The sequence below is a fragment of the Paracoccus bogoriensis genome (genome assembly GCF_019431455.1).
GTDB lineage: Bacteria > Pseudomonadota > Alphaproteobacteria > Rhodobacterales > Rhodobacteraceae > Paracoccus > Paracoccus bogoriensis.
This window is the reverse complement of sequence record NZ_JAHYSR010000004.1, coordinates 56,024-111,491: the sequence shown is the minus strand read 5'-3', so window position 1 is coordinate 111,491 and position 55,468 is coordinate 56,024. Positions and strand designations below refer to the sequence as shown.

Genomic DNA, 55,468 nt, shown 5'->3' with positions numbered 1-55,468 from the left:
TTCGGCCACTTCGCCGGTCAGAAAGCTCGCGGCCTTCAACCCTTCGACCACCTGCCAGCTGGTCACGCCTTCGACCACGACCAGCGACATGCGGATATCGCCGCGTTGCTCGGCCTCGGCGATCGCCTCGGGGCGTTCGTCTGCGGCGGGGTTGAAACGCGCGACCTCCTCATAGGCGCCCGTTTCAGGATTGGTGTCGCGCAGCAGCATGACCGTTTCGCGGACCCCCACCCGCAGCACGATCTCGGTCCCGCAGGTCGAAGGTCCGCCGGCCGTGATCACGCCGATGATCTCTTCCATGCTGGCGCGGGGAGGAATCAGAAAGCTGCCGAATTTCAGGTCTCCGGCCTTGCCCAGATAATCCGCCCCCGCCCGGAACACATAGGCGTTCGAGATCGCCCCCTGCGCCGCCAACCGTTCGCTGACCGCGCCCAGGCTGGCGCCCGGCGGGATCTCGACGCATTGCGCGACCTCGCTGATGCCGGGCCCGGTGAACTCGCGCTTGGCCCAGGCCACCGCCGCCGCTGCCGCGACCAGCAGCACCAGCAGCAGCGTCAGCATGTTCGAGGCAAGGTTGCGCCAGATCATTCCGCCACGCGCCCCAGGATCAAGCTGGCATTGGTGCCGCCGAAGCCGAAGCTGTTGGACAGGGCCACATCGACCTTGCGGCGCACGGCGGCATTGGCGGCCAGGTCCAGCCTGGGCGTGACGGCCGGGTTGTCCAGGTTGATCGTCGGCGGGCAGATCTGGTCTCGGATCGCCAGCACGCAGAAGATCGCCTCGACCGCGCCAGCCGCCCCCAGCAGGTGCCCGATGCTGGACTTGGTCGAGGACATGACCGCCTTTGCCGCATGATCGCCCATCAACCGCTCGACTGCGCCCAGTTCGATCGTGTCGGCCATGGTGCTGGTGCCATGCGCGTTGATATAGTCGATCCGGTCCGGCGTCAGCCCGGCCGAACGCAGTGCCGCCTCCATGGCGCGATAGCCGCCATCGCCATCCTCGGACGGGGCGGTGATGTGATAGGCATCGCCCGACAGGCCATAACCCAACACCTCGGCATAGATCTTCGCGCCGCGTGCGCGGGCGTGCTCGTATTCCTCCAGCACGACGACGCCCGCGCCCTCGCCCATCACGAAGCCGTCGCGGTCCACGTCATAGGGGCGGCTTGCGGCCTGCGGATCATCGGCGCGCCTGGTGGACAGCGCCTTGCAGGCGTTGAAGCCCGCGATCCCGATCTCGCTGATCGGGCTTTCGGCGCCGCCCGCGATCATCACATCGGCATCGCCGTAGCGGATCAGCCGCGCCGCATCCCCGATCGCATGGGCGCCGGTCGAACAGGCGGTCACGACCGCATGGTTCGGCCCCTTGAACCCGTAGCGGATCGAGACCTGACCCGAAACCAGGTTGATCAGCGCGCCGGGAATGAAGAAAGGACTGACCCGCTTCGGGCCCCGTTCCTTGATCAGCACAGCGGTCTCGGCGATCGAGGACAGCCCGCCGATGCCCGAACCGATCATCACGCCGGTCCGCAGGCGGCCTTGCTCGTCCTGGGGCATCCAGCCGGCATCCTCGACCGCCTGCTGCGCTGCGGCCATGCCGTAGAGGATGAAGTCATCGACCTTGCGCCGGTCCTTCGGCTCCATCCAGTGATCGGGATTGAAGGTGCCGTCCGTCCCGTCGCCCAAGGGTATCTCGCAGGCATACTTCGTCGCCACGTCCTTGGGATCGAACCGCGTGATCGGCCCGGCGCCCGACTTGCCGGCCAGCAGGCGCTCCCAGGTCGCCTCGACCCCAGAGGCCAGAGGCGTGACCATCCCCAATCCCGTGACAACAACCCGGCGCATCCGCATGTCCTTCAACTGCTCGCAATTCCCGCCCTGATACACGCCACCCCCGCGCCGTGCAACGCCGCAGGCCAGCGCGGGCCAGCGCCTTGCCGCCGCCCCGTCCCCGTTGCAGGGATGAATCGGGGGGTGCGGGGGGCTGGCCCCCCGCCGTCGCGGGACGCAATCCCGGGACCGATGACCTCAGACCAGCCCTTCGGCCCGGAACCGCGCCATGATGTCGGCCTCGGGACGCGCGCCGACATGGCTGATCACCTCGGATGCCGCAATGCAGCCCATCCGGCCGGCCGCAGCCAGGGAATGCCCGCAGGCCAGCCCATAGATCAGACCCGCCGCGAACTGGTCGCCCGCGCCCGTCGCATCCACCGGCACCACGCGCTGGACGGGGATGCTGACCCGCTCGCCCTCGCGGATCAGGATGGCGTCATCGCCCGAGCGCGTGCAGATCACCGTCCGGCAATCGGCCACGGCCAGGCGCAGCGCCTCCTCCAGATCCTCGACCTGATAAAGCGACTGCCATTCGTGGATATTGCCGATCACGTAATCCATCGGCCCGGCGACCAGCTTGCGGAAATCGTCGCGGTGGCGGTCCACGCAGAACGGGTCCGACAGCGCGATCCCGGCCTGACCGCCCGCCGCATGGCAATATTCGGTGGCCCTCAGGAACGCGGCCTTGCCCTTGTCCTTGTCGAACAGATAGCCCTCCAGGAACAGCCAGCCCGCGCCCTCGAAGACCGCCGGATCCACGTCATCCGGCCCCAGCTCGGCCGAGATCCCCAGATAGGTGTTCATCGACCGCTCGCCATCGGGGGTGACAAAGATGATCGTGCGCGAACTGGGCAGGTCCGACCCCGCGACGGGCGTGTTGACAAAGCGCGTTCCCGCCGCCTCGGTCTGGCGGGCATAGAGCCGTCCGATCTCGTCATCCGCCACCAGCCCGATGAAGGCGGTCCGCAGACCGAGGCCCCCGATTCCGGCCAGCGTATTGGCCACGCTGCCGCCGGCGACCATCCGCGCATCCGCGCGCCGTGCGGATCTGTCATCGGCCTGCGCCGCCATCAGGAATTCCGACCGCTCGCGCTCGACCAGTTGCATGATGCCCTTGGCGATGCCCAATTCAGCCAGCCGCGCCTCGTCGGTGGGGGCGATGATGTCCATGACGGCATTGCCGATCCCGATCACATAGGGGGTCTTGTCAGAGGCCAGGGTCATTCGGTCTTTTCCTCGTAGGGGCAGAGATCGGCAATCGGGCAGATGCCGCAGCGGGGCCTGCGCGCCTGGCAGACATGGCGGCCATGCAGGATCAGCCAGTGATGGGCATGGGCCTGGAAGCGGGCGGGAACGTGATCCTCGATGGCGCGCTCGACCTCGTCCACGTTGCGGCCCGGCGCGATGCGGGTGCGGTTGCCGACGCGGAAGATATGCGTGTCCACCGCCTGCGCCGGATGGCCGAAGGCGCAGGACAGGACAACATTGGCGGTCTTGCGCCCGACGCCCGGCAGGCTGGTCAGCGCCGCGCGGCTGTCAGGCACCTCTCCGCCGTAATCTTCGACCAGGATGCGCGACAGCGCGATGACGTTCCTTGCCTTCTGGCGATAGAGACCGATCGTCCTGATATGCTCGGTGACGCCCTCGACGCCCAGGGCCAGCATCTTCTCGGGCGTGTCGGCCACCGCGAACAGGCCCCGCGTGGCGCGGTTGACGCCCGCATCGGTCGCCTGCGCAGACAGGGCCACCGCCACGACCAGCGTGAAGGGGTTGACGAATTCCAGTTCGGTTTCGGGCGTGGGGTTGACCGCCTGCAGCCGCGAAAAGATCGCGACCTGGGCGGCAAAGGGTAACGCCGGGGGAATGCGGGACAAGCGGGCCATGACCGCCTTCTTCTGGCCTGACGGGCGGCGCGATGCAAGCGGCCCTGCTCATCGCCCGTTTGTGACGTCATTCCATCGCCTTCACCAAAACTTGGGCTTTCCTTCCGCCGGGAACTGCGACAGCGTGACGCGCGTTGCCGCGGTGGACCGGAATCGGACCGCCAGCACAGGATTCGACAGCCATGCCGGACCGGCACGGCCCATCACAAGGAGAGGGAGCCGCATGACACTCCGCGCCACCACCATTCTCGCCGCCTCGGGACTTCTGGTCCTGACCGCCTGCGCCGACCCGGCCATGAACGGCGGCATGAGCCGCACCCAGCAGGGCGCGCTGGCCGGCGCCGCCGTCGGCGCCGTGCTTGCCGGCACGCGCGACGATGACAGCAGCGGCCGCAGCCGTGACGCCGCGCGCGGGGCCATCGTCGGCGCCGCCGTGGGCGCGGTCGCGGGCAACATGCTCGACCGCCAGGCTCAGGCCCTGCAGCAATCGCTGACCAACCCGAATATCCGCGTGGTCAATCACGGGTCGTATCTGCAGGTCGTGATGCCCGATGGCATTCTTTTCGCGACCGGCTCGGCCGCCGTGTCCGGCCCCGCCCAGCAGGATCTCTATGCCGTCGCGCGCAACCTGAACCAGTATCCGAACAGCCGGGTCGAGGTCGTGGGCCACACCGACAGCACCGGCACGCCGGCGATCAACCGGGATCTGTCGCAACGCCGCGCGCAATCGGTGGCGGGTATCCTGGCCGCTGCAGGCGTCGCCCCGAGCCGCCTCACCGCCATTGGCGTGGCCGATACCCAACCCGTCGCCTCGAACGCGACCGAGGCCGGGCGCGCCCAGAACCGCCGCGTCGAGATCCTGATTCGTCCGACCCAGTGATTGCGGCACGCATCGACGACAAGGGGGCCGGCTTGTCCGGCCCCTTTTGCATTCCCGCGCCCCCTCGCCTAATCTGGTCCCGCGACCGCATCCCCCGAAAAGCCGCACCCCATGCCCTTTGAGAAGATCGACGCTGCGAAACTTTCGCAAGAGGTGAGACGCCAGATCGAATGGCTGATCCTGCAAGGCGTGCTGCGTCCGGGCCAGCGTCTGCCGGGCGAACGCGATCTGGCCGCGCGGATGGGTGTCAGCCGCCCCTCGCTGCGCGAGGCGTTGGCGGCGATGCAGGCAGACGGGCTGCTGGTCTTGCGCCCCAATGCAGGTATCCATGTGGCCGAGGTTCTGGGCAGCGCCTTTTCCCCCGCTCTGGTGCGGCTGATCGCCCGCCATCCCCGCGCCGCGGACGACTTTCTGCGCTTTCGCAAGGATCTTGAGGGGCTGGCCGCCGAACGCGCCGCGACCGAGGCCGGGCAGGCCGATCTGGACCTGCTGGACCGGATCGTCACCGACATGCGTCACGCCCATGCCATCGCCGATCCCGAGGCCGAGGCCGCGCTGGATGCCGATTTCCACATGGCCATCGTCGAGGCCAGCCACAACATCGTCGCCCTGCACATGATGCGCGCCATGCAGGATCTGCTGCGCCAGGGGATGCTGTTCAACCGCCCCCGCATCTTTCAGCGCGGCGATCTGCGCGACCGCATCCTGGACCAGCACCAGGCGATCAATGCCGCCCTTCAGGCCCGCGACGGCGCGCTGGCCCGCCGGGCGCTGGAATCGCATCTCGATTGCGTGGCCGCGGCGCTGGAATCGCAACGCAAGGCCGACGAACAGGACGCCATCGCACAGCTCAGGTTGCGCAACCGCAGCCCGAAGTCGGACTAGGCCAGCCTCTGCAACACGCCCGAGACGACCCGCGCCGTCGCGGGCCAGTCGGGCAAGGCCGCCGCCGCCCGCCGCGCTGCCGCAGCAGCAGCCTCGCGCCGTGCCCGATCGGTCAGCATCAGCCGCAGCGCCCCGGCAAAGGCCGTCGCATCATCGGGCGCGACCAGCAGCCCCGCATCCTGCGGCACCGTGTCGGGCACCGCACCGGTGCGGCAGGACAGGATCGGCAGGCCGCGCAGGATCGCCTCGTCAAAGACCAGCCCATGCCCCTCGTATCGGGTGGCCAGCGCGAACAGGCTGGCCTCGGCGTAAAGCGTCTCGAGCCGCTCATCCGGCACGGCCCCGGCCAGGGTGATCCGGTCGGCAACCGGGCTGGCGGCGATCTGGCGCGCCAACGCATCGGCATGGCCGGCCTCCCACGGAGTTCCGGCGATCACCGCGCGCCAATCCAGATCGCCCAGTGCACCCAAGGCCGCGATCAGGATGTCGTGGCCCTTGCGCGGATGAAGGATGCCCACCGACAGGATCAGCGGCGGATCGGTCGGGGCGGGCGCAATCCGCACCGGCTGGACGCCAGGCCGGGCGACGGTGATCGCGCCGGGCGGCACGTCGTAGCGTTCGATCAGGATGCGGCTTGTATGGGGGCTGGGGACCAGCACATGCCGCGCAAGGCGCAGATTGGCGCGCTCGGTCGCCTCCAGATGGGCGGCCTGATCGGCAGGCAGCCCGCTTTCCAGCGCCAGGGGGTGGTGCACCAGCGCCAGGATGGGCGCGCGGACCCGCGCCAGCCCCTCGGTCTCCAGCGCGCCATAGGCCAGACCGTCCACGATGACCGGGCAATCGGCGGGCAGGTCTGCCAGTGCGGCAAGGCTTTCCGCCATCGCCGCCGCATCGGCAAAGGGGAATTGCGGCGACAGAGGCACAAGGCGCATCGCATGGCCCAGCCCCTCCAAGCCCTCGAACAGGCGGCGGTCATAGAGATAGCCCCCCGTCACGGTGGCGATGTCGCCCGGCAGGGCAAAGGCGGCGGGGATCGGGCTCATCGGGTCACCTCTGTTCCGGGCGGGCGCGCGACGGGCGCAGGGCGGGACGCATGGTCGAAGCCTGCCCCGCAATGGCACCATGGGCCAGACAAACCCCTGTCCCGATCAGGGTCGAGATCAGGAAGATCAGCCCGAAGGCCGTGCTGGCCGCCAGCCCCGCCGCATCGCTGGCGCCCGCCAGCGGAAACAGGGCGGCCGCCGCCCCCTCGCGCAGGCCCCAGCCGCTGACCGTCACCGGCACCAGCATGGTCAGCAGGATCAGAGGCACCAGAACCGCGATGGCGGCGGGCGGCAAGGTCGTGCCGGTCGCGCGGGCGGCGAAATCGAAAGCCAGCAGATTCAGCGCCGCCGCGCCAAGGCTCAGCGCCAGTTGCGGCAGCATCACGCCCGCAGGCAGCAGCGCCCGACCAGCCTGGGCCAGGCGCGGCATCAGCAGCACGACGCCAAGGCCCGCGATCAGCAGGCCCAGGACCAGACCTGCCGGGATCAGCACCTCGGCCGGAACGCGGATCTGGCCCGGCGCCCGCGCCGCCCAGACCAGCCCGGCGACCAGAAGCGCCATCAACGCCACCTGCCCCAGCACGCGCTCGGCCAGAACCGCACCGCCCGCCCGGGCAAAGCCCGCCCCCTGCGCGCTGCGCCAGGCGCGCGAGAGATCGCCCAGAACGCCACCCGGCAGGGTCTGATTGACCAGTTGCGCCAGGAAATATTCCGACAGCGCGCGGGCGGGCGCGATCATTACGCCAAGCGCATACCCCACCAGCCGCCAGCGCCAGGCCGATAGAAGCGTCTGCGCCCAAAGCGCCGCCAGCCCCGCCAGCAGCCAGCCCGGATGCGCCTCGGCCAGCCGCGCGGCGGCCTCGGGCGCGCCGATCTGCCACCAGACCAGCCCCAGGATCACGAGGCTGGCCAGCAGCCGCAGGCAGGCCGCGAGAGTCATGAGCGCGGTCTGCCGCTGAAGCTGTCAAGGATCATGTCGCGCAGCCGGTCCATCGGAAAGGCCTCGCTGTCCGGCGGCGGGATCAGGCCGGGGGTCAGGCCCCAGGCCGCAGTCTCGGCCACCAGCGCCTTGGGTCCGATGACATGCAGCGCCACGTCGGGGCGTTCGTCCAGCGCGATGCGCGGGGCGGCCTGATGATCGCCGATGACCAGCATCAGCGGCGGATCCTCGGCATGGCGCAAGGCATAATCCATCACGACCTCCAGCGAATAGGCCACGGCCTGCCGATACTGGTCGCGCACGCGGTCGCGGTCGCGCCAGACGACCGAGGGCGGGTCGCCCTCTTGCGCCATGTCATTGAAAACGCTGCCATCGCCCACAAGGTTCCAGTCGATCAGCCGCGGCACCGGCACCCAAGGCGCATGGGACGAGATCAGCGCCACCTGCGCAAACAGCCGCCGCGGGTCTCGGCCGTCGCGCAGCAGCCGGTCCAGCGCGGCCAAGGTGAACTGGTCGGGCATCGTCACCCAGTTGAAGGGCAGACCCTGATAGCCCAGATCGGCGGCCTCCAGCACGGTCTGGAAGCCCATGCGACTGGATTCGGGCCAGGGCAGCGTGATCGCAGGCATCACCGCAGCGGTGTGAAAACCCGCCCGCGCGGCATGGTGGAACAGGCTTTGCCGCCCGCTGGCCAGGGCCGCGCGATAGCGGGTCTGGTCCGCGATCCACATTCCTTTGGACAAGGTGCCGTGCGACAGCCAGCTTTGCCCGCCCCGGGTCGGCGCGGCGACGAAACCCGACCGCATGGACAGTCCAGCCTCGGCCAGCCGCGCCTCGGCCTGTTCAAGCAGCGGCAGATGGGTCTCGGCGTAAAGAGGCGTGTCGAAACTGGTGCGGCCATAGCTTTCGACGAAGATCAGCAGCACGTCGCGGTCGATGCGTTCCAGCAGACCCGTCGCGCTCAGAAAGGGATCATGCGCGGCCTCCTGCGCAAAACCCGCCAGCGCGCGCTGCGTATCGGCAAACAGCGCAACCCGGCTCTGGGCATAAAGCGTGCTTTCCGCCCGGATCGCACCCATCTGCACCAGGACCAGGCTGGCCAGCGACAGCGCTGCAAGCACACCGCGCAGCCGCCAGCCACCGCCGATGCGCGACCACAGGCCCGCCGCCCACCATAGCAGCACCGCAAGACCGGCCAGCGACGCCACCGCCAGCACGACCAGCCCCAGGCTTGCCATCATCCCCACCGAACCGGCCAGCAGACGCAAGCCCGCCTCGATCAGCGGCAGATCGGCGCGCAGGTTGAAGCCCCGCGCCAGGGCCGAATGCATGGCGATATCGGCCAGTTTATGCGCCGCCAGCGCCAGTAGCAGCACGACGACCGGCAGGCGCAGCCAGCGCCCCGCCAATGCCAGAGCCAGCAGCAAGGCGGGCCATTCCGGGGCCAGCGGGAACCACTGGCCCAGCCCCGGGCCGGGGCGTAGCGGCATGGCGAAGGGCAGCCACAGCAGGCCGGCCGCCAGCAAGGGCGGCAGGATCCGCCCCGCGCTCATGCCCGCACCCGCCACAGGTAAGCCACATCGACCGCGAAGGACCAGACCAGCGCGGCGCTGGCCAGACGCGCGGTCCAGATCGCCAGATCGTCGCCCGCCAGAGGCGTCACCAGAAAGATCAGCGCCGCGATCTGCACCACGCAGATCACCCGCCTGCGCTGGCTGAAGGGCAGATCGCCCCGCAGCCAGGGCGCGACCCGCCCGGCCGCGACAAAGAGGTAACGCAGCGAGCCCAGCACCAGCACCTCGGCCCCGACCGCCGTGCCCGAAAGCACATGCAGCGCCAGGACAAAGGCCAACGCGGCATCGACCTCCAGATCGAAGCGCGCCCCGAAATCCGAGACAAGACCCGCCCGCCGCGCCAGCCAGCCGTCGATTCCGTCCAGCGCCAGCCCGATTGCCGCCACGATGGCAACCGCCCAGCCCGCCGCCTGACCGCCCGTCACCGCGCCCAGCAGCGCCGCGACAAGAGCCGCGCGGGACAATGTGACCAGATTGCCCGCACCGACGCGCTGATGGGGATAGGTGCGGCGCATGATCCGGGCGATGCGCGCGAATCCCGCGCCATAGGCGATGACGGCCACCGCCAGCCCGACCGGATCCATCGACAGGACCGGCAAGGCGCCCAGCATTACGACCAACCCCACCATCCCCGCACGCAACAGTTCGGCGACCGCAAGGGTCGGGCGGGCTTCGGGAAATCGGGCTGTTCCTGTCACGGGCAGATCGCGCATGGCACATCGAACGCCGCCCGCCCGCCCGCGTCAAGTGCGCGCTTCGCCCCATCGCGCCTTTGCGCTATGCTGAATCGGCAGGAGGTCATCATGTCGCATCCCGGCCCATCGCATCGTTACAGCCGCCCGGCCATCTGGCTGCATTGGTCGGTGGCGCTGCCCATCCTGATCATGATCCCGGCGGGCATCCTGATGATCCAGGAGGGCCTCTCGCGCGACACGCGCAATGCGCTGTTTCTTCTGCACAAGAACCTGGGCACGGTTCTGATCCCGTTGATTGCGCTGCGGATCTGGATCAGGCTGCGGCAGAAGGCCCCGCCCCTGCCCGCCTCGATGCCGCGCTGGCAGGTCCGGGCGGCGGGCCTCTCGCACGGTCTGCTTTACGCGCTGATGATCGTGCTGCCGCTTTCGGGCGTGGTCCGGGTCCGCGCGGGGGGCTTTCCCATCGAGATCCTGGGCCTGTCCGGCGCGGGCCGGATCGTGCCGCGCTCGGACGCGCTGGCGGAATGGGCCAGCCTTGTGCACTGGGCCTCGGGGATGATGCTGATGGCGCTGCTGGCGCTGCATCTGGGGGCGGCGGCCTATCACGGCCTGATCCTGCGCGACGGGGTCTGGCAGCGCATGATGCCTTGGCGGCGCTAGCCGTCCAGACAGCCCAGCACCTGAAGGAACGGCCCCTCTGGCGCATCGGTCACGCGCGCGCGGATACCGAAGACGCAGGCCATAAGCTCGGGCGTCAGGACGGTCTCGGGGGGGCCGTCGGCGGCGATCCGGCCCCGATTCAGCACCACCAGCCGCGTGCAATGCCGCGCGGCAAGGCCCAGGTCATGCAGGGCCGCGACCACGCCGCGCCCCTGCCGGGCAAGGTCCGAAAACAGCGCCATCACCCGGATCGCCGCAGCCGGATCAAGCCCCGCGATCGGCTCGTCCGCGATCAGCAGCGGCGTCTCCTGCGCCAGGGCACGGGCGATCAGGACACGCGCCTGCTCTCCCCCCGACAGGGAGGTCGCGTCCCGGTTGCGTATGGCGGTCAGGCCAAGCGCGGCCATCGCAGCCTCGGTCGCGGCCCGATCCCGGGGCGCCGCGCCCTCGCCATGCGCAATCCGGCCAAGCGCCACAACCGCACCCACTGGCATGGGCCAGGCGATCTCGCGCCCCTGCGGCAGATAGGCAGCGCGCCGCGCCCGGGCCATCGGCGCAAGCCCGGCCAGCGAAGCCGTGCCCCGCGCGGGCAAAAGCCCCATCGCCGCGCGCAGCAGCGTCGTCTTGCCCGCCCCGTTCGGGCCCAGAAGGCCCACGAACTCGCCCGGGCCGACCGTCAGGTCGATCCCGTCCAGAACCGCAGAGGCGCCGCGATGAACCGACAGACCGGACAGCGTCATCAGGCTCATGGCATCTGCCTTCTCAACCGCAGGATCAGGTGCAGAAAGAAGGGCGCCCCGATCAGTGCGGTCAGAACGCCCAGTTTCAGGTCGCGTTCCGGCAGGATCAGGCGCACCGCGATGTCGGCGGCCAATACCATCGCCGCCCCGCCAAGCGCCGAGGCCGCCATCAGCCGCCCCGGATCGCCACCCACCGCGCGGCGCAAGAGATGCGGCACGACCAGTCCGACGAAGCCGATCGCCCCCGCCACGGCCGTGGCCCCGCCGACCAGCGCCGCCGTGCCGAGCGCCAGCCTCAGCCGCAGGCGCGGCAGGCTGATGCCCATGCTGGCCGCCACGTCCTCGCCCAGGGACAGAGCGCGCAGGCCGCGGCCCAAGGGCCACAGGATCAGCACCCCCGCCGCCATCACCGGCAGCGCGATCTGCACATGCAGCATCGAGCGGTCGGCCAGCGAGCCCATCATCCAGAAGACGATCTCGTTCGCCGCAAAAGGGTTGGGCGACAGGTTCAGCACCAGCGAGGTCAGCGCCCCGGCCAGCGCCGAGACCGCGATCCCCGCAAGGATCAGCGCCAGCGCCCCGCCCCGAGGCCCGGCCATCGCCAGAACCAGCACGACCGACAGCCCCGCCCCCGCCAGCGCCGCGCCGGGCAGCGCCAGCGGCAGCGCAGCGGCAAGGCCGGTCTGGATCGCCAGAACCGCCCCAAGCGAGGCCATGGCCGAGGTGCCGATCAGCCCCGGCTCGGCCAGGGGGTTGCGCAGGTACCCCTGCATCGCCGCCCCCGCCAGCCCAAGCGCCGCCCCCACCGCCGCGCCCAGGATCGCACGCGGCAGGCGCAGTTCCTGCATGACCAGCACCAGCAGCGGATCGCCCCGCCCGAACAGTGCCGTCAGCGCAGCGCCCGGCGGCAGCCAGACCGCGCCGACCAGCAACGAGGCCGCACAGAGCGGCAGCACCAGAAGCCACAGCCCCGCCATCAGCCTCATGGCGCGACCCCCGCCAGTCGCGCGGCCGCGCGCAGGACATGGGGCGTTCCGCAAACCCAATCGCTGTCTGACACGGCCCCGGCGCCCGGCTCGGCGGTCAGGGCGCGCAGGGCGGGGTGACGCAGGATCTCCTCGGCGCGCGAGCCGCCCGGATAGGGCTGGCTGGTCAAGACCAGGTCGGGCCGTGCCATGACCAGCCGCTCCAGCGGCAGCACACCCCCCTGCGACATCCCCAGTTCCGCTGCGACATTCGTCAGACCCGCCGCCGACAGGATCGCATCGGCCAGACTGCCCCGCCCCGATGTGTAGCCGTTGGCCCCATAAAGCGCCGCCCGCCGACCCGAAGCCGGCAAGGCGGCCAGTGCCGCCAGATCGGTGTCGAACCGGTCGATGATGGCCTGGGCCTCGGCCTTGCGGTCCAGAACCGCGCCCATCAGGCGCAGGTTGGCGCGGACGCCCTCCATGTCGTTTTCCGGCGGAAAGACCGCAACCGGAATGCCCAGCCGGCGCAGCATGTCCAGCGTCACCGGGGCGCTGTAGGCGCTGGCCAGGACAAGGTCGGGGCGGTGGCGCAGGATGTCCTCGGCCTGACCGTTGTTGACGGGCAGCGACGCGGCCTCGGCCGCCATGGCCGAGACCAGCGGATCGCGCGCCATGTGGCTGACCGACACAAGCTGCCCCGGCGCCGCGACCAGCATTGCCAGCTGATCGGTGCACAGGTTCATCGACAGAACCCGCAAGGGCGCGGCCTGCGCCACGGGATCGGCCACAGCCGGTCCCGTCATCGCCAGAAGGACCAGCACCAGGGCGGGCAAGCCCCTCACCAGCGGGCCTGCAGGCCGAGATAGGCAGTGCGGCCCTGGCTCGCATAGCCCCAGACTTCGGAATAAGAGCGGTCGAACAGGTTCACCACCCGCGCCGTCGCCCGCACATTCGGGGTCAGGTCGTAGGCCGCCGCCAGGTTGACGACGGTATAGGCAGGCAGCTCGCGCGTCTCGAAACCGCCCCAGAACTGCGTGTCCCACAAACCCGAGACCCGGCGCAGATCGCCCGAAACCTGCGCGCGCCCCTCCAGCAGCGCCAGGGTGGCGTTCAGCCCGGCCTCGTGGCGGGGGCGGCGGATCTCGACGCTGCCATCGGGGTTCTTCGCGTCCAGATAGGTGTAGCTGGCGCCAAGGCTCAGCACCTCGGTGGCATCCATCCGCGCGGCAAGCTCGACCCCCTGGCGCGGGCTGCGGCCCGACTGATTGCGATAGGAGAAATCGCCCGATGGCGTCGCGAAGAACTCGATCTCGTCCTTCAAGCTTTCGCGGAACCAGGTCAGCCCGACCTGTCCCTGCGCCCATTGCCAATCGACGCCCAGATCGACGCTTCTGTTCTGCTCGGGGCGCAGATCGGGATTGCCGATCGTGCCGAAACCGCCGAACAATTCGGTAAAGGACGGGTTCACCAGGCCCGTCCCCGCCGAGCCCCGCAGCCGCAGCGGCATGTCCGGCACCTGCCACGAGGCCGCGATGTTCCAACTGGTGAAGTCGCCAAAGGCGCGGTTGTCGTCGTGGCGCAGGCCGGCCTGGACATCCAGCCCATCCAGCCGCGCGCGGTATTCCAGCGCCACCGCGTTCGCCTGACGCCGCTGGTCGGGCGCCATGCTGGTCGTGTCGCGCTGACGCTCGGCCAGCAGGTTCAGCAGGTGCCGCGCATCCGAGACGCGCCCATCCAACCCGACCGAGGCGCGGTATCTCAGCCTCTGCGTCTCGCCGCGCCGCTGCGGGCCGTCATTCTCGCTGGCCCGGTCACGGCTCTGCTGCCATTGCAGGCGCTGCGTCAGGCGGCCGTCGAAAGCCTCGTGCTCGGCCCAGAGCGCGCCGCGCAGACCGTCGCGGCGTCCGAAAAGCGGCGCATCGACAATATAGCTGTCGGCATCGGTCGCAGCCCAGTCAGGGTTCTCGGCGTCGTAATCATAGCGCAGCCGCTCGCGGCGCAGGATGGCGCCGACGCGCAGCGTCTCGGTCGCAGCAACATCGCCCGTCAGGGTGGCCGTGCGCGTGTCCAGCCCATCCTTGCCGCCGCCATCGCCCGAATAGTCGAAGCCCCGGTCGTTGCGCGCCGCAAGGCTCAGCGCCAGGCCACCGCGATCGCCGCGCTGCGTGACCCAGGCCGAACCGGCCGCACCATTGCCGACCTCGATGCCTCCGCCATGGCCGCGCCCCGGCTCGGCCCGGCGCGTGATGATGTTGACGACCCCGGTCGAGGCGTTCGAGCCATAGATCACCGATTGCGGTCCGCGCAGAACTTCGATCCGTTCGATGTCTTCCGTGCCAAACCCCGAAAAGACATGCGAATCCGCACCGCCCGAGGCCTCGATCCCGTCGATCAGGACCAGCGTGTGATTGGCCTCGCCGCCCCGGATGCGGATCTGCGTCAGGCTGCTGCCGCTGGTGCTGACCGACAGACCGGGCAGCGCGCGCAGGGCATCCTCGACGCTGGCAAGACCACGTGCCTCGATCTCGGCGCGGGTGACGACGCTGTAGGCGCGGGCATAGCCGTCGGCGGGAACCGGGGTCAGGCTGCCCGACAGGACGATCTCGTCCAGAAGAAAGGGCTGCGGCTCGGCCAGGACGGGCACGGCGGGAAAGACGGCGCCAAGCGCCAGCAGAGAGAATATGGAACGCATCCGGTCAGACCTTTCGCGTGGCAGGCCAGGGCCTGCGGCAAACAGAAATGCCCCGCGGCGGGGCCGCGGAACGGTGACTGTCACCTCTGCGGATCGACCGCTTTCCTGGCACACCCCGCGCCGGAAATGGGTGATCGCTGCGGCAGGTCTCCTGGCTTGCGGGTCTTGGCCTGGGTCCGCCTTCCCGGATCGCTCCAGTGGCGCGATGGACCGTCGCTCGCCGCTTACAGTTGCGGGGGCAGCCGCGGAATTGCCCCTGACGGGGCGCACCGACATTCCCTTTTCATCCGACCTTCGCCGGAACCGTAGCAGCGCCCATCTGCGACGGATGATCGCAACCTGTCAACGGCTTTTGCGGCCCGCCTGCAATAGGGCGTCCTGTCATGAAGTGGCGCGGGGCGATATCATGGATATGGCCTGACAGGCAGATGACCCCCTGCGGGCAGTCAGCGACATGTCAGCGGCTGGCGAAACCTTCCCCGGGACACGAACGATCAATGCGTCCAGGGAGCGCGGCGATCGGTCGCGAAGTTCTCGCCGTAACCGCGCGGGCGGATATTCGTGCGACGGCGCTGCGGTTCCTGAACGATGTATTCCAGCCCATGTTCGCGGGCGTAATCCTCGGCCTGCTTGCGGCTGTCAAAACGCAGGCGCACCTGACTTTGCGTGTCGCGGCTGCTGGTCCAGCCCATCAGCGGGTCGATCTCGCGCGTATCAGAGGGCGGAAATTCCAGCACCCAGCCCTTGGTCCGAGCCATCCCCGAGGTCATCGCGTTGCGGGCAGGCTGATAGATACGCACGATCATGGCGGCACTCCGGCTTTGCTGTGGCGGTCATATCGCCCTAAATCTGCGCCGTTTCAAGACCCTGCAATGCGCGGCCTCAGGGCGTTTCGTCGAATCGCGCGGTCAGTTCGATGGCGCCCGTCGCCTTGTCCATGATGCAGGCCATGCGCTCGGTCGCGCCATGGGGATCGGTCAGCGTCACCAGAGCCAGCGCGTAGCTTTCCGACCCGAAGGGATTGACCTCGATCCCGGCCTCGGCGCCCTCGGGCAGCAGCGCCTCGCAACCCGCGGCCAGACGGTCGCGCATCTCGTCCCAAGCGGAGGGAGACGAGGCCAGGGCCGGCAGGGCCAGGATGGTCAGGATCAGGGCAAGGCGCATGGAAAGACCTTTTTGACGCATTCCCCGGATCTGACGCATTCCCCGGAAATGCCCTGCGGAACCGCCGGAAGCCAGCCTGCGTTCGGTCACGAAGACGAGAGGATCAGAGATGAAAGCTGCCAGCATCACTTGTGCAACCATGCTTGCGCTTGGCGCCTGTGCTGCGACCTCGCCCTATACTGTCGCCGAGACACGTTGCAATCCGGCCCGTCATCAGCAGCTGGTCGGCATGAACTGGGGCGAAGTCTTCCTGCCGCCGAACCTGAGCGTGCGCCTGATCGACCGGGATCGCATCGTCCCGGCGACCAGCAATCCGGGTCGGTTGAACCTGCATGTGGATGAAAAGGGCTGGATCCAGCGGATCAGTTGCGGCTGACCCCTGCCCCCTTCACCGGCCGCGCCTGGACCGCTTGTTGCCGCCCCGCTGGCCCGCCCGCCCCGCCGTGGACCGCCCCGAGGCGCGGGTCGCGGCCTCGGCGGCCTGTTCCACGGCCGATTGACGCGCCAGCGGATCATCCGAAACCGCCAGATCGACGGCTTCGAGCCGCTTGACCTCGTCGCGCAGCCGCGCAGCTTCCTCGAATTCCAGGTTTTCGGCCGCTTTGCGCATCTGTGCCCGCAGGGCGTCGAGATGCGCAGCCAGATTGGCGCCGACCATGGGCTTGTCCAGGCTGGCGGTGATGCGCGACTGGTCGGTATCGCCCGCCCAGAGACCCGCCAGAACATCCTCGACATTCTTGCGGACGGTGGTGGGGGTGATGCCATGCGCCTCGTTATAGGCCATCTGCTTCTGGCGGCGACGCTCGGTCTCGGCGATGGCGCGTTCCATACTGCCGGTGATGCGGTCGGCATACATGATGACGCGACCATCGGCATTGCGCGCCGCCCGGCCGATGGTCTGAATCAGCGAGGTTTCCGAACGCAGGAACCCTTCCTTGTCGGCATCCAGAATCGCCACCAGCCCGCATTCGGGAATATCCAGCCCCTCGCGCAGCAGGTTGATGCCCACCAGCACGTCAAAGGCGCCAAGCCGCAGGTCGCGCAGGATCTCGATACGCTCGATCGTGTCGATGTCGCTGTGCATGTAGCGCACGCGGATGCCCTGTTCGTGCAGGTATTCGGTCAGATCCTCGGCCATGCGCTTGGTCAGGGTCGTGACCAGCGTGCGGTAGCCCGCGGCGCTGACGCGGCGCACCTCGTCCAAGAGGTCGTCCACCTGCATCTCGACCGGGCGGATCTCGATTTGCGGGTCCAGCAGGCCGGTGGGGCGGATGATCTGTTCGGTAAAGACGCCGCCGGTCTGGTCAAGCTCCCATTGGCCGGGGGTGGCGCTGACGAAGATGGATTGCGGGCGCATCGCGTCCCATTCCTCGAATTTCAGCGGCCGGTTGTCCATGCAGCTGGGCAGCCGGAAGCCATGTTCGGCCAGCGTGAACTTGCGCCGGAAATCGCCCCGATACATGCCGCCGATCTGCGGCACGCTGACATGGGATTCGTCGGCAAAGACGATGGCATTGTCGGGGATGAACTCGAACAAGGTGGGCGGCGGCTCGCCCGGCGCGCGGCCGGTCAGATAGCGGGAATAGTTCTCGATCCCGTTGCAGACGCCGGTGGCCTCGAGCATCTCGATATCGAAATTCGTCCGCTGCTCAAGGCGCTGCGCCTCCAGCAGCTTGCCTTCGTCCAGAAGCTGCTTCAGGCGGGCCTGAAGCTCGGCCCTGATGCCCTTGATGGCTTGCTGAAGGGTCGGGCGCGGCGTCACATAATGGCTGTTGGCATAGATTCGGATCTGCTTGAAACTGTCGGTTCTGACCCCGGTCAGCGGGTCGAATTCGGTAATCGATTCAAGCTCGTTGCCGAAGAAATCGAAACGCCAGGCGCGGTCCTCGAGATGGGCGGGCCAGACCTCGACCAGATCGCCGCGCACACGAAAGCCGCCGCGCTGGAAGCTGGCATCCAGCCGGCGGTATTGCTGCGCCACAAGCTGAGCCAGAAATTCCCGCTGGTCATAGCTTTGACCCACGATCATGTCCTGGGTCATGGCCGAGTAGGTCTCGACCGAGCCGATGCCGTAGATGCAGCTGACCGAGGCGACGATGATCACGTCGTCGCGTTCCAGCAGCGCGCGTGTCGCCGAGTGGCGCATCCGGTCGATGGCCTCGTTGATCTGCGATTCCTTCTCGATATAGGTGTCGGATCGCGGGACATAGGCCTCGGGCTGGTAATAATCGTAATAGCTGACGAAATATTCGACGGCATTTTCGGGAAAGAAGTTCTTGAATTCGCCGTAAAGCTGGGCGGCCAGCGTCTTGTTCGGCGCCAGGATGATCGCAGGGCGCTGCGTTTCCTCGATGACCTTCGCCATGGTAAAGGTCTTGCCGGTCCCGGTCGCGCCCAGCAGAACCTGATCGCGTTCCCCCGCCATCACCCCCGCGGCCAGTTCCCGGATCGCGGTCGGCTGATCGCCTGCGGGCTGGAACGCGCTGTGCATGACAAAGCGTTTCCCGCCCTCGAGCTTGGGGCGGGTCACTTCGATGGGACGCGCGACAGGCGCGTTCGTATTGTTGTGACCCATGGGGTTCCTGATCCGTTCGGCTTCAGCCAAAGATGTGCCCGAACGGGACCGATTTCAACCGCGTTTGATCCGCGAGGGCTGAAGTTCGGGCCAGCCGGCCCCGCCATCCATCTCTTCGGCCAGGATCTCGGCTGTCACGGGCCCGAGGGTAAAGCCCTGGTGGCCATGGCCGAAATGCGCCCAGAGATTGGGCTGGTCCGGCACAGGTCCGACCAGAGGCAGCATGTCGGGCATACAGGGCCGGCGGCCGGTCCAGGGCTCGGCCTCGACCGGAGCGCCGATGTCGAACAACTCGCGCGCGGCCTTCTCGCCATGCTTCAGCTGCGGGGGCGACAGGCGCGGATGCGGCGTCAGCTCGGCGGCGGTGGCGATGCGCAGTCCCCGGCGCATCGGCGACAACACGACCGAATTGCCGAAATCCGCGATCGGGTGGTGGGGCGGAATCTCCATATGGTAATGGCGGTGATAGCCGCGCTTGAAGACCATCGGAACCCGCAAACCAAAGCGTTCGGTCAAGATGGGCGACCAGGGGCCAAGCGCGATGATGGCATGTTCGGCCTGAACCTCGTCGGCGATCCAGGCTGCGCCCTTGCGGCGCAGGTCGCCCGCATCGCCGTTCACGATCCGCCCGCCGCGCTTCTGGAACAGCGCCGCATAGGCCGCGACCAGCCCACCCGGATCGGCGCAGTTCCAGCTATCGGACCAATGGGTCGCGCCCTCGACCTCGATCTTGATCGAAGGTTCGATGGCGCGCAGTTCTGCCCCCGTCATCAGCCGCGCCTCGACGCCGAATTCGGTCCGGAAGCGTTCGGCCGTCTTGCGGGCCTTGTCCATCCGGGCGGGGGTGCGGTGAATCTCGATATAGCCGTTGCGGCGGATGATGTTGTCTGCGCCGGCCGCCTCGATCAGCGGGCCATGGCGATCGGTCGATTGCCGGATCAGCCGCCCCCAGGTGGCCGAGGCGCGGCGATGCGCGGCGGGCAGCGAATGGCGCGCATAGGACAGGATCGCGCCCAGCTGCGGCAGCAGCCCCGAGGGCGTCCATTTCACGTCAAAGCCCCGGCCAAGCGCGATCTGCAGCAGTGCAAAAGGCGCCAGCGGCATCGCATAGGGCTCGACCGCCTCGGTCTGGATCAGCCCGGCATTGCCATAGCTGGTCTCGCGTCCCGGCACGCCACGTTCGATGATCGTGACATCATGCCCGCGCGCCTGCAGCGCCAACCCGGTCGAGACCCCGACCATCCCCGCACCCAGAACCAGAATCTCGGCCATCTCTGCCCCCTGTCCGCTGAACTGGGTCAGGGATGCCGGGATCGCGCGTATCCGGCAAGGATGAAAGGGCTTTCTTCGGCCCTCGCCCGAATCTTTGCAAGATTCAGGCGAAAAGCTCGCGGCAGAAGGTCAATCCTTCGATCAGCGCGTCCACTTCTGCCTGCGTGTTATACATCGCAAAGCTGGCCCGCGCACTGGCCGGGACGCCCAGATGCGCCATCAGCGGCATCGCGCAATGCGTGCCCGCCCGGACAGCGATTCCCTTCTTGTCCAGGATGGTCGAGATGTCATGCGCATGCGCCCCCTCCATCGTCATGGAAAAGATCGCGCCCTTGTCCGCCGCATCGCCCTGGACCTGAAGCCAGTTCAGGCTGCGCAGCCGGTCGCGGGCATAGTCGCGCAGGGCGCGTTCATGGGCGGCGATGTTCTCCATCCCCAGATCCATCAGATATTCCAGCGCGACGCCCAGACCGATCTGATTGACGATGCCGGGCGTTCCCGCCTCGAAGCGCAGGGGGCCGTCATTATAGGTGACTGCATCGCGGGCGACCGTGCGGATCATGTCGCCCCCGCCCAGGAAGGGCCGCATTTCGGCCTGACGCTCGCGCCGGACCCAGATCGCGCCCGAGCCCGAGGGGCCGTAAAGCTTGTGGCCCGTGATGCAGTAGAAATCCGCCCCGAGCTTCGAGAGGTCCACCGGCATATGCACCGCGGCCTGGCTGCCGTCCACGACCAGCGGCAGGTCGGTTCCCGCCCGGATTCCCGCGATATCGACGACCGTGCCAGTCACGTTCGACATATGCGTGACGGCGATCATCCTCGTGCGCGGCGTGATCGCGGCCAGCACCTTTTCGGGGGGCAGGCTGCCATCGGGCTCGGGCTCGACCCAGTTCAGCACCACGCCCTGACGCTCGCGCAGGAAATGCCACGGCACGATATTGGCGTGATGCTCCAGCACGGACAGAAGGATTTCGTCGCCCGGTTGCAGGTTCGGCGCGGCCCAGCCATAGCTGACCATGTTCAGCGCCTCGGTCGAGCCGGAGGTAAAGATCACCTCGTCCTCGTGGGGCGCGTTCAGGAAACGCGCGATGATGGCGCGCACGCGCTCGTAATTCTCGGTGGCCAGGTTCGACAGGTAATGCAGGCCGCGATGAACATTGGCGTATTCGCCCTCGTAGGCGCGGGTGATCGCCTCGATCACGCAGCGGGGTTTCTGCGCGCTGGCGCCGTTGTCCAGATAGATCAGCGGGCGGCCATGGACCTGCCGCGCCAGAATCGGGAAATCGGCGCGGACGGCATCGACATCGAAGCTCATTGCGGCATCTCCGGCAGGATTCCCAGGGCGACAGCAAAGAAGGACAGAACGAAGCCAAGCGCCAGAAGCGTGGCGAACATGACCAGAAGGATCCTGGGCGCGCTGGTAAAGCCGTGCAGCGCCTTGGTGAATTGCACCGTCAGCCACAGGAACAGGGCGATGGACAGGATGCCCAGAATGGCGCCGAAGGGGGGCAGGATGATCGACAGCACGATCTGGACGGCCTGCACCATCAGCAGGATCGCCTCGATCCAGACGGCCAGCAACAGCGCATCCTCGAACCGGCCATGCCCCCCGAACATCCGCCCGACCGAGGCCATGAGCGAGGCCCCGACCACCACGGCGGCGAATTGCAGACCCGCAAGGGCCAGCGGCTGTTGCCCGGCCAGCCATCCCGGCTGGGATTCGGCGCCGGCCCCATGGATCTGCATCGAGACCCAGGCCAGCAGCCCCGAGACCGAGACCGCCAGCGCCAGTGCCATCCAGCGGACGGACATCGGCCAGCCCTGCGCCATCAGCCAGTGGGCGGCTTGCTCCGGCTCCCGGAAAGTCAATCGGATCAGGGCCTTGAAGTCGTCAGAGCTCATCGAACACGCCTTGCCAGCGCCGCGATCCCGGCGCCCCAGATAAAGAAGAAACCAGAGCCTGCCACGATGTCGGTGACAACCAGCGCCGGACCCTCGCCGATGAAGCCGCCGACCAGCCCGCGTAGCAGCATGGCCGGCGCCACGGCCAGCAGCGCCCAGAACAATGCCAGCCGCGAGGCCTCGGGCGCAAGCCGCCATGGCGTCGCGCGGCTGAACAGCGACACCAGCGCCGCCACCGCATAGGCCAGAAGCGGCATCATGAACATGACGGCTATCAGCGCCCCGCCCATCCGCGCCTCGAACGGGCGCGAAGGGTCCAAGGCTGCCGCGCGGGCATGAATCGGCGCCTGTGCTACCAGCATGAATAGCATGGCCAGCATCAGCACGACCAGCATCACCCGGTCGGGCATACCTTGCAGGCCCCGCACCACGCGGCGCGGCGCCCACCAGCTTTGCACCACGCGCGCCGCCATGCCCTGACGGCGCGGATGGCTCACGCCCGGCCGCGCCCGGTCAGCCACGCGTCCAGCCGTTCATTGATTTCGTCGCGCAGACCCTCATCCTCGACCTCTTCCAGCGCATCGGCCAGGAAGGACAGGACCAGGAACACGATGGCCCGATCCCGCGGCACCCCGCGAGAGCGCAGGTAGAACAGCGCATCCTCGTCGATCGCCCCGGTGGTCGAGCCGTGCGAGCATTTCACGTCGTCGGCATAGATCTCAAGCTCGGGCTTGGCCAGGAACTGGCTGGCCTCGTCCAGCAGCAGCGCCTGGCTGATCTGGTAGCCATCGGTCTTCTGTGCGCCGGGCTTGACCAGGATCTTGCCCTGAAAGACGCCCGTTGCGCCGTTCTTCAGCACCTTCTTGAAGACCTGACGGCTTTCGCCGCGCAGCGCGCCATGAGTGATAAAGACCGTGTCGTCGTGGTGGAACGGACCTTCCTCGCCATCGCCCAGCACAGCGGCCGCGACATGCGCCACGGCGTCATCGCCGATCAGGTCGATGAAGCTTTCCTGCCGCATGGCCGTGCCGTTCACGGCCAGGGCAAAACTTTTCAGCACGGCCCCGGCCGCCACCCGCGCGAACAGGTGCGACACCCCCACCTTGGCGTCATTGGCGCGCTTGGCAGCGATGTGATGCAGCTTCGCGCCGGGTGCCAGATCGGCCTCGATCACGGCATTCGAGCGCGCGCCGACGCTGCCGGTCTCCAGCAAGGTCAGTTCGGCGCCTTCCTCAAGGCGGATCAGGTGGTGCCAGATTGCATCCGCCTTGTCGAAGGCGCGGCGGTGCAGCACGTGAACCGGCTTCGCGGGCTTGCCCGTCACGCGGATCAGCAGACCGTCGCGCGCCGCGGCCGTGTTCAGCGCGGCAAAGGGACGGCGGACCGGCGTCTGACCGGCAGCCTCCAGCGTGCCGAAAAGCCCCTCGGCCCATTCGGCGCCCGAAGGGTTGGCAAGCGTCGTGATCTCGATCCCGTCCAGGGTCGGGTCATCGGAAGCGGTGGGATCGAAGACGCCATCCACGAATACCAGCGTCAGCTTGTCGCGCGAGGCGAAAAGCGGCGAATCCGGGCCTTCGATGCGGGCGATGGCGGCGGGTTCGGGCGCGTTGAAGGGGCGTGGATCGGTATAGCGCCAATATTCGTCGCGCGGCCCCGGCAGGCCCATGGCGCGCAGCCGCGCCAGCGCATCGGTGCGCGCAGCGGCAAAGGCGCCCTTGGGCAGGTCCAGCGCGGCAAGGCGCTGGTCCAGCGCGTCAGGCGCCTTGGCGGTGCCGCTGACCTGCGGCACCTGCATGTCCTTGACGGCAATATCCGACATCAGCCAGCCTCCGCCAACAGGTCGCCGTAACCGTTTTGCTCGACCTCCAGCGCCAGTTCCGGGCCGCCCGAGCGCACGATGCACCCATCCGCCATGATGTGGACCACGTCGGGCTGAATGTGGTTCAGCAGGCGCTGGTAATGGGTGATGACCAGAAAGCTGCGACCCGCGTCGCGCAGCGCGTTCACGCCGTCCGCGACCAGCCGCATCGCGTCCACATCAAGCCCCGAATCGGTCTCGTCCATGATGCACATGCGCGGTTCCAGCATGGCCATCTGCAGGATCTCGTTGCGCTTCTTCTCGCCGCCCGAGAAACCGACATTGACCGGGCGCTTCAGCATCTCGGGGCTGATCTGCAATTCGGCCGCCTTGGCGCGGACCGCCTTGAGGAACTCGCCCGAGGACAACTCGGCCTCGCCGCGCGCCTTGCGCTGCGCGTTCACGGCGGTGCGCAGAAAGGTCATGTTGCCCACGCCGGGGATCTCGACCGGATACTGGAAGGCCAGGAACAGGCCGGCGGCGGCGCGCTCTTCCGGCTCCATGTCCAGCAGGCTCTTGCCGTCCAGCGTCGCTTCGCCCTCGGTCACTTCATAGCCGTCGCGGCCCGACAGGACATAGGACAGGGTGGACTTGCCCGAGCCGTTCGGCCCCATGATCGCATGGACCTGACCGGCGGGAACCTCAAGCGTCAGACCCTTCAGGATCTGCTTGTCCTCGTCCTCAAGTTTCACATGCAGGTTGTTGATTTTCAGCATCTTTTCCTCAAAAGGCGATGGCGCCACCAGGGCGCCGCATTGGCTATGGGCGCGGGCGGTCAGCCCACCGAACCTTCCAGCGAGATGGCGACAAGACTCTGCGCCTCCATGGCGAATTCCATCGGCAGCGCCTGAAGCACTTCGCGGCAGAAACCGTTCACGACCAGCGCGACGGCCTCTTCCTCGTCCATCCCGCGCGAGCGGCAGTAGAACAGCTGGTCGTCATCGACCTTGCTGGTGGTTGCCTCGTGCTCGACCCGGCTGGAGGTGTTCTTGACCTCGATATAAGGCACGGTATGGGCGCCGCATTTGTCGCCGATCAGCAGGCTGTCGCATTGCGTGTAGTTGCGGCTGTTCGTGGCCCGCGGATGCATGGTCACGAGGCCGCGATAGGTGTTCTGCGCCCGACCGGCCGAAATCCCTTTGGAAACAATGCGAGACCGGGTATTCTTGCCAAGATGGATCATCTTGGTGCCGGTATCGGCCTGCTGGTGATTGTTGGCGATGGCGATCGAATAGAACTCGCCCTGCGATTCATTGCCGCGCAGGATGCAGGAGGGGTATTTCCAGGTGATCGCCGAGCCTGTTTCAACCTGCGTCCACATGACCTTGGACCGGTCGCCGCGGCAATCGGCGCGCTTGGTGACGAAGTTGTAGATGCCGCCCTTGCCCTCCTCGTCGCCGGGGAACCAGTTCTGGACGGTCGAGTATTTCACCTCGGCATCCTCGAGCACCACAATCTCGACGACCGCCGCGTGCAGCTGGTTGGTGTCACGCTTGGGGGCGGTGCAGCCCTCGAGGTAGCTGACATAGCTGCCCTTGTCGGCGATGATCAGCGTTCGCTCGAACTGGCCGGTATTTTCGGCATTGATGCGGAAATAGGTGGACAATTCCATCGGACAGCGCACGCCTTCGGGCACATAGACGAAGCTGCCATCCGAAAAGACGGCGCTGTTCAGCGTGGCAAAGAAGTTGTCGGATTGCGGAACGACACTGCCGAGGTATTTCCTGACCAGTTCGGGATGCTCGCGGATCGCTTCCGAGATCGAGCAGAAGATCACGCCGGCCTTGGCCAGTTCATCCTTGAAGGTCGTGCCCACGCTGACGCTGTCAAAGACCGCGTCCACGGCGACGCGCCGGCCATCGGCCGGTGCGGCCTCGGCGCCCTCGACCCCGGCCAGGATCATCTGCTCGCGCAGCGGAATGCCCAGTTTCTCGTAGGTGGCCAGCAGCTTGGGATCGACCTCGTCCAGCGACTTGGGCCGGACCTCCATGCTTTTGGGGCGCGCGTAGTAATACTGATCCTGATAGTCGATCTCGGGATAGTTCAGCATTGCCCATTTCGGCTCGGACATGGTGAGCCAACGCCGATAGGCGGCCAGGCGCCATTCGGTCATCCATTCGGGCTCGTCGTTCTTTTTCGAGATCAGACGGACGATATCCTCGCTCAGCCCCTTGGGGGCATATTCCATCTCGATCTCGGTGTCCCAGCCATATTTATAGCTGCCCATGTTCTGCACGGTCTCGACCGTTTCCCGGTCAACGCCTTCGCGCACGTCAAGATCGGTGGTTGCCGTCATCCTCTATCCTTCCTCGGTGCCGCGATCGCGCACACCATTCCTGTCGCGCCAGCGTGAATACGCGCTTTCCCAGGCATCCGCAAATCGGTTCATCTGATCCTCGCCCAAAGCCGGGCTTATCGAGATGCGGATCGCCGATTGCGATTGCTGATCGTCATAACCCATCGCCTGCAAGGTGCCGCTGGCCCGCACCTTGCCGGACGAACAAGCCGAGCCCGCCGAGATGGCAAAGCCCCGAAGATCCATCTGCATCACTTGCGTTTCACCCTTCCAGCCGGATGTAAGAAGGCATGTCGTGTTCGGCAAGCGCCGCGCCCCCTTTCCGGCGATGGAAATTTCGGGGAAACGATCCGTCAGGCGCGCCTCCAGCCGGTCGCGCCGGGCGGCGACCTCGTCCCACAATCCGGCCTCCAGTTCGGCCTGCGCGGCGCGGGCGGCGGCGGCAAAGCCCAGAATCCCGATCAGGTTTTCGGTCCCCGCCCGGCGGCCCCGTTCCTGACCGCCGCCCTTCAGAATCGCCTCCAGGTCCGTGCCCGTGCGAAGAACAAGCGCGCCGATCCCCTTCGGGCCGCCCAGCTTGTGCGCGCTGACAAAGCCCGCCGTGATGCCCAGCCAGTTGAAGGCCAGGGGAATCTTGCCGAAAGCCTGCGTCAGATCGCTGACCGCCAGCCCCTCGGGCAGGCGCTGGATCACGCCGGTCTCGCTATTGGCCAGTTGCAGTGTGGCACCCGAGGGGTCGGGCACGGTGACGATGCCGTCGTGATCGACCGGCAGACAGGGGTCGCACCAGGCGCGCACCGCGTCATGTTCGACCGGCGCGCAGGCAAGGCCGCGCCCCGCCAGGATCAACGCCGCTGCCTCGGTGGCGCCCGAGGTAAAGATCAGATCCGCCCCGTCCGCGCCCAGGGCGGTGGCAATCTCTTCGCGCGCGCGTTCCATCGCCATCCTGGCGGCGCGGCCCTCGGCATGGACGGATGAGGGATTGCCGACCAGATCCATCGCCTGCATCATCGCCGCGCGCGCCTCGGGGCGCAGGGGGGTGGTGGCGTTCCAGTCCAGATAGACCCTCATGCCAGCGCATCCGCAATGCGGGCGGCAAGGCGCGCCGCGACGGCCTGCTTTGTCATGCGCGGCCAGTCCTCGGCGCCCTCGGCGGTGATCAGCGTGACGGCATTCTCGGCCCCGCCCATGATGCCGGTGTCGGGGCGCACGTCATTGGCGAGGATCCAGTCGCAGCCCTTGCGCGCGCGCTTGGCGCTGGCATGGGCGATCACGTCATCCGTCTCGGCGGCAAAGCCCACGACCAGGCGGGGGCGCTGCGGAGCCTGACTGATCCAGGCCAGGATGTCCGGGTTCTCGGCCATTTCAAGCGCCGGGGGTCGGCCCGTGCCGTCCTTCTTCATCTTGCTGTCGCTGCCGTTCACCACCCGCCAATCCGCGACAGCCGCCGCCATCACGGCGGCATCGGCGGGCAGCGTGGCCTCGACCGCTTCGCGCATTTGCTGCGCGGTCTCGACGGCGATCACCGCGACGCCCTCGGGCGGCGACACCTGCGCGGGGCCGGTAACAAAGCTGACCCGCGCACCCAGATCGCGCAGCGCCGCCGCAATCGCCGCCCCCTGAGCGCCGGATGAGCGGTTGGCGATGTAGCGGACCGGGTCGATCGGCTCATGCGTCGGCCCCGAGGTCACGACCACATGCCGCCCCGCCAGCGGGCCGCGCGGCATCTGTGCCTCGGGCAAAAGCCGCAGGGGCACGGGCGCCAGGGCGGCACGGATCGCGTCAAGGATCGCCCCGGGCTCGGCCATGCGTCCGGGGCCGTATTCGCCGCAGGCCATCTCGCCCTCGTCGGGGCCGACAAGCGCGATGCCGTCGCCGCGCAGGGTCGCCAGATTGCGCTGCGTCGCCGGGTGCTGCCACATGCGCACATTCATGGCGGGGGCGATCAGCACCGGCTTGTCGGTCGCCAGCAGCAGGGTCGAGGCCAGATCATTGGCCAGCCCCGCCGCCATCCTGGCCATCAGATCGGCGGTGGCGGGCGCCACGACCACCAGATCGGCGCGGCGCGACAGCTGGATATGGCCGATCTCGGCCTCGGCCGCCACGTCGAACAGCGCCTGATGCACGGCTTCTCCGGCCAGCACGGACAGCGACAGGGGGGTGACGAACTCGGCCCCCGCTGCGGTCAGAACCGGCGTGACATGCGCGCCCTCGGCCCGGATCAGCCGGATCAGCGCCGGGATCTTGGTGGCGGAAATCCCGCCGCCCACGATCAGAAGTATGCGTTTTCCCAACATGCCGCCCCCTTGGCCCGACGGACTTGCGCCAGCCCGCCACAGATAGCCCCGCCCGCGCGCGCCCGCAAGAAAGGCCGCCGTTAACCTGTCCTTAACATCGCCCCCCTAACCATGCGCCAGAAGTCAGGAGCGCGCATGATCGCCACCGCCCATTCGGTCGCCTTCGAGGGGGTCGAGCCCCGCCTGGTCGAGGTGCAATGCTCGATCACCGCCGGGATGCCCGGTTTCGCCATCGTGGGCCTGCCCGACAAGGCTGTCAGCGAGGCGCGCGAACGGGTGCGGGCGGCCTTTGGCGCGCTGGCCATCGCGCTGCCGAACAAGCGTGTCACCGTCAACCTGTCGCCCGCCGATCTGCCCAAGGAGGGCTCGCATTTCGACCTGCCCATCGCGCTGGCGGTGCTGGCTGCGCTGCAGATCGTCCCGCAAGAGGAATTGGCCCGCTGCCTTGCTCTTGGCGAACTGGCGCTGGACGGGCGGCTGGTCGCGGTGACAGGTGCCCTGCCCGCCGCGCTTGCGGCCGCCGAGGATGACCGCGCGCTGATCTGCCCGCGCGTCTGCGGCCCCGAGGCCGCCTGGATCGAGGCCGTGACGGTGCTGGCCCCCGCCCATCTGCGCGAGGCGATCGACCACCTGACCGACCGCAAGCCCATACCGCCAGCCGCGCCGGGCCGCGTGATCGCCGAAGAGGACGGCCTCTGCCTGTCTCAGGTCCGGGGTCAGGAACGCGCCCGCCGCGCGTTGGAAATCGCCGCCGCAGGCCGTCACCACCTGATGATGATCGGCCCGCCCGGTGCGGGCAAGTCGATGCTGGCCCGGCGCCTGCCCGGCCTCATGCCACCGCTGACGGCGCGCGAGGCGCTGGAGACCTCGATGATCCAGTCCCTGGCCGGCACCCTGCCCCAAGGCGGCATCTCGCGCCGCGCCCCCTTTCAGGAACCCCATCACACCGCATCCCCGGCGGCGATCATCGGCGGCGGGCGCGGCGCCCGGCCCGGCCAGATCAGCCTGGCGCATAACGGCGTGCTGTTTCTGGACGAACTGCCCGAATTTCCGCGCCACGTTCTGGACAGCCTGCGCCAACCCATCGAAACGGGCCAGGTTCTCGTGGCCCGCGCCAATGCCCATATCCGCTATCCCTGCCGTTTTCTGTTGGTGGCGGCGGCCAATCCCTGCCGCTGCGGCCAGATGGCCGATGCGGCCCGCGCCTGCCCGCGCGCACCCGGATGCGGGGCCGATTACCTGTCGCGGCTATCGGGACCGATGATGGACCGGTTCGACCTGAGGATCGAGGTGCCGCCTGTGGTGCTGGACGATCTGCAACGCCCCTCGGACGGTGAGACCAGTGCGACGGTCGCTGCCCGCGTGGCCGAGGCACGGGCCCTTCAGGATCGGCGCTACCGCAATCATCCCCTGGTGCAGGTGAACGCGGACGCGCCGCCCGACCTTCTGGACGAGGTCGCTGCCCCCGATGCAGAGGGGCGTGCCCTGATCCAGCGCGCCGCCGACCGTCTGGGCCTGACCGCGCGCGGCTATCACCGCATCCTGCGCACCGCCCGCAGCATCGCCGATCTGGGCGGCTGCGACCGCGTCCACAGCGCCCATCTGGCCGAGGCGATCAGCTATCGCCTGCCCTCGCAGCTTGGGGGACAGGCAGGGCTTGCGCGTGGCGGCTGACCTGTCTTCCCGACCGAAGTCCAACGGGACCGCTGAAAGAAAAAGACCGCCCCTCGGGGCGGCCTTCTCCGTTTCCGAAAGCGGAAGCGATCAGACGAACTGGACGTTCGTCGCCGATTCGCGACCGTCGCGGCCACGCTCCAGCTCGTAGGTCACTTTCTGACCATCGGCCGGAGCCGAGAGGCCCGCACGTTCAAGCGCGGAAATGTGCAGGAACACGTCCTGACGGCCGCCTTCCGGTTGGATGAAGCCGAAGCCTTTGGTGCTGTTGAACCATTTCACGGTGCCGTTGGCCATCGTGAGATCTCCTGTCATGCTTGCCACCCACGGAATGCGGTGACCCGGCCCAGTCATTTGGCAAAGCAGACTGAAGGCAGAAGCAGACAGGATGCAAAGACGATAACGAAGCAACGTCAACTTAGGGCCTGGACAGAACGAAGGCAAGGACGATTTGCACATCGCACGGGATTTCTATTCGCCATGCGCATCCTCGAGCTGAAGACCCAGCCGGTCCAACAGTTTGAGGGTCGAATCCTCGGCCAGTGGCGCGATGCGCTGATGCACCAGCGTCCTTTCGCTGAATGCCCACCAGCGGCGGTAATGGGGCAGGAAGGAGGGCGCGATCCTGTGTGTCTTGCCAAGCTGCAGAACCCCGCCTTGCCGCCTCGCCGCTGTCCTCACCCGCTCTTCCTGTTCCTCGGAAAGGCGAAAGGCGAAGGGTTTGGGAATGTGGCCCGCGAAATGCACGACGGCAGGCGGTGCCTTGACACGCTGCGCGCCCTGAAAGCCGAAGCGATAGTTGAATCGGTCATGGGCCGGCGCAAAATCGCTGCCATGCGTCAGAGAAAACAATCCCTGATCTCCGAAAGACAGACCTTGATCTGCCGCCCATCGCGCCGTCTCGACATATCTGTCCAGAGTGAGCCCATCTTGTCTGAAACGGGAAAGGTTGAGCACCATCACACCACTGTTGATCAAACCCATCGCGACGCGCTTGAGCATCTTGGGGTCTGCGCCCTGCCGCGCCGCCTCGCGCGCCGGACCTGTCTTGATGATGGAGTGTTGTCGCCAGGACATGAATTCGTGACAGGCCAGCACAAGCCGATCGCCGATGTCTTCATGGAGGAAAGGTGAAAGATCATCGACGACCATCGCGTCAAGCGCGTCTATATAGATGATCCGGTCCAGGTTTTCCGGAAGATATTGATGCGCGACGAACCAGAGAAATCGCTCGCAGTCAGGTTTGCCCCCGAGCGTGCGCAGCTCTGCGAGCTTGTCGGATGGCGGCACGCGAACCTGGCGCAGAGTGAGATTCGGAAGACCCTCGCAGAACCTTTCAAGCCGGTTGAGGATCGCTTGGGCGACGTTCAGGTGGAAGAACCAGAACGTGATGTGGTCATCGGGGTGCGAATCCGAAATCGACCGGATCAAAATCTGTGTGATGCCGGAATTCGGACCTCCGCACGATGTCATAACATTGATGCTGTGGCGCTTGCGCCCGACCGAGCTGTTCCCTGGTCTCGACAGAACATGGCTTAACCCGTCGCGCCACATCTGGAAGGTTCTGGCAAAAGGTATGCGCCGCATCTGGAGCCGTCTTGCGTCATGTTTCGCATTGGATGCCATGCCGCTCCGATACAGCGCGTCTGGTGCCGGCTGAGGGATTTGAACCCCCGACCCCCTGGTTACAAATCAGACGCTCTACCGCTGAGCTAAGCCGGCGCGGTGCCAGCGATAGCCTGCCTGTGCGGTTTCTGCAAGCCAAGATTGGTGCGCGCCAGCAGAATCACCGCCAGAATGCCGACCATCATCACCAGCAGCCCCGCAGGCGCGGCATTGCCCAGATCCTCAAGGCTGGCGCGTTCATGGGTGCGCGTGGCCAGGGTTTCGAAGTTGAAGGGTCGCAACAGCAGCGTGGCGGGCAGTTCCTTGACGCAATCGACAAAGACCAGCAGCAGCGCCGCCCCGACCGAGCCGCGCATCAAGGGCAGGAACACATCGCGCAAGACCCCGGCATGATTGCGCCCAAGCGAGCGTGCCGCCATCGGAAGCGAGGGCGGAACCCGCGTGAAGGCCGCGTCGATGGCGCCCTGCCCGATGGCGAAGAAGCGCACGATATAGGCCAGCACGATGGCCGCTCCGGTGCCGGTGATCAGCAGGCCCGGATCGTTGCCGGTCAGCGAAAGCACCAGATCTGCGACCCGGTGATCCAGTGCCGCCATCGGGATCAGGATGCCCACCGCCAGCACCGCCCCGGGCGCGGCATAGCCCACCGTCGTCACCGGCAGCAGCAGACGCGGCAGGCGCCGCCCCGACAGGCGCACGCCATAGACCATGACCATGGCCAGCCCCACCGTCAGGATCGCCGCGATCCCGCCCAGGCTGACCGTGTTCCAGGCCGCGCGCGCCAGGCCCGGCGTCACCCAGCCCTGCGGATAGGCCAGCGCATAGGTCAGGATCACGCCCACCGGCAGAACGAAGCCCAGCAGGAACGGGAACAGGCAGGCCGCCGTCGCCGCCCAGGCAGCCGGGCCGCGCAGGCGCTGCGGGGTGACGGGGCGCGGTTGGCGGGCGCTCTGGTGATAGCGGGCGCGGCGGCGGCCAAGACGCTCCCACAGGCCCAGGATGATGACGATGGCCAGGATCACGCAAGCGATCTGGGCCGCGCCCCCGGCATTGCGCCGCTCCAGCCAGGTGGTGAAGATGCCGGTGTTCAGCGTCTGCACGCCGAAATAGCTGACGACGCCATAATCGGCCACGGCCTCCATCATCGCGATGGCCGATCCCGCCACGATGGCCGGGCGCGCCAGCGGCAGGCCCACACGACGAAAGAGCGCCCAGGGGCCGCAGCCCAGGGCGCGGGCGACCTCGTAGGCGCTGCCGGATTGTTCGTTCAGGGCAGCGCGGGTCAGCAGATAGACGTATGGGTAAAGTGCCGCGCCCAGCACGACGATCGCCGCCTCGATCGAGCGGATCCGGGGGAACCAGTAATCGCGCGCGCTTTCCCAGCCGAACCAGCCGCGCAGCGCGGTCTGGACGGGGCCGGAATAATCCAGGAAGTCGGCCAGCGCATAGGCGCCGATATAGGCGGGCACCGCCAGGGGCAACAGCAGCAGCCATTGCAGCCAGCGCCGTCCGGGGAAGTGATACATGCAGACCAGCCAGGCCGCCCCTGCCCCCATCGCGGCGGCCAGAGCCCCGGTGCCAAGCGTCAGGATCACCGTATTGGTGAAGTAGCGCGGCATCACCGTGGACATCAATTGAGGCCAGATATTGCCGGTCGGATTGGCCGCCATCCAGACCACCGCCGCGACCGGCGACAGCACCAGCGCCGCAATCAGCGCCGAGGCCAGGGACCAGCCGAAACCCCCGCCCTGTCTCAGATCTTGCCTGCCGCCTTTGGCCGTCCCGGGCCCGATGCTGGATGTCGTCATGGGCCGGTGGTTAGAGCAAAGCGGTTTGACTGTCCACGAAGGACGGTTAGATTGCTTGCCGCCGCGGCCGCTCGGGAAGCGGCCCAATCACAAGACGGGACAGGACGGCATCATGCAGATCGCCTATCACATCGGGGTGCATTGCACCGACGGCGACCGGATGCTGAAGACCTTGCTGAACAACCGCAACTGGCTGTTGCGCGAGGGAACCGAAGTCGTCACGCCGAACCGTCACCGCGCCGTTCTGGACGAGGCGCTTGCAGCGTTGCAGGGCGGAACCGCCACGCCCGAGATGGAACAGATCATGCTGGACGCACTGGTCGAAAGCGACAATCCGTCGCGGCTTGTCATGTCCAGCGCCAGCTTCATGGGCGCGCCCGGCCGGGTTTGCGGCCAGGGCGGCCTTTATCCGCAGATGGGCGCACGAGTCGCGGCGCTGCGCAAGCTGTTTCCCTCGGCGGAATGCGAATTCTTCGTGGCGATCCGCAACCCTGCCACGCTGCTGACCGAGGTGCTGCCGCAATTCGCCGGCGGCGGCTACCGCGAACTGGTGCAGGGCTGCCGTCCCGAGGATCTGCGCTGGCGCGATCCGCTTCTGTCGCTGTTGCGGGCGGCTGCGGGCTGCCGCGTGGTCATCTGGTGCCACGAGGACGTGCCGCTGATCTGGCCGGAACTGGTGCGGCTGCTCGGGCATATCCCGCAGGACGTGCCTCTGTCAGGGGCGTTGATCTACATGCACGAGCTGCTGGGCGATGCCGGAATCGCGCGGCTGCGCGACGCCGTGGCCGGGCAGGACAACCTGGACATCACGCGCCGCCGCGAGATCTATGCCCGCGTGCTGGAACAATACGCCCTGCCCGGCACGCTGGACCAGGTGATCGACCTGCCAGGCTGGACGCAAGAGGTCGTGGACCAGGTCACCGACCTCTATCGCGCCGACGCCGCCATGATCGCGGCGCAGCCCGGCGTCGAATTCGTGCTGCCCTGATGCTCGCCCGCAGGGGGCCGCCGCCCGGCGCCCCGCACGGGGCCCCGTCACAGCGAAGGTGTCAGACCATCCCCAGCGCGGCCTTGTACATTTCCAAAATCGCCTCTTCCTCGGCAATATCGTCGCGGTGACGTTTGCGCAGGGCGACAATCTTCTTCATGACCTTCGTGTCATAGCCGCGAGCCTTGGCCTCGGCCATGACTTCCTTCTGACGCTCGCTGATGTCCTTCTTCTCGGCCTCGAGCTGCTCGAACTGCTCGATGAACTGGCGCAATTCGTCTGCGGCGATGCCGTAAGCCCGATCGTCCTGCATGGCTGTCTTGTCCCTTTCGCGTTTTGCCCGACCTGTTAGGCCGTCTTGCCGCGCGGTGCAATCGCCGCTAGGGCAGGCGTCGGAAAACTGCCGGGGGATGCTGCCATGAGCCTTTACGACTGGATCATCTGGGCGGGTGCCGCGCTGACCCTGCTGGGGCTGGGCGGGATCATCTGGTGCATCCTGACCGTCACCCGCGCCCGCCGCGCCGGGATCGACGACGATGCGCTGCGCGCCCGGATGAAGAAAGTGCTGGCGGTGAACATGGGCGCGCTGGCGGCCTCGTGCATCGGGCTGATGATCGTGGTCGTGGCGATCATGCTCAAGCCCTGAGCACCGACGCCTCGCCTTGACATATTCTTTGGTTGGAATATATCCTCGGCACGTTGCAAGCAAGGAGCGTGCGAATGGAGCCAGACTGGATCAGGGGCCTGATCGGCGGATTGATGATCGGAGGCGCGGCGGCGCTGTATCTTCTGGGCAATGGCCGCATCATGGGAGCCAGCGGGCTGCTGGGCGGGCTGATCGACGGCACGGGCCGCGCGAACTGGGCCGAACGCGCCGTCTTTCTGACCGCGCTGGTGCTGGTGCCGGCGCTGATGGTCGCGGCGGGTCTGGGCGCGGCCTCGCAGCCGGTGGCGGGAACGGGCGTGCTGATCCTTGCGGGTCTGCTGGTCGGTTTCGGCACACGGCTTGGCAATGGCTGCACCTCGGGGCACGGGGTCTGCGGCATTTCTCGACTGTCCTGGCGCAGCATCGCGGCCACGGGCGTCTATCTGGCGACGGGCGTTCTGGCCGTCATCATCGCACGCATGATCGGGTGGGCATGACATGACACGATTGCTGATCGCCGCCCTGTCGGGCGGGTTGTTCGGGGCCGGGCTGCTGGTTTCGGGCATGACGGACCCGGCCAAGGTCCGGGGCTGGCTGGATATCTTCGGCGCATGGGATCCCACGCTGGCCTTCGTTCTGGGCGGCGCGGTCGTGCCGATGTTCTTCGCCTGGCGCCTCGCCGCGCGCAGACCCGCCGCGCTGACCGGCGCGCCCATGCCCGCCCTGCCGCCGCAGAAACTGGACGGACGCCTGATCGCGGGCGCGGCGCTGTTCGGGCTTGGCTGGGGTCTGGCGGGGCTGTGCCCCGGCCCGGCCATCGCCTCGCTGGCGATCGGCGGCACGCCCGCCCTGATCTTCATGGCGGCGATGGTTGCAGGGATGGCGCTGTTCGGTCTGTGGAACAACCGCCAGCCGCGCGCGGCACTGGCATGAGGCTGCTGCTGCAACGCGTGACCGAGGCCTCGGTTTCGGTCGAGGGGCGGATCGTCGGCCGGACCGGTCCCGGCCTTCTGGCGCTGGTCTGCGCGATGCAGGGCGATGACGAGGACGTGGCCGAACGCATGGCCGCACGCATGGCGAAACTGCGCATCTTCCGCGACGAGGCCGGGCGAATGAACCGCGCCATCACCGATATCGGCGGCGGTGTGCTGGCGGTCAGCCAGTTCACCCTGGCCGCCGATACGCGCAGCGGCAACCGGCCCGGCTTTTCCTCGGCCGCCGCACCCGAGGACGGCCGCCGCCTCTACGCGCATTTCGTCGCCGCCCTGCGCGGCCTGGGCCTGCCGGTCGAGACCGGGATCTTCGGCGCCGAGATGCAGGTGTCACTGATCAATGACGGTCCGGTCACGATCTGGCTGGACAGCGCCGAGCGCGCTTGACTTTCGCGCCGCACTGCACCATCTGCAACACGTCGCCCCCTGCTGCCGCGTGAGCAGCCACAGATCGGGCCCGCCGGGCCACCCTGTCCTGGGCGCGACACAGATCCGTTTCCCATTCACGCGGGGAGGCAGCGGGCATACTCGTATTTCGCCCGCACTCCTGCAACAGGCCGCGCCCGATGCGCGGTCCCAGCCTCGTGCGCCCGATACGGGGGGCGGCGGGGACGAAAGACAATCATGGAACAGAAAACCCATCCCCGCCGTCGGCACAATCGCGGCCCCAATGCCTCGGCCACTGGCCATGGCGGCCGCCGCATGATGCCGAATGTGCAATCGCCCGCGCTGGCCGCAAACGAGGGGCGCCGCGCCCCTGCCCGCGACCCGCTGCCCACCGGCCCCTTTGCCGATATGGGCATCGACCACCGCATCAACGCCAACATCGCCGCGATGGGCCTGACCCAGCCGACCCCGATCCAGAGCCAGGCTATCCCCTCGGTCGTGGCAGGGCGCGACGTGCTGGGCCTGGCGCAGACCGGCACCGGAAAGACAGCCGCCTTCGGCCTGCCGATGCTGACGCGGCTGATCAGATACGGCAGGAAACCCGATCCGCGCACCTGCCGGGCGCTGATCCTGGCCCCCACCCGCGAACTGGCCACCCAGATCGCCACCAATATCGACGCCTATGCCGAAGGCACCCCGATCCGCAGCTTCCGCGTGGTCGGCGGCGCCTCGATCAACGTCCAGACCGAGCGGCTGGCGCGCGGCGTGGACGTGCTGATCGCCACGCCGGGCCGCCTGATGGACCTGATCGAACGCCGCGCGGTCGATCTGTCGGCCACCACCTATCTGGTGCTGGACGAGGCCGACCAGATGCTGGACATCGGCTTCATCCACACGCTGCGCAAGATCGCCAGGATGCTGCCGCGCGAACGCCAGACGCTGCTGTTTTCCGCCACGATGCCCAAGCTGATGGAGGAACTGGCCGAGACCTATCTGACCGATCCCCTCCGCGTGGCCGTGAACCCTCCGGGTCAGGCCGCCCGCAAGATCGAGCAGGGCGTCCACTTCATCGGCCAGGGGGACAAGGCAACGCTGCTGGCGGAATATCTGTCCAGGCATCCCGGCGAATTGGCGATGGTCTTCGGCCGCACCAAGCATGGCTGCGAGAAGTTGGCCAGGCTGCTGGAAAAATGGGGCTTTCCGGTCGCCGCGATCCACGGCAACAAAAGCCAGGGCCAGCGCGAGCGCGCGCTGGAGGCTTTCCGCAAGGGCCAGACGCAGGTTCTGGTCGCCACCGATGTGGCGGCGCGGGGCCTCGACATTCCCGAGGTCGCGCATGTCTATAACTACGACCTGCCCAACGTCCCCGAGAACTATGTCCACCGCATCGGCCGCACCGCGCGGGCGGGTCGTGACGGCCGCGCCATAGCCTTCTGCGCGCCGGCCGAGATGGGCGAATTGCGCGCCATCGAAAAGGCGATGAAGGCCGCCATTCCGGTCGTCGGCGGCGAGCCCTGGGCCCATGCGGCGGCCCCCGCCGCCAAGGGTCCGCGCCCGCAATCGCGGACCCGCGCGCCGATGGGCGGCGGCGCGAAACCCTCGCGCAAGCCCGCCGGCGGCGCCAAGCGCCGGGGCTGATCCCCGCACCGATACCACCGGAAAAGCCGCAGCTCCGCCCTGCGGCTTTTCTCATGTTGCCGCAGGGCCTTGAGGCGGCGGCGGGGCGCGGCTATCTGGCGGCATGGCCAAGCTCTATTTCCACTATTCCACGATGAATGCGGGCAAGAGCACGATGCTCTTGCAGGCCGCGCATAATTACCGCGAACGCGGCATGGCGGTGCTGCTGCTGTCGGCGGCGTTCGACGACCGGGCGGGCGCGGGGCGCATCGCCAGCCGCATCGGCATCGCGGCGGATTCGGTGGTCTTTTCCCGGCAAACCGACCTTTTCGACCTGATCGCGCGCACCGGCAAGGGCTGCGCCTGCATCTTCGTGGACGAGGCGCAATTCCTGACCCGAGATCAGGTCTGGCAGCTCGCGCGCGTGGCCGACGATCTGGGCCAGCCGGTCATGTGCTACGGGCTGCGCGTCGATTTCCGGGGCGCGCTGTTTCCCGGCTCGGCCGCGCTGCTGGCCCTGGCCGACGACCTGCGCGAGGTCCGCACGATCTGCCATTGCGGGCGCAAGGCAACGATGGTCGTGCGCCACGACGCGGCGGGCCGGGTCATCACCGAAGGCGCGCAGGTGCAGATCGGCGGGAACGAAACCTATGTCTCGCTTTGCCGGCGCCACTGGCGCGAGGCGGTAGGCCAGCGCAGGCCCGATCACAACAGCCCGCCCGAGGGCAGCGCTGCGTTGCGGGGCGCGGGGGCTTGATGTAACGATCATCGGCAAAGAAGTCAGAGGAACCTACCCCATGCGCGCATTCCTTCTGTGGTTCGCTGCCGCCCTGTCGCTTGCCGCACCCGCGCGTGCCTTCGACACGACCGCGACCTCGGCCTGGGTCTATGACGTGACCAGCGGCACCGTGCTGATGGAAAAGAATGCCGACGTGCCGATCCCGCCCGCTTCGATGTCCAAGCTGATGACGCTCTACATGCTCTACGAGGCGCTCGAGGATGGGCGCGTGCAGATGGATACGCGCCTGCCCGTGTCCAGCCGCGCCCGGCAGATGGGCGGTTCGACCATGTTCCTCAACGAACTGGACCGTCCCACGGTCGAGGAACTGATCAAGGGCATCATCGTGCTGTCGGGCAACGATGCCTGCGTGGTGGTGGCCGAAGGACTGGCCGGAACCGAAGAGGCCTTCGCCCGCCAGATGACCGAACGCGGCCGTCAGATCGGGCTGACCCATTCGGTCTTCAAGAACTCGACCGGCTGGCCCGCCGAGGGCCATGTCATGTCGGCCGAGGACATGGGCCTTGTCGCGCTGCGGATCATCGAGGATTTCCCGCAATATTACAGCGACTTCGCGCTGACCGAGTTCCGCTTTGACGACCGCGCGCCCGCCAACCGCTACAACCGCAACCCGATCCTGCGGCAAGGGATCGGCGACGGGCTGAAGACCGGCCACACGCAAGAGGCGGGTTATGGTCTGGTGGGTTCGGCCGCGCAGGACGGGCGTCGGATCATCTTCGTCGTCTCGGGCCTGCAATCCGACCGCGCCCGCGCCGAGGAATCCGAGCGCATCGTGAACTGGGCCTTCCGGCAATTCACCATGCAGACGCTGGTCCCGGCGGGCGAGACCGTGACCGAGGCGCCGGTCTGGCTGGGCACGGCCAGCCGCGTGGGCCTGACCACCGAAAACGGCGTCAACGTGCTGGTTCCCGCCGGCGCGCAGGATCAGGTTACGGTCGAGGTCGTCTATGACAGCCCGATCCCCGCGCCCATTGCCAAGGGCGACCCGGTCGGCCGTCTGGTCGTGACCATCCCCGGCGCGCGCGAGGCCGTCACGCCGCTGATCGCCACCGCCGACATCGCCGAGGCGGGCTTTCTGGGCCGCATCAAGGGCGCCGTGATGAAACTGGGGCAGCGCGCCATCGCCGCCACCGGCATCTGATGCTGATCAGCTTCGAGGGGATCGACGGCTGCGGCAAGACCACGCAGGCCCGCCTGCTGGCCGAGGCTCTGCGCGCCCAAGGCCGCGAGGTCGTCCTGACCCGCGAACCCGGCGGGAGCCCCGGCGCCGAAGAGATCCGCCGCCTGCTGGTCGAGGGCGCGGGCGAACGCTGGTCGCCGGAAACGGAATGCCTGCTGTTCACCGCCGCCCGGCGCGATCACCTGGAACGCACGATCCGCCCCGCGCTGGACAGGGGCGCGACCGTCATCACCGACCGCTTTGCCGACAGCACCCGCGTCTATCAGGGCGCGGCGCGGGGCGATTTGCGCGCGATGGTGGACCGTCTGCACGCGCTGACGATCGGGATCGAGCCCGACCGCAGCTTCGTCATCGACATCGACCCGGCGACCGGCCTTGCCCGCGGCACCGCGCGCGGCGGGACCGAGGACCGGTTCGAGCGCCTCGGCCTGGGCTTTCAGGAACGCCTGGCGCAAGGCTTCCGGGCGCTTGCCGCCGAATATCCGGACCGCGTGCGCCTGATCGACGGCCGTGGCACGCCCGACCAGGTCGCTGCCCGCATCCGGTCCGCGCTGTGAAGACCGCCCCCGAGGATATCCCCGAAGCCGACCGCGTGCCCGGCGCCCCCCACCCGCGCGAGGCGCGGCGCGTGCTGGGCCATGATGCGGCGCGGCGCGACTTCGTCTCGGCGGCGCGGGGCGGGCGGCTGCATCATGCCTGGCTTCTGTGCGGCCCGCGCGGTGTGGGCAAGGCGACCTTGGCCTGGGCCATCGCCAAGTGGGTTCTGTCTGGAATGGCGTCGGATGACCTGACCTCGGACCCCGAAAGCCCTGAGACGCGCCGCGTGCTGGCGCTGTCCGAACCGCGCCTGACCGTCATCCGCCGCCCCTGGGACGACAAGGCCGGACGCCTTTCGGCGCAGATCACCGTGGACGAGATCCGCCGCCTTCTGTCCTTCTTCCACATGAGCGCGGCCGAGGGCGGACACCGCGTCGCCATCATCGACGCCGCCGACGACATGAACACCGCCGCCGCCAATGCGCTGCTGAAGGTGCTCGAGGAACCGCCCGCCCGGACGCTGATCCTCTTGGTTGCGCATCAGCCCTCCGGGCTTTTGCCCACAATCCGGTCGCGCTGCCGCACGCTGCGCCTGTCGCCGCTGGCCGCGCCGCAGATGGGCGCGATCCTGTCCGACATGGGCCTGCACGAGGATGCCCAAGCGCTGGCCGCCCTGTCCGACGGCTCGGTCGGCGAGGCGCTGCGACTGGCCGGGCAGGACGGGCTGGACCGCTATCAGGCGCTGGTCGATCTGTTCGCCACCCTGCCCCGGCTGGACCGGCTGGCGGCGGCAGAATGGTCCAGCGCGGCCGCAGGGCGGGCGGGGGCCGAGGGCGATCCGTTCGATCTGGCGATCACCTTGCTGGACCGCTTCGTCGCGCGGCTGGCGCGGGCGGGACTGATGGGCGCGCCGCTGGATCAGGCCGCGCGGGGCGAGGCCGCGCTGATGGCGCGACTGTCACCCGACGATCTGGCCGCCCGCCACTGGGCCGAGGCGCAGGCCAGCCTGTCGGCTCGGGCGCGCGCGGGCCGGGCGGTCAATATTGACCCCGCCGCGCTGGTGTTGGATATGGTGCTGCAACTGGCGCAATCGCCCCCCGCGCGCGCCGCGACAGCCTGACCGAAGGAAACCGGATGCGTGATGCAGCGCCCCCTGCCCTTGTGGACAGCCATTGCCATCTGGATTTCCCGGATTTCGATGGCGAGCACGCAGCGCTGATCGAACGCGCCCGCGCCACCGGCGTCACGCGCATGGTCACGATCTGCACCCGCCTGCGCAACGAACCCGCGGTCCGCGCCCTGGCCGAAGCGCATGAGGGCGTCTTTTACGCCGCGGGCACCCATCCGATGGGCGTGGCCGAAGAGCCCATGGCCTCGGTCGATCAGCTTGTCGCGCTGGCCGCGCATCCGAAATTCGTGGGGATCGGGGAAACCGGCCTGGATTATCACTACACCGCCGAAAGCGCCGCGCTTCAGCAGGAAAGCCTGCGCATCCATATCGAGGCCGCACGCCGCACCGGCCTGCCGCTGATCATCCATGCGCGCGACGCCGATGACGACATGGCCCGCATCCTGACCGAGGAACACCGCGCAGGCGCCTTCGGCTGCGTCATGCATTGCTTCAGCTCGTCCGCCGCCCTGGCGCGCACGGCGCTGGATCTGGGCTTCTACCTCTCGATGTCGGGGATCGCCGCCTTTCCCCGGTCGTCGGACCTGCGCGAGATCTTCGCCGCAGCCCCGCTCGACCGCATCCTGGTCGAGACCGACAGCCCCTATCTGGCCCCGCCGCCCCATCGCGGGCGGCGCAACGAACCCGCCCATGTCGTCCATACCGCGCGTGTGGGCGCCGAGGTCTTCGGCCTGTCCTTCGAGGATTTCGCCGCCGCGACCAGCGCGAATTTCGACAGGCTTTTCGCCAAAGCCGCCCGCCCCGACGGCAGGGCGCGCGCATGAGCGGCGGTCTGCGCGCGACGATCCTTGGCTGCGGCTCGTCGGGGGGCGTGCCGCGGATCGGCGGCAACTGGGGCGCCTGCGACCCGGCCGAGCCGAGAAACCGCCGCCGCCGCTGCGCGCTGCTGGTCGAACGCGACGGCGCGCAGGGCACCACCCGCGTGCTGATCGACACCGGGCCGGATCTGGCGCCGCAGATGCTGGACGCGGGCGTCTCAAGGGTGGATGCGGTGGTCTATACCCACGCCCATGCCGACCATATCCACGGCATCGACGACCTGCGCCAGCTTGCCTACAACGCCCGCGCCATGCTGCCGGTCTGGGCCGATGCCGAGACGGCCGACACGCTGCTGACCCGCTTCGGCTATGTCTTCGAGACGCCCGAGGGCAGTGAATACCCCCCCATCTGCACGCTGAACCTGATCGAAGGCCGCGTGACGATCGACGGCCCCGGCGGCCCCATCGGGCTGATCCCCTTCCGCGTGCAGCATGGCCGCACGACGGCGCTTGGCTTCCGCATCGGCGGGCTGGTCTATCTGCCGGATGTCTCGGCCATTCCCGACGCGGCCTGGCCCCTGATCGAGGGCGCCGATCCCTTCATCATCGACGCGCTGCGTCCCGAGCCGCATCCGAGCCACGCGCATCTGGCGCTGGCGCTGGACTGGATCGCCCGCGCGGCCAGCCCCCGCGCGGTGCTGACGAACATGCATCTCGACATGGATTACGCGACCGTCGCGCGCGAAACGCCGGATCACGTGACCCCGGCCCATGACATGATGCAGGTCGAGGCGACAGCCGCCCTGCCCGATCTGCCCGCCGCCCTGTGAGCGCGCTGTTCACGATCATCCTGCCGGTCTTTCTGGTCGTGGGCTTCGGCTATCTGGCGGCGTGGCGGGGCTGGTTCGGCGCCTCGACGGTCGATGGCGTCATGGCCTTCGCGCAGAATTTCGCGGTGCCGGCGCTGCTGTTTGCGTCCATCGCGCGGCTGGATCTGGGGACCGAGTTCCGCCCGGCCCTGCTGATCCCCTTCTATCTGGGGGCCTTTGCCAGCTTTGCGGCGGGCTGGGCGGGGGCACGGTATCTGTTCTCGCGCCCGCCGATGGATTGCGTGGCCATCGGCTTTGTCTGCCTGTTCTCGAACACGCTGCTGCTGGGCGTGCCGATCACCGAACGCGCCTATGGCCCCGAGGCTCTGGCGGGGAACTGGGCGATCATCGCGCTGCATTCGCCGATGCTCTACACGTTCGGGATCACGGTGATGGAGTTCACCCGCGCGCGCGGCTCGGGCCTGTCGGTCGGGCGGGTCGCGCTGAAGGCGCTGGCGGGGGTGCTGCGGACCTCGCTGGTCATCGGCATCCTGGCCGGGCTCAGCATGAACCTGCTGATACAGGCAGGCCTGGTCATGCCGCAAGGCTTCTGGGACGCGGTGGACATGCTGGCACGCGCGGCGCTGCCCGCTGCCTTGTTCGGACTGGGCGGCATCCTTTACCGCTACCGGCCCGAAGGGGACATGGCCACCATCGCCATGTGCTGCGCCATTGCGCTGATCCTGCATCCCGCAATCACCTATGGCGCGGCGCGGCTGGCGGGGCTGGATGTGGCGGGGCTGCGTTCGGCGGTGCTGACCGCCGCGATGGCGCCGGGGGTCAACGCCTATCTCTTTGCCAATATCTACGGCTCGGCCCGCCGGGTCGCCGCGTCCAGCGTGCTGATGGCGACGGCCCTGTCCATCCTGACGGTGTGGGTCTGGCTGATGATCCTGCCCTGACGGCGCTCAGATCGGCACGCCAAGCGCGCCCAGAGGCTCTTCAAGAGCGGTTTCCTCATAGCCGAAATGCGACCGGATCGCGCGGTGCAGCGCCGCGAAGCGCCGCGCGCAATCCTCGAACGCATCGGCCGAGGGCGCATCGCGCAGGGCGCGCGCGGCATCATGCAGGGTCTCGATCAGGCGGTGGATGACCTGATGTTCGGCGCGCAGCCGCGCGATGACCGGCGCCAGAGGCGAGCCGCCGCGTTCGGCCAGGGTCGGGAACATCCAGCTTTCCTCGATATCGTGGTGGTTCTGCAAAAGCGCGCAATCGCGCCCGCAGGCCGTGCCGAACAGGCGGAAATTGCGCGTCATCTGCATCTCGTCCACAGCTTGCGCCAGCGCGCCGGGCGCGGCCATCTCGGCGCGGATGGCGGCCAGCAGGCCGGCCACACCGTCCAGTTCGGCCCGATACATGTCGTGGATCGCGGCCAGACGGCGGCCATGCGCGCGCTGTGCAGCCGTGATCGAGGGATAGCGCGGCGGCGCCGGGCGGGCGTCCGCGTCATCCAGATCATCGGGCGTCATTGCGGGGTCAGGCCGCGGATGCGCTCTGATCGGCGGCGCAGCAATTCAACCGTCGTCAGCAGCGCGATCGAGAAGATCACCAGCAGCGTGGCCACGGCAAGGATCGCGGGGCTGATCTGCTCGCGGATGCCGTTCCACATCTGGCGCGGGATTGTCTGCTGCTCGGGTGCTGCGATGAACAGGACCGCGACGACCTCGTCGAACGAGGTGACAAAGGCAAACAGCGCCCCCGCAATCACGCCGGGCAGGATCAGCGGCATCGTCACCCGGAAGAACGTCACCCTGGGGCTGGCGCCAAGCGAGGCCGCCGCGCGGTTCAGCGACTGGTCGAACCCGACCAGCGTTGCGGTCACGGTGATGATGACGAAGGGAATACCCAGGGTGGCATGGGCCAGGATCACCCCCAGATATGTGCCCGACAGCCGCCCGCATTGCGGTTCCAGCCCGACCAGGGACAACAATTCGCAAGGGTTCGAGTAGAAGAAGAACATCCCCGTCGCGGTGATGATCAGCGGCACGATCATGGGCGAAATCAGGATGGCCATGATCGCCCGGCGATAGGGCATTTCCGGCCGCGACAGGCCCAGTGCCGCAAGCGTGCCCAGAACCGTGGCCACCAGCGTTGCGAAGAAGCCGATGATGATCGAGTTCTTCGCCGCCTTGATCCAGTGCGCATTGGTCCAGGCATCGGCCCAGAAGGCCCAGCCCTCGGCATCGGGGTTCTGCATCCCGAAGGTCAGAAGGCTCTGATACCAGCGCAGGCTGAACCCCTCGGGGTCCAGCGACCGCATGGCGGGGGTGAAGGTAAAGAACGGCTCGGCATTGAAGGAAAGCGGGATGATCACCAGAATCGGCGCGATCAGGAAAAAGAAGATCAGCCCGCAGATCACCAGATAGAGGTAATGCCAGGCCCGCTCCAGCGGCGAGGCGTAGGAAGGAAGCGCCATGGTCTATCCCAGTTTCAGGTTGTCGATGCCCACCAGCCGGTCATAAAGCCAGTAGAGGACCAGGACGGAAGCCAAGAGCAGCGCGGCCAGGGCCGCCGCCATCGACCAGTTCAGCGTCGAGGTCATGTGCATCGCGATCATGTTGGAAATCAGCTGACCCGACGAGCCGCCGACCAGGGCGGGCGTGATGTAGTAGCCCACCGCCAGGATGAAGACGAGAAGCGCCCCCGCCCCCAGCCCTGGCAGCGTCTGCGGGAAATAGACGCGGCGGAAGGCCGTCCAGCTTGTCGCACCAAGCGAGCGCGCCGCACGGACATAGGACGGGTTGATCGTGCGCATCACCGAATAGAGCGGCAGCACCATGAAAGGCAGCAGGATATGCGTCATCGCGATGATCGTCCCGGTCTGATTGTAGATCATCTGCAAACGCTGATCATGGCCGATCACGCCCAGCCAGACCAGAATGTCGTTCACCACACCCTGCTGTTGCAACAGCACCATCCAGCTTGTGGTCCGCACCAGAAGCGAGGTCCAGAAGGGCAGCAGGACAAGGATCATCAGCAGGTTCGATTTCCGCATGGGCAGCGTCGCCAGCAGATGCGCGATCGGAAAGCCCAGCAGGAATGTCAGCCCGGTGATCAGCAAAGACAGCCAGAAGGTCCGCATGAACAGCATCACATAGACCTGCTGGCGTTCATCGACCTGCCGGATGCGGCCATCCTCGTCGCGGGTGCGGTCCAGCGCGGCCAGATAGAAATTCGCGGTATAGGGGCGCGACGCCTCGCGCATCGCCGACCAGAGCATGGGGTTGTCCCAGCCTTCGTTGATCCCCAGCAGCGCCTCGCGATAGGGCGGCTCCAGCCCGCCACGCAGCGCACGCCCGGTCGAGGTGAACAGCGACCGCGCCCCCGACAGGTCGTAATTGATGCGCGTGCCGACCATGCCGATGGTGCGCGCCTCGGCCGCGGCGGTCAGATCGGCGGCCAGCGCAGCCCAGGCAGCTTCGTCGGGATCTGTGCCGCGTTCGGTCGCGGCGAACCAGGCCGAGACCTGGGGCATGTTGCGCGAGAAGCCGTCATTGTAGAACGACCGCTGCAGCATCTGCCCGATCGGGATGACGAACGTGACCAGGATGAAGGCAAGCAGCGGCAGGACCAGCAGAAAGGCCCGGCGGCGTGCGCGGCGCTGACTGCGCGCCAGGGCGCGAGCCAAAGGCTTGCCGTCGGCGGTGGTCAGGGCCGCACCCACGCCCGAGGCGGTGGTGGCGATGGCGGCATGCGGATCAAGGGCGACATTCGCCATGGCTTTTCCCGATTGTCGTGGTCCGGACAGAATGACCGCCGCGCCCGTTACCCGGCCGCGGCGGCGATCGGCGATCAGGACGAGGCCAGCCAGGCGTTGAAGCGCTCGGTCAGTTCGGTGTCGTGATCGGCCCAGAATTCCGGGTTGTCCATCACCGCGTTCTCAAGCGCCTCGGGGCTGGTGGGCATGTGGGGCGCCATCTCGGTCACGCCATCCTGATACAGACCGACCAGCGCGGCCGAGGATTTCCGCGCCGGACCATAGGCGATGTATTTCGCCTGATCCGCCAGACGCTGCGTGTCGGTGGCGAATTTCAGATATTGCAGCGCCGCATCCATGTTCGGGGCGTCCTTGGGGATCACGAACATGTCCATGTCCATGTATTGCCCGTCCCAGATCACCGCGAAAGGTTTGTTCTCGGCCACGATCGCGTCGAAGATACGGCCGTTATAGACCGTGGTCATCGTGACCTCGCCATCGGCCAGCAGCTGCACGGGCTGGGCGCCGGCCTCCCACCAGACCACATCCGACTTGATCGTGTCCAGCTTGGCAAAGGCGCGCTCGACACCCTCGTCGGTGCCCAGCACGTCATAGATCTCGGCGGCGGGGACGCCATCGGCGATCAGCGCCAGATAGAGCGTCCGCTTGGGGTTGCGCGGCAGGCCGCGCTTGCCGGGGAAAGTTTCGGTGTCGAAGAAGTCGGCGGCGGTCTGCGGCTGCGCGCCGTCCGGGAACCTGGTCGTGTCGAACGAAATCACCGTGCCCCAGACGATGTTGGCCACGGCGCAATCCAGCAGCGCACCCTCGACGAAGTCATCGACCGCGGGCGTCCCGTCGGGCGCAGGCGGCAGCGAGGCGTGGTCGATCTCGACCAGCGCGCCCTCGTCGCACAGACGGATCGCGTCCGAAACCTCGACGTCGAAGACATCGGCGGTCACGTTGCCGGCCTCGACCTGCGCTTTCAGCGGCGTGGCCGGGTTGTCGGCGGCGATCATGTTGACGCGGATGCCGGTCTCGGCGGTGAAGGGCTTGTTATAGGCCTCGACCTGGCTCATCTCGTAGGCGCCGCCCCAGGAGACGACGTTGACTTCCTGCGCCGAGACGGCAAAGGCCATGCCGGTCAGGGCAGTGGAGAGGATCAGAGTGGTTTTCACGTGGTGACTCCCTGTTGAAATATCGCGGGCTCTGGCCCGTCCTGTCATTGTCCGGGGCGCATTCAGGACGCCCCGGAAAGGGTCCGTCAGACCGGGTCCAGCGCGCGGGCATCCTGGGGATGCCAGCCGATGCGGATGGTCTGGCCGGGATCAAGCCGGGTCTGGCCGATCGTGTTGCGCATTTTCATCACGAAGTTGTCGCTGCCCGCGACGGCCAGCCGGGCACGAAGGATGTCGCCCATATAGATGACCTCAAGCACCTTGGCCTCGATCGTGTGGGCGCCGGGGGGCATCATCTCGGGCTTGAACTCGACCCGCTCGGGCCGGATCGAGACGGTCGTGCGCTGGCCCCGCTCGCGGATGTTCACGGGGGTCGCGTCGATGACGCCGCCGCCATCCAGCCGCACCAGGGCCTTGTCGCCTTCCAGTTCCTCGATCACGCCGGGAAGGGCGTTGTTCTCGCCGATGAAACTGGCGACGAAGCTGTTTTCGGGGCGCTCATACAGGGCGGCGGGCGGAGCAAGCTGCTGGATGCGGCCGTCATTGAAGACCGCGATCCGGTCGGACATGGTCAGCGCCTCGCCCTGATCATGGGTCACATAGACGACGGTGATTCCAAGTCTTTCGTGCAAGTGCTTGATCTCGAACTGCATATGTTCGCGCAGCTGCTTGTCCAGCGCGCCGAGCGGTTCGTCCATCAGCACCAGTTCAGGATCGAAGACCAGCGCGCGGGCCAGCGCGATGCGCTGCTGCTGGCCCCCCGAAAGCTGCGCCGGGCGGCGGTTGGCGAAGGCGCCCATCTGGACCATGTCCAGCGCCCGCTTGATCCGGGCCTCGCGCTCGGACTTGCCCATGCCGCGCACTTCCAGCGGAAAGGACAGGTTCTCGCCCACGGTCATATGCGGAAACAGGGCGTAGTTCTGGAACACCATGCCAATGCCGCGCTTGTGGGGTGGCACCTGGTTGATGGGGCGTCCGGCCAGCCGGATCTCGCCATGGGTGGCGGTCTCGAAACCGGCAAGCATCATCAGGCAGGTCGTCTTGCCCGAGCCCGACGGCCCCAGCATGGTCAGAAATTCGCCCTTGCCGATGGAAAGGTTCAAGTCCTTGACGACAAGTGTCTGGCCGTCATAGCTTTTTTGCACATGCTCAAAGGCGACGAAAGCGTCGCCAAGGCGGTCGTCCAGCAAAAGCGCTCTCCCTGCGTTTCTATGGTTATTCAGCGCAGGGTCAGGTTAGACGCGACTTTCGCGCGGTTGCAAGGATGTTTGCGACAATCCGGAAAATAAACCCGACTCCGAACCGTCATGATCAGAGCCGGGACTATTTGCCTGATCCAAGGGCAGGGCCTGCCTCAATCGGGTCGGCGCGGCCCCTTTCGATGGGGTTTCGCGGCGCGGGGCCTGGCCCAGGAGGCGGGCTTGGCTGGCCCGCGCGGCCTGGCTTCGGCGCGCGGTTCGTCCTGGGCGCGGGGCGCGCGCGGCTTGCCCTTGAGCGCGGACTTTTGGGTGTTGCGCGGCCGCGGGCTGCGTGAGGCGGCGCCCGACGGCGCGCCCAGATCCGGCGCGCCCTGCAACCGCCGCATGGTCAGTTCGTCGGTGATCTGCGTTTCCGCGCCGAAACGATGCGCTTCCGAGGCCGCAATCTGCACATAGCTGACATCCTGACGGATGCGGATGGCGCCGATCGCCTCGCGCCCGATGCCGCCTGCGTCGCAAATCTTGGGCAGCAGCCAGCGCGGCCCGGCGCGGCCGGTATGGCCGACCGACAGGCTGAACCACACCGCGTCCTGAAACCCGCCCAGATCGCGCGGGGCCTGGGCGCGCGGCGCGCCCGGAACGGCGGTGTCGGACAGTTCCTCGGGGGCGGGCCGCCCCTCGCGCCACAGCGCGACAAGGGCCTGCGCGACCTGTGCGGGGCCGAACCGATCCAGCAGCCGAGAGGCCAGGGCCGCGGCATCCTCGTCGCCGGTCCGGGCCAAGGCGGCGTAGTCCATCAGCCGGCGGTCATCCTGAGCCCGGACCTCGTCGGCCGAGGGCGCGGCGCCCCATTCGGCGGTGATGCGAGCATTCTGCAACAGGCGTTGAGCGCGCCTGTATTCGGCGGGCGGCACGATCAGCGCCGAGACCCCCTTGGCCCCTGCCCGGCCGGTGCGGCCCGAACGATGCAGCAGCGTCTCGGGGTTGGTGGGCAGATCGGCATGGATCACCAGTTCCAGCCCCGGCAGGTCGATCCCGCGCGCGGCCACGTCGGTGGCGATGCAGACCCGCGCGCGCCCGTCGCGCAGCGCCTGCAGCGCGTGGTTGCGTTCCGTCTGGCTGAGTTCGCCCGACAGCGCCACGGCCTTGAAGCCCCGGTTCGACATGCGCGCCAGCAGGTGGTTCACGTTCGCCCGCGTCTTGCAGAAGATGATCGCCGTGCGCGCATCATGCAGACGCAGCAGGTTGAAGATCGCGGGCTCACGGTCGCGCGCGGCGACGGAATAGGCACGATAGGCGATGTCGCCGTGCTGGCGCGCCTCGCCCATCGCGGCGATGCGCAGCGCGTCGCGCTGAAAGTCGCGCGCCAGCGTCTCGATGGCGGGGGGCACGGTGGCCGAGAACATCAGCGTGCGACGTTCGGCCGGGGCGGCGGCCAGGATGAATTCCAGATCCTCGCGGAAGCCCAGATCCAGCATCTCGTCAGCCTCGTCCAGAACGGCGGCGCGCAGCGCGGTCAGATCCAGGCTGCCGCGTTCGATGTGGTCGCGCAGCCGGCCCGGCGTGCCGACGACAATCTGCGCGCCGCGCGCCAAGGCCCTGCTTTCGTTGCGGTAATCCATGCCGCCGACACAGGTGGCGATCTGCGCGCCGGTCGCGGCGTAAAGCCATTCCAGTTCGCGCGCGACCTGCAAGGCCAGTTCGCGGGTCGGCGCAATGGCCAGGGCCAGGGGCAGTCCGCTTTCGGGCAAGCGCTCGCCGGTCAGAAGGTCCGCTCCGATGGCAAGACCGAAGGCCACGGTCTTGCCCGAGCCGGTCTGCGCCGAGACCAGCAGGTCGCGGCCGGCGACCTCGGGAGCCAGAACCGAGGCCTGAACGGCGGTCAGGCTGTCATAGCCCTTGCCCGCCAGCGCCGCCTGAAGCGGTGCGGGGATGATATGATCTGTCATGGTCTTCGCCAGAAAGGGGGTGCTTTACCCGATGAGCGGCACCCCGTTTTCGTAGGGTCGGTCCGGCACCCTCGCACCGGACGCCTCGAAGCTGCAGCGCCAAAGTCCGACCCTCTAGCCGCACCGGGGGGTAAAGTCCATCCCCTGCGCGCCTGCCCCGGCGTCGAAGCGCAATCCGGACGGAGATGCCTTGCAGCCCCGCATCCCCAAGACCAGGTCATGCCGGTCCGAAGCGCGAGCGGCTTCGGCTGAAGAGAGCCGCCCGCCACCTTGCCGCGCGGCGGTGATCAGGCGTGTTCCCCAAGGTGCAGGACGATCCCGTCTGCACTGTGCATCACCAGCAACACGCTGGCGCCGGGCCCGATGGTCTTGATCGTCATGCGGGTCACGGCTTCGTCGCCACGTCAGGCGCAGCAGGGCAGGCGCGGATTCACGCAAGCGCGCATCGGCCCTGTCAACGGCTCTCGGTCTTCCGGTGGCGTCAGGCGGTGACGCGGATCGCGGTTTCTGCATCGGGGAATTGCGGATGCCACGCGCTGATGCGGATGGTGCCGGGTGCGCCTGTCAGGCGCAGCATCATCCCGGCCCGGCCAGCCTGCAAGGGGCGCAGGTCCGGACCGATCAGCCGCGCCGGTCCCTCGACCGAGACCCGCACCACGCCGGGCAGGAAGGGCAGCCGGTTGCCCGCCTGATCCAGCGCGCGGATGATCACCCTCAGGTCGGTGTCGGCATCGGCGGGCAGGCTGTCGCGGTCTGGCGCAATCTGCAAGCTGGTGGGCAGCGGATCGGCCACATATTCGCGCATGGCGACCGGCTTGCCATCCAGCCAGCCGGTGATGCGGCCCGGATGCCAGCTCATCCCCCAGAGGCCCAGCTCGGCCGCGCCGATATGGCGGTGGTCGATGATCACCGGCGGATGGGGCAGATGCGGGAACCGCTCTCGGTCGGGGCCGACGCGGCGGGTGACGCCTGCGCAGTCCAGTTCGACCTCATCGCAATTGGTCAGGATCACCAGCGGCAGGACGCCGCCGATATTGCGCTCGCCCCGCGCCCAGAAGGTCACCGGCTCCATCACGATGCCCTCGGAGGGGGGCTTCTGGCTGGCATAGGCATGGGCCGCGAATTTCGGCTCGCGCCAGATGTCCATGACGCCGTGATGGCAGATGCGGTCGCCCGCGCCGAAATCCTTGTGGGTGTTGTAGTCGAACATGCACCAGCCGATCGAGCCCGCGATGCCCGGATCGCCATGGGCGGCGTTCAGCACCTCGAGATGGCGGATCACGTGCTCCATCTGGCGCAGTTCGGGATCGCCCGCCTTGGTCGGGAACATGTGGCCGTTATATTCGGTGACCAGATAGGGGACGGGTTTCTTCAGCCCCGTCACCTCGGCGGGCGCGCGCAGCGCGGTGCGGGGGCGGTTGACCAGCGGCAGTTCGGATTCGTCCAGGATGAAGTCGTTCATCGTATAGACATCCTCCAGCATCTCGCTGTCGGTGATGTAGCGCACGCCGCCGGTGGCCCGCGTCGGATCAAGCTCTCGCGCAAGGGCATTGGTGCGGGTATAGAAGTCGTGATTGTCCTGGCTTTCGTTGATGCGCACGCCCCAGATGACGATGCTGGGATGGTTCCAGTCGCGGGTGATCATGGCGCGGACGTTGTCCACGCTGCGATCCTGCCAGGCGGCGTCTCCGATATGCTGCCAGCCGGGGATCTCCTCGAAGACCAGAAGGCCGATTTCGTCGCAGCGGTCGAGGAACCATGGGCTTTGGGGATAATGCGAGGTGCGCACGATGTTGCAGCCCAGATCAAAGCGCAGGATCTCGGCGTCGCGTTCCTGCGCGTGCCGGCCCGCGGCATAGCCTTGATGCGCCCAACTCTGATGCCGGTTCAGCCCGCGCAGCTTCACGGGCTGGCCGTTCAGCAGGAAGCCCTGCGGCGTCCATTCCGCGGTGCGGAAGCCGAAGCGATGCGTGGTCACGTCGCCGCTGTCGGGCAGGGTCAGTTCGACCGTGTAGAGCTGCGGGTTGTCGGTGGACCAGAGCGACAGGCCGGTCAGGCCCGACAGGGTCAGTTCGCCCTCGCCTTCGGTGGACGCGATCTCGCGCGCGCCGTCCAGCAGGCGGGCGCGGACCGGGCCGGGGGCGGTCATCTCGGGGCGGATCACGACGGTTTTCGCATCCGCCAGCGCGTCGGGCGTCAGGATGCGGGCATTGGTCAGGTGGCGTTCCGGCAGCACCATCAGCCAGACATCGCGATAGATGCCCGCATAGGTCAGATAGTCGATCTGCGCGCCAAAAGGCGGGATGGCGGGGTTCTCGGACCCGTCGATCCGCACCGTGACCAGGTTGTCGCCGGGGCGCAGATGGTCCGTCAGATCCGCCACGAAGGGGGTATAGCCGTCGGGATGGGCCGTGACCTGCACCCCGTTCACCCAGACCCGGCTGTCGGCCATGGCCCCGTCGAACCGCAGCTGCACCCTGCGGCCCGCCCATGCGTCGTCCCATGCGAGCGCGCGCTGATAGGTGAAGGGGCGCTGGAAATCCGCCTCGTCGAAATAGGTCAGGGGCAGGTCCACCGCGTTGTGCGGCAGGGTGACGGGCTCGCCCTTCAGCGGTGCTGCGGGGTCGGCATGGCCTTCGGCAAAGATCCAGCCGTGGTTCAGTTTCGTGAGGGTTCGCATGATCACCATTCTGCAAAGCTGCCGTCGGCATGGCGCCAGACGGGGTTGCGCCAGCGATGGCCCTGGGCGGCCATGTCGCGGACCTTGTCCTCGTTCACCTCGATGCCCAGACCCGGCCCCTGCGGGATCGCGACAAAGCCGTCCTCATAGGCAAAGACCGACGGGTCAGTCAGGTAGTCCAAGAGATCGCTGCCCTCGTTGTAATGAATGCCAAGCGACTGTTCCTGGATGAAGGCGTTATAGCAGACCGCATCCAGTTGCAGGTTCGCGGCCAGCGCGATGGGGCCAAGCGGACAATGCAGTGCCAAGGCCACGTCATGCGCCTCGGCCATGGCGGCAATGCGATAGGTCTCGGTGATGCCGCCCGCATGGCTGGGATCGGGCTGGATGATGTCCACGTAACCGCCCTGTAGGATCGCCTTGAAGTCCCACCGGGAATAGAGCCGTTCCCCAAGCGCGATGGGGGTCGAGCAATGGTTGGCGATCTCGCGTAGCGCCTCGGCATGTTCCGACAGGACCGGCTCCTCGATGAACATCAGGCGGAAGGGTTCCAGTTCACGCGCCAGCACCTTGGCCATCGGGCGGTGCACGCGGCCGTGAAAGTCGATGCCGATGCCGAAATCGGGGCCCATCTCGTCGCGGATGGCCTGGACGCGTGCCAGCACCTGATCGACCTTGGCGTGGCTGTCCACGAACTGCATCTCTTCGGTGCCGTTCATCTTGACGGCGGTAAAGCCCCGATTGCCACAGTCGCGGGCCATCCGCGCCGTGTCGCCCGGCCGGTCGCCGCCGATCCAGGAATAGACGCGGATGCGGTCGCGCTGCTGGCCGCCCAGCAGCGCATGGACCGGCACGCCCAGATCGCGGCCCTTGATGTCCCACAAAGCCTGGTCGATCCCCGCGATCGCCGACATATGGATGCCGCCGCCGCGGTAGAAGCCCGCGCGATACATCACCGTCCAATGGTCCTGGATCAGACGCGGGTCGCGGCCGATCAGGTAATCCGACAGTTCATCCACGCAAGCGGCGACCGAGGCGGCGCGGCCCTCCAGCACGGGTTCGCCCCAACCGCTGATGCCCGCGTCGGTGCTGATCTTCACGAAGCACCAGCGCGGCGGCACGATGAAGGTCTCGATGGCGGTGATCTTCATGTCAGTCCTCGAAGGCGGGGGCCGCATGGCGGCGGCCGGTCAGGAAGGCATCGGCGACAAGGCGCAGCGGCGCCAGGTCGCAATCGCTCTGCCCGGTGGCGACCAGATCGCGGAAACGGGCATAAAGGCGGGCGTATTCGCGGTTCTCGCCGGCGGTCTCCAGGTCCGGCGCGGTGAAGCGTGCGCCGCCCTCGGACAGAACCGCCGCGCCCGCATCTGTGTCGAAGGCGATCTGCCAGGTCTCGTCCCCCGTCGCGCGCCAGTCGAAATGCGCGGTGACCGGATGGCCCGCATCCAGCACCAGATCGGCGGCGATGGGGGTCTGGCGGTTCGCGGGGATATGCAGATCGGCGCCCACCAGCCGAACGCCGGGGATCAGCGTGGTCAG

General features: G+C 67.8%; 55 protein-coding genes, 1 tRNA gene and 1 riboswitch (2 of these 57 cut by a window edge). Of the genes, 18 read left to right on the top strand and 38 right to left on the bottom strand.

Annotated features, from left to right (window positions below):
• From mltG to nth, 4 genes are all read right to left on the bottom strand, one after another.
• Positions 1 to 585 carry the 5' portion of an endolytic transglycosylase MltG gene (gene mltG / locus KY389_RS03220; protein ID WP_219829413.1) on the bottom strand. Its footprint begins 597 nt before the window's first position, so the window shows 585 of its 1,182 coding nt (coding positions 1-585); it begins with the start codon at positions 583 to 585; its stop codon lies beyond the left edge, outside the window.
• Positions 585 to 1,847: a beta-ketoacyl-ACP synthase II gene (fabF, locus tag KY389_RS03215; protein ID WP_219829351.1), complete on the bottom strand. Its 1,263-nt coding sequence runs from the start codon at positions 1,845 to 1,847 to the stop codon at positions 585 to 587. The genes mltG and fabF overlap by 1 nt, the downstream gene beginning before the upstream one ends.
• 183 nt (positions 1,848 to 2,030) lie before the next feature.
• On the bottom strand, positions 2,031 to 3,059 hold the full coding sequence (locus KY389_RS03210) for an adenosine kinase (RefSeq protein ID WP_219829350.1): 1,029 nt from the start codon (positions 3,057 to 3,059) through the stop codon (positions 2,031 to 2,033).
• Positions 3,056 to 3,718 (bottom strand): endonuclease III, encoded by a 663-nt coding sequence (gene nth / locus KY389_RS03205; protein ID WP_219829349.1) that lies wholly within the window; start codon positions 3,716 to 3,718, stop codon positions 3,056 to 3,058. Before nth ends, KY389_RS03210 begins: the two co-directional genes overlap by 4 nt.
• 223 nt (positions 3,719 to 3,941) lie before the next feature.
• Here nth and KY389_RS03200 point away from each other — a divergent pair, with 223 nt between their 5' ends.
• Both KY389_RS03200 and KY389_RS03195 read left to right on the top strand, forming a co-directional pair.
• Positions 3,942 to 4,598, top strand: a complete 657-nt coding sequence (locus KY389_RS03200; RefSeq protein ID WP_219829348.1) for a YiaD family glycine zipper/OmpA-like lipoprotein — start codon at positions 3,942 to 3,944, stop codon at positions 4,596 to 4,598.
• Positions 4,599 to 4,709: 111 nt separating this feature from the next.
• On the top strand, positions 4,710 to 5,483 hold the full coding sequence (locus KY389_RS03195) for a FadR/GntR family transcriptional regulator (protein WP_219829347.1): 774 nt from the start codon (positions 4,710 to 4,712) through the stop codon (positions 5,481 to 5,483).
• Here KY389_RS03195 and KY389_RS03190 read toward each other — a convergent pair.
• Genes KY389_RS03190 through KY389_RS03175 form a run of 4 tightly spaced genes read right to left on the bottom strand, consistent with a single transcriptional unit; the run spans position 5,480 to position 9,753 of the window.
• Positions 5,480 to 6,526 (bottom strand): glycosyltransferase family 4 protein, encoded by a 1,047-nt coding sequence (locus KY389_RS03190; protein ID WP_219829346.1) that lies wholly within the window; start codon positions 6,524 to 6,526, stop codon positions 5,480 to 5,482. The two genes, KY389_RS03195 and KY389_RS03190, sit on opposite strands and share 4 nt — an antisense overlap.
• A gap of 4 nt (positions 6,527 to 6,530) precedes the next feature.
• Complete coding sequence (locus KY389_RS03185; protein ID WP_219829345.1) at positions 6,531 to 7,466, bottom strand: lysylphosphatidylglycerol synthase transmembrane domain-containing protein; 936 nt, start codon at positions 7,464 to 7,466, stop codon at positions 6,531 to 6,533.
• A complete protein-coding gene (locus KY389_RS03180; RefSeq protein ID WP_219829344.1) occupies positions 7,463 to 9,019 on the bottom strand; it encodes a sulfatase-like hydrolase/transferase in 1,557 nt (518 codons plus the stop codon). The genes KY389_RS03185 and KY389_RS03180 overlap by 4 nt, the downstream gene beginning before the upstream one ends.
• Complete coding sequence (locus KY389_RS03175) at positions 9,016 to 9,753, bottom strand: CDP-alcohol phosphatidyltransferase family protein (protein ID WP_246587908.1); 738 nt, start codon at positions 9,751 to 9,753, stop codon at positions 9,016 to 9,018. The genes KY389_RS03180 and KY389_RS03175 overlap by 4 nt, the downstream gene beginning before the upstream one ends.
• Positions 9,754 to 9,843: 90 nt before the next feature.
• Here KY389_RS03175 and KY389_RS03170 point away from each other — a divergent pair, with 90 nt between their 5' ends.
• On the top strand, positions 9,844 to 10,395 hold the full coding sequence (locus KY389_RS03170; protein WP_219829343.1) for a cytochrome b: 552 nt from the start codon (positions 9,844 to 9,846) through the stop codon (positions 10,393 to 10,395).
• On the opposite strand, the gene KY389_RS03165 is transcribed toward KY389_RS03170, so the two are convergent.
• From KY389_RS03165 to KY389_RS03140, 6 genes are all read right to left on the bottom strand, one after another.
• A complete protein-coding gene (locus KY389_RS03165; RefSeq protein ID WP_219829342.1) occupies positions 10,392 to 11,144 on the bottom strand; it encodes an ABC transporter ATP-binding protein in 753 nt (250 codons plus the stop codon). The genes KY389_RS03170 and KY389_RS03165 overlap by 4 nt on opposite strands.
• Positions 11,141 to 12,121 (bottom strand): FecCD family ABC transporter permease, encoded by a 981-nt coding sequence (locus tag KY389_RS03160; RefSeq protein WP_219829341.1) that lies wholly within the window; start codon positions 12,119 to 12,121, stop codon positions 11,141 to 11,143. Before KY389_RS03160 ends, KY389_RS03165 begins: the two co-directional genes overlap by 4 nt.
• On the bottom strand, positions 12,118 to 12,945 hold the full coding sequence (locus KY389_RS03155; protein WP_343222892.1) for an ABC transporter substrate-binding protein: 828 nt from the start codon (positions 12,943 to 12,945) through the stop codon (positions 12,118 to 12,120). The genes KY389_RS03160 and KY389_RS03155 overlap by 4 nt, the downstream gene beginning before the upstream one ends.
• On the bottom strand, positions 12,942 to 14,795 hold the full coding sequence (locus tag KY389_RS03150; protein WP_219829340.1) for a TonB-dependent receptor plug domain-containing protein: 1,854 nt from the start codon (positions 14,793 to 14,795) through the stop codon (positions 12,942 to 12,944). The genes KY389_RS03155 and KY389_RS03150 overlap by 4 nt, the downstream gene beginning before the upstream one ends.
• A 124-nt stretch (positions 14,796 to 14,919) precedes the next feature.
• Positions 14,920 to 15,118, bottom strand: a riboswitch (cobalamin riboswitch).
• A gap of 171 nt (positions 15,119 to 15,289) precedes the next feature.
• Positions 15,290 to 15,601: an ETC complex I subunit gene (locus KY389_RS03145; protein WP_219829339.1), complete on the bottom strand. Its 312-nt coding sequence runs from the start codon at positions 15,599 to 15,601 to the stop codon at positions 15,290 to 15,292.
• 76 nt (positions 15,602 to 15,677) lie between these two features.
• Positions 15,678 to 15,959: a hypothetical protein gene (locus KY389_RS03140; protein ID WP_219829338.1), complete on the bottom strand. Its 282-nt coding sequence runs from the start codon at positions 15,957 to 15,959 to the stop codon at positions 15,678 to 15,680.
• A 109-nt stretch (positions 15,960 to 16,068) separates the two neighbouring features.
• On the opposite strand from KY389_RS03140, the gene KY389_RS03135 reads away from it, so the two are divergent.
• Positions 16,069 to 16,335 carry a hypothetical protein gene (locus KY389_RS03135; protein WP_219829337.1) on the top strand — a complete coding sequence of 89 codons (267 nt, stop codon included), beginning with the start codon at positions 16,069 to 16,071 and terminating at the stop codon, positions 16,333 to 16,335.
• Positions 16,336 to 16,347: 12 nt separating this feature from the next.
• Here the strand turns inward: KY389_RS03135 and uvrB are convergent, their stop codons facing one another.
• From uvrB to coaBC, 10 genes are all read right to left on the bottom strand, one after another.
• A complete protein-coding gene (uvrB, locus tag KY389_RS03130; protein ID WP_219829336.1) occupies positions 16,348 to 18,534 on the bottom strand; it encodes an excinuclease ABC subunit UvrB in 2,187 nt (728 codons plus the stop codon).
• Positions 18,535 to 18,588: 54 nt separating this feature from the next.
• Entirely contained in the window at positions 18,589 to 19,806 is a 1,218-nt protein-coding gene (locus KY389_RS03125; RefSeq protein WP_219829335.1) for an NAD(P)/FAD-dependent oxidoreductase, read from the bottom strand.
• A gap of 103 nt (positions 19,807 to 19,909) precedes the next feature.
• Positions 19,910 to 21,121 carry a cysteine desulfurase gene (locus tag KY389_RS03120; RefSeq protein ID WP_219829334.1) on the bottom strand — a complete coding sequence of 404 codons (1,212 nt, stop codon included), beginning with the start codon at positions 21,119 to 21,121 and terminating at the stop codon, positions 19,910 to 19,912.
• Positions 21,118 to 21,708: a Yip1 family protein gene (locus KY389_RS03115; protein WP_219829333.1), complete on the bottom strand. Its 591-nt coding sequence runs from the start codon at positions 21,706 to 21,708 to the stop codon at positions 21,118 to 21,120. The genes KY389_RS03120 and KY389_RS03115 overlap by 4 nt, the downstream gene beginning before the upstream one ends.
• A complete protein-coding gene (locus KY389_RS03110) occupies positions 21,705 to 22,205 on the bottom strand; it encodes a hypothetical protein (RefSeq protein WP_343222891.1) in 501 nt (166 codons plus the stop codon). The genes KY389_RS03115 and KY389_RS03110 overlap by 4 nt, the downstream gene beginning before the upstream one ends.
• Positions 22,202 to 23,527, bottom strand: a complete 1,326-nt coding sequence (locus KY389_RS03105) for a SufB/SufD family protein (RefSeq protein ID WP_219829332.1) — start codon at positions 23,525 to 23,527, stop codon at positions 22,202 to 22,204. The genes KY389_RS03110 and KY389_RS03105 overlap by 4 nt, the downstream gene beginning before the upstream one ends.
• Entirely contained in the window at positions 23,527 to 24,282 is a 756-nt protein-coding gene (gene sufC / locus KY389_RS03100; RefSeq protein WP_219829331.1) for a Fe-S cluster assembly ATPase SufC, read from the bottom strand. The genes KY389_RS03105 and sufC overlap by 1 nt, the downstream gene beginning before the upstream one ends.
• Positions 24,283 to 24,341: 59 nt before the next feature.
• Positions 24,342 to 25,862 (bottom strand): Fe-S cluster assembly protein SufB, encoded by a 1,521-nt coding sequence (gene sufB, locus KY389_RS03095; protein ID WP_219829330.1) that lies wholly within the window; start codon positions 25,860 to 25,862, stop codon positions 24,342 to 24,344.
• 3 nt (positions 25,863 to 25,865) lie between these two features.
• Positions 25,866 to 26,933, bottom strand: coding sequence for a cysteine desulfurase family protein (locus KY389_RS03090; RefSeq protein WP_219829329.1), 1,068 nt, complete (start codon positions 26,931 to 26,933; stop codon positions 25,866 to 25,868).
• Positions 26,930 to 28,159 carry a bifunctional phosphopantothenoylcysteine decarboxylase/phosphopantothenate--cysteine ligase CoaBC gene (gene coaBC, locus KY389_RS03085; protein ID WP_219829328.1) on the bottom strand — a complete coding sequence of 410 codons (1,230 nt, stop codon included), beginning with the start codon at positions 28,157 to 28,159 and terminating at the stop codon, positions 26,930 to 26,932. Before coaBC ends, KY389_RS03090 begins: the two co-directional genes overlap by 4 nt.
• A gap of 135 nt (positions 28,160 to 28,294) precedes the next feature.
• Between coaBC and KY389_RS03080 the strand changes: the two genes are divergently transcribed.
• A complete protein-coding gene (locus tag KY389_RS03080) occupies positions 28,295 to 29,833 on the top strand; it encodes a YifB family Mg chelatase-like AAA ATPase (protein ID WP_219829327.1) in 1,539 nt (512 codons plus the stop codon).
• Positions 29,834 to 29,923: 90 nt separating this feature from the next.
• On the opposite strand, the gene KY389_RS03075 is transcribed toward KY389_RS03080, so the two are convergent.
• The 4 genes from KY389_RS03075 to KY389_RS03060 form a co-directional block, all read right to left on the bottom strand.
• Positions 29,924 to 30,130 carry a cold-shock protein gene (locus KY389_RS03075; protein ID WP_119887522.1) on the bottom strand — a complete coding sequence of 69 codons (207 nt, stop codon included), beginning with the start codon at positions 30,128 to 30,130 and terminating at the stop codon, positions 29,924 to 29,926.
• A gap of 174 nt (positions 30,131 to 30,304) precedes the next feature.
• A complete protein-coding gene (locus tag KY389_RS03070) occupies positions 30,305 to 31,420 on the bottom strand; it encodes a glycosyltransferase family 8 protein (RefSeq protein ID WP_219829326.1) in 1,116 nt (371 codons plus the stop codon).
• 60 nt (positions 31,421 to 31,480) lie between these two features.
• Positions 31,481 to 31,555: transfer RNA gene (locus tag KY389_RS03065), tRNA-Thr, on the bottom strand.
• The gene (locus tag KY389_RS03060; protein WP_219829325.1) at positions 31,546 to 33,267 is read right to left on the bottom strand and encodes an ABC transporter permease; all 1,722 of its coding nucleotides are present in this window, start codon (positions 33,265 to 33,267) and stop codon (positions 31,546 to 31,548) included. The genes KY389_RS03065 and KY389_RS03060 overlap by 10 nt, the downstream gene beginning before the upstream one ends.
• 112 nt (positions 33,268 to 33,379) lie before the next feature.
• On the opposite strand from KY389_RS03060, the gene KY389_RS03055 reads away from it, so the two are divergent.
• Complete coding sequence (locus KY389_RS03055; RefSeq protein ID WP_219829324.1) at positions 33,380 to 34,255, top strand: hypothetical protein; 876 nt, start codon at positions 33,380 to 33,382, stop codon at positions 34,253 to 34,255.
• A 61-nt stretch (positions 34,256 to 34,316) separates the two neighbouring features.
• Here the strand turns inward: KY389_RS03055 and KY389_RS03050 are convergent, their stop codons facing one another.
• The gene (locus tag KY389_RS03050; RefSeq protein ID WP_219829323.1) at positions 34,317 to 34,568 is read right to left on the bottom strand and encodes a DUF2312 domain-containing protein; all 252 of its coding nucleotides are present in this window, start codon (positions 34,566 to 34,568) and stop codon (positions 34,317 to 34,319) included.
• Positions 34,569 to 34,673: 105 nt separating this feature from the next.
• Between KY389_RS03050 and KY389_RS03045 the strand changes: the two genes are divergently transcribed.
• The 12 genes from KY389_RS03045 (at position 34,674) to KY389_RS02990 (ending at position 44,131) form a co-directional block, all read left to right on the top strand.
• Entirely contained in the window at positions 34,674 to 34,901 is a 228-nt protein-coding gene (locus tag KY389_RS03045; protein ID WP_219829322.1) for a hypothetical protein, read from the top strand.
• Positions 34,902 to 34,975: 74 nt separating this feature from the next.
• Positions 34,976 to 35,398: a YeeE/YedE family protein gene (locus tag KY389_RS03040; protein WP_219829321.1), complete on the top strand. Its 423-nt coding sequence runs from the start codon at positions 34,976 to 34,978 to the stop codon at positions 35,396 to 35,398.
• Position 35,399: 1 nt separating this feature from the next.
• Complete coding sequence (locus KY389_RS03035) at positions 35,400 to 35,834, top strand: DUF6691 family protein (RefSeq protein ID WP_219829320.1); 435 nt, start codon at positions 35,400 to 35,402, stop codon at positions 35,832 to 35,834.
• Positions 35,831 to 36,280 carry a D-aminoacyl-tRNA deacylase gene (dtd, locus tag KY389_RS03030; RefSeq protein ID WP_219829319.1) on the top strand — a complete coding sequence of 150 codons (450 nt, stop codon included), beginning with the start codon at positions 35,831 to 35,833 and terminating at the stop codon, positions 36,278 to 36,280. The genes KY389_RS03035 and dtd overlap by 4 nt, the downstream gene beginning before the upstream one ends.
• 408 nt (positions 36,281 to 36,688) lie before the next feature.
• Complete coding sequence (locus KY389_RS03025) at positions 36,689 to 37,918, top strand: DEAD/DEAH box helicase (RefSeq protein WP_219829409.1); 1,230 nt, start codon at positions 36,689 to 36,691, stop codon at positions 37,916 to 37,918.
• A 103-nt stretch (positions 37,919 to 38,021) separates the two neighbouring features.
• Positions 38,022 to 38,654 (top strand): thymidine kinase, encoded by a 633-nt coding sequence (locus KY389_RS03020; RefSeq protein WP_219829318.1) that lies wholly within the window; start codon positions 38,022 to 38,024, stop codon positions 38,652 to 38,654.
• Positions 38,655 to 38,694: 40 nt separating this feature from the next.
• Positions 38,695 to 39,837: a D-alanyl-D-alanine carboxypeptidase family protein gene (locus KY389_RS03015; RefSeq protein ID WP_219829317.1), complete on the top strand. Its 1,143-nt coding sequence runs from the start codon at positions 38,695 to 38,697 to the stop codon at positions 39,835 to 39,837.
• A complete protein-coding gene (tmk, locus tag KY389_RS03010) occupies positions 39,837 to 40,433 on the top strand; it encodes a dTMP kinase (RefSeq protein ID WP_219829316.1) in 597 nt (198 codons plus the stop codon). The genes KY389_RS03015 and tmk overlap by 1 nt, the downstream gene beginning before the upstream one ends.
• A complete protein-coding gene (locus tag KY389_RS03005) occupies positions 40,430 to 41,533 on the top strand; it encodes a DNA polymerase III subunit delta' (protein WP_219829315.1) in 1,104 nt (367 codons plus the stop codon). Before tmk ends, KY389_RS03005 begins: the two co-directional genes overlap by 4 nt.
• Positions 41,534 to 41,547: 14 nt before the next feature.
• Entirely contained in the window at positions 41,548 to 42,366 is an 819-nt protein-coding gene (locus tag KY389_RS03000; RefSeq protein ID WP_219829314.1) for a TatD family hydrolase, read from the top strand.
• Positions 42,363 to 43,190, top strand: a complete 828-nt coding sequence (locus KY389_RS02995) for an MBL fold metallo-hydrolase (RefSeq protein WP_219829313.1) — start codon at positions 42,363 to 42,365, stop codon at positions 43,188 to 43,190. The genes KY389_RS03000 and KY389_RS02995 overlap by 4 nt, the downstream gene beginning before the upstream one ends.
• The gene (locus KY389_RS02990) at positions 43,187 to 44,131 is read left to right on the top strand and encodes an AEC family transporter (protein WP_219829312.1); all 945 of its coding nucleotides are present in this window, start codon (positions 43,187 to 43,189) and stop codon (positions 44,129 to 44,131) included. The genes KY389_RS02995 and KY389_RS02990 overlap by 4 nt, the downstream gene beginning before the upstream one ends.
• A gap of 6 nt (positions 44,132 to 44,137) precedes the next feature.
• Here the strand turns inward: KY389_RS02990 and KY389_RS02985 are convergent, their stop codons facing one another.
• The 9 genes from KY389_RS02985 to KY389_RS02945 form a co-directional block, all read right to left on the bottom strand.
• Positions 44,138 to 44,698 (bottom strand): hemerythrin domain-containing protein, encoded by a 561-nt coding sequence (locus tag KY389_RS02985; protein WP_219829311.1) that lies wholly within the window; start codon positions 44,696 to 44,698, stop codon positions 44,138 to 44,140.
• The gene (locus KY389_RS02980) at positions 44,695 to 45,645 is read right to left on the bottom strand and encodes an ABC transporter permease (protein WP_219829310.1); all 951 of its coding nucleotides are present in this window, start codon (positions 45,643 to 45,645) and stop codon (positions 44,695 to 44,697) included. Before KY389_RS02980 ends, KY389_RS02985 begins: the two co-directional genes overlap by 4 nt.
• Positions 45,646 to 45,648: 3 nt before the next feature.
• A complete protein-coding gene (locus KY389_RS02975; RefSeq protein WP_219829309.1) occupies positions 45,649 to 46,947 on the bottom strand; it encodes an ABC transporter permease in 1,299 nt (432 codons plus the stop codon).
• 74 nt (positions 46,948 to 47,021) lie between these two features.
• Positions 47,022 to 48,101 (bottom strand): ABC transporter substrate-binding protein, encoded by a 1,080-nt coding sequence (locus KY389_RS02970; protein WP_343222890.1) that lies wholly within the window; start codon positions 48,099 to 48,101, stop codon positions 47,022 to 47,024.
• A gap of 86 nt (positions 48,102 to 48,187) precedes the next feature.
• A complete protein-coding gene (locus KY389_RS02965) occupies positions 48,188 to 49,291 on the bottom strand; it encodes an ABC transporter ATP-binding protein (protein ID WP_219829307.1) in 1,104 nt (367 codons plus the stop codon).
• Positions 49,292 to 49,455: 164 nt separating this feature from the next.
• Entirely contained in the window at positions 49,456 to 51,249 is a 1,794-nt protein-coding gene (locus KY389_RS02960; protein ID WP_219829306.1) for a DEAD/DEAH box helicase, read from the bottom strand.
• A 481-nt stretch (positions 51,250 to 51,730) separates the two neighbouring features.
• Positions 51,731 to 53,929, bottom strand: coding sequence for a glycoside hydrolase family 2 protein (locus KY389_RS02955; RefSeq protein WP_219829305.1), 2,199 nt, complete (start codon positions 53,927 to 53,929; stop codon positions 51,731 to 51,733).
• Between the two features lie 2 nt (positions 53,930 to 53,931).
• Complete coding sequence (dgoD, locus tag KY389_RS02950; protein ID WP_219829304.1) at positions 53,932 to 55,080, bottom strand: galactonate dehydratase; 1,149 nt, start codon at positions 55,078 to 55,080, stop codon at positions 53,932 to 53,934.
• 1 nt (position 55,081) lies between these two features.
• A protein-coding gene (locus tag KY389_RS02945) for a Gfo/Idh/MocA family protein (RefSeq protein ID WP_219829303.1) crosses the window boundary here: on the bottom strand, positions 55,082 to 55,468 show its 3' portion. Its footprint extends 516 nt past the window's final position; only the last 387 of its 903 coding nucleotides appear in the window; its start codon lies beyond the right edge, outside the window; it ends in the stop codon at positions 55,082 to 55,084.

What these genes read in the sequence shown, in the direction of transcription:
- KY389_RS03105 (WP_219829332.1), bottom strand. Translation starts at nt 23,527, where the DNA reads ATGTCGGATATTGCCGTCAAGGACATGCAGGTGCCGCAGGTCAGCGGC.
- KY389_RS03050 (WP_219829323.1), bottom strand. Translation starts at nt 34,568, where the DNA reads ATGCAGGACGATCGGGCTTACGGCATCGCCGCAGACGAATTGCGCCAG.
- fabF (WP_219829351.1), bottom strand. Translation starts at nt 1,847, where the DNA reads ATGCGCCGGGTTGTTGTCACGGGATTGGGGATGGTCACGCCTCTGGCC.
- KY389_RS03210 (WP_219829350.1), bottom strand. Translation starts at nt 3,059, where the DNA reads ATGACCCTGGCCTCTGACAAGACCCCCTATGTGATCGGGATCGGCAAT.
- nth (WP_219829349.1), bottom strand. Translation starts at nt 3,718, where the DNA reads ATGGCCCGCTTGTCCCGCATTCCCCCGGCGTTACCCTTTGCCGCCCAG.
- KY389_RS03180 (WP_219829344.1), bottom strand. Translation starts at nt 9,019, where the DNA reads ATGAGCGCGGGGCGGATCCTGCCGCCCTTGCTGGCGGCCGGCCTGCTG.
- KY389_RS03000 (WP_219829314.1), top strand. Translation starts at nt 41,548, where the DNA reads ATGCGTGATGCAGCGCCCCCTGCCCTTGTGGACAGCCATTGCCATCTG.
- KY389_RS03035 (WP_219829320.1), top strand. Translation starts at nt 35,400, where the DNA reads ATGACACGATTGCTGATCGCCGCCCTGTCGGGCGGGTTGTTCGGGGCC.
- KY389_RS03040 (WP_219829321.1), top strand. Translation starts at nt 34,976, where the DNA reads ATGGAGCCAGACTGGATCAGGGGCCTGATCGGCGGATTGATGATCGGA.
- KY389_RS03090 (WP_219829329.1), bottom strand. Translation starts at nt 26,933, where the DNA reads ATGAGGGTCTATCTGGACTGGAACGCCACCACCCCCCTGCGCCCCGAG.
- KY389_RS03115 (WP_219829333.1), bottom strand. Translation starts at nt 21,708, where the DNA reads ATGAGCTCTGACGACTTCAAGGCCCTGATCCGATTGACTTTCCGGGAG.
- dgoD (WP_219829304.1), bottom strand. Translation starts at nt 55,080, where the DNA reads ATGAAGATCACCGCCATCGAGACCTTCATCGTGCCGCCGCGCTGGTGC.
- KY389_RS03125 (WP_219829335.1), bottom strand. Translation starts at nt 19,806, where the DNA reads ATGGCCGAGATTCTGGTTCTGGGTGCGGGGATGGTCGGGGTCTCGACC.
- KY389_RS03195 (WP_219829347.1), top strand. Translation starts at nt 4,710, where the DNA reads ATGCCCTTTGAGAAGATCGACGCTGCGAAACTTTCGCAAGAGGTGAGA.
- coaBC (WP_219829328.1), bottom strand. Translation starts at nt 28,159, where the DNA reads ATGTTGGGAAAACGCATACTTCTGATCGTGGGCGGCGGGATTTCCGCC.
- KY389_RS03175 (WP_246587908.1), bottom strand. Translation starts at nt 9,753, where the DNA reads ATGCGCGATCTGCCCGTGACAGGAACAGCCCGATTTCCCGAAGCCCGC.
- KY389_RS03020 (WP_219829318.1), top strand. Translation starts at nt 38,022, where the DNA reads ATGGCCAAGCTCTATTTCCACTATTCCACGATGAATGCGGGCAAGAGC.
- KY389_RS03160 (WP_219829341.1), bottom strand. Translation starts at nt 12,121, where the DNA reads ATGAGGCTGATGGCGGGGCTGTGGCTTCTGGTGCTGCCGCTCTGTGCG.
- KY389_RS03170 (WP_219829343.1), top strand. Translation starts at nt 9,844, where the DNA reads ATGTCGCATCCCGGCCCATCGCATCGTTACAGCCGCCCGGCCATCTGG.
- KY389_RS03025 (WP_219829409.1), top strand. Translation starts at nt 36,689, where the DNA reads ATGGGCATCGACCACCGCATCAACGCCAACATCGCCGCGATGGGCCTG.
- KY389_RS03045 (WP_219829322.1), top strand. Translation starts at nt 34,674, where the DNA reads ATGAGCCTTTACGACTGGATCATCTGGGCGGGTGCCGCGCTGACCCTG.
- KY389_RS03080 (WP_219829327.1), top strand. Translation starts at nt 28,295, where the DNA reads ATGATCGCCACCGCCCATTCGGTCGCCTTCGAGGGGGTCGAGCCCCGC.
- KY389_RS03190 (WP_219829346.1), bottom strand. Translation starts at nt 6,526, where the DNA reads ATGAGCCCGATCCCCGCCGCCTTTGCCCTGCCGGGCGACATCGCCACC.
- KY389_RS02960 (WP_219829306.1), bottom strand. Translation starts at nt 51,249, where the DNA reads ATGACAGATCATATCATCCCCGCACCGCTTCAGGCGGCGCTGGCGGGC.
- KY389_RS03070 (WP_219829326.1), bottom strand. Translation starts at nt 31,420, where the DNA reads ATGCGGCGCATACCTTTTGCCAGAACCTTCCAGATGTGGCGCGACGGG.
- KY389_RS03060 (WP_219829325.1), bottom strand. Translation starts at nt 33,267, where the DNA reads ATGACGACATCCAGCATCGGGCCCGGGACGGCCAAAGGCGGCAGGCAA.
- KY389_RS03015 (WP_219829317.1), top strand. Translation starts at nt 38,695, where the DNA reads ATGCGCGCATTCCTTCTGTGGTTCGCTGCCGCCCTGTCGCTTGCCGCA.
- sufB (WP_219829330.1), bottom strand. Translation starts at nt 25,862, where the DNA reads ATGACGGCAACCACCGATCTTGACGTGCGCGAAGGCGTTGACCGGGAA.
- KY389_RS02985 (WP_219829311.1), bottom strand. Translation starts at nt 44,698, where the DNA reads ATGACGCCCGATGATCTGGATGACGCGGACGCCCGCCCGGCGCCGCCG.
- KY389_RS03140 (WP_219829338.1), bottom strand. Translation starts at nt 15,959, where the DNA reads ATGCGCCTTGCCCTGATCCTGACCATCCTGGCCCTGCCGGCCCTGGCC.
- KY389_RS02980 (WP_219829310.1), bottom strand. Translation starts at nt 45,645, where the DNA reads ATGGCGCTTCCTTCCTACGCCTCGCCGCTGGAGCGGGCCTGGCATTAC.
- KY389_RS03150 (WP_219829340.1), bottom strand. Translation starts at nt 14,795, where the DNA reads ATGCGTTCCATATTCTCTCTGCTGGCGCTTGGCGCCGTCTTTCCCGCC.
- dtd (WP_219829319.1), top strand. Translation starts at nt 35,831, where the DNA reads ATGAGGCTGCTGCTGCAACGCGTGACCGAGGCCTCGGTTTCGGTCGAG.
- KY389_RS03135 (WP_219829337.1), top strand. Translation starts at nt 16,069, where the DNA reads ATGAAAGCTGCCAGCATCACTTGTGCAACCATGCTTGCGCTTGGCGCC.
- sufC (WP_219829331.1), bottom strand. Translation starts at nt 24,282, where the DNA reads ATGCTGAAAATCAACAACCTGCATGTGAAACTTGAGGACGAGGACAAG.
- KY389_RS02955 (WP_219829305.1), bottom strand. Translation starts at nt 53,929, where the DNA reads ATGCGAACCCTCACGAAACTGAACCACGGCTGGATCTTTGCCGAAGGC.
- KY389_RS02995 (WP_219829313.1), top strand. Translation starts at nt 42,363, where the DNA reads ATGAGCGGCGGTCTGCGCGCGACGATCCTTGGCTGCGGCTCGTCGGGG.
- KY389_RS02975 (WP_219829309.1), bottom strand. Translation starts at nt 46,947, where the DNA reads ATGGCGAATGTCGCCCTTGATCCGCATGCCGCCATCGCCACCACCGCC.
- KY389_RS03055 (WP_219829324.1), top strand. Translation starts at nt 33,380, where the DNA reads ATGCAGATCGCCTATCACATCGGGGTGCATTGCACCGACGGCGACCGG.
- uvrB (WP_219829336.1), bottom strand. Translation starts at nt 18,534, where the DNA reads ATGGGTCACAACAATACGAACGCGCCTGTCGCGCGTCCCATCGAAGTG.
- KY389_RS03165 (WP_219829342.1), bottom strand. Translation starts at nt 11,144, where the DNA reads ATGAGCCTGATGACGCTGTCCGGTCTGTCGGTTCATCGCGGCGCCTCT.
- KY389_RS03120 (WP_219829334.1), bottom strand. Translation starts at nt 21,121, where the DNA reads ATGAGCTTCGATGTCGATGCCGTCCGCGCCGATTTCCCGATTCTGGCG.
- KY389_RS03185 (WP_219829345.1), bottom strand. Translation starts at nt 7,466, where the DNA reads ATGACTCTCGCGGCCTGCCTGCGGCTGCTGGCCAGCCTCGTGATCCTG.
- KY389_RS03145 (WP_219829339.1), bottom strand. Translation starts at nt 15,601, where the DNA reads ATGATCGTGCGTATCTATCAGCCTGCCCGCAACGCGATGACCTCGGGG.
- tmk (WP_219829316.1), top strand. Translation starts at nt 39,837, where the DNA reads ATGCTGATCAGCTTCGAGGGGATCGACGGCTGCGGCAAGACCACGCAG.
- KY389_RS03200 (WP_219829348.1), top strand. Translation starts at nt 3,942, where the DNA reads ATGACACTCCGCGCCACCACCATTCTCGCCGCCTCGGGACTTCTGGTC.
- KY389_RS03075 (WP_119887522.1), bottom strand. Translation starts at nt 30,130, where the DNA reads ATGGCCAACGGCACCGTGAAATGGTTCAACAGCACCAAAGGCTTCGGC.